The organism is Streptomyces luteoverticillatus (assembly GCF_003970715.1).
Classification (GTDB): Bacteria; Actinomycetota; Actinomycetes; order Streptomycetales; family Streptomycetaceae; genus Streptomyces; species Streptomyces abikoensis.
Window position 1 is genome coordinate 4,926,573 of sequence record NZ_CP034587.1, and the last position, 55,521, is coordinate 4,982,093.

58 protein-coding genes and 1 tRNA gene (2 of these 59 running past the window's edge) are annotated in these 55,521 nt (G+C 70.8%); 50 read left to right on the plus strand and 9 right to left on the minus strand.

What is annotated here, in order from left to right:
- From EKH77_RS22070 to EKH77_RS22085, 4 genes are all read left to right on the plus strand, one after another.
- A protein-coding gene (locus EKH77_RS22070) for a DUF2637 domain-containing protein (protein ID WP_126916056.1) crosses the window boundary here: on the plus strand, positions 1-1,002 show its 3' portion. 21 nt of this gene lie to the left of the window's left edge; the window shows 1,002 of its 1,023 coding nt (coding positions 22-1,023); its start codon lies beyond the left edge, outside the window; its stop codon occupies positions 1,000-1,002.
- Between the two features lie 46 nt (positions 1,003-1,048).
- Positions 1,049-1,459, plus strand: a complete 411-nt coding sequence (locus tag EKH77_RS33920) for an RRQRL motif-containing zinc-binding protein (RefSeq protein ID WP_126916057.1) — start codon at positions 1,049-1,051, stop codon at positions 1,457-1,459.
- Between the two features lie 76 nt (positions 1,460-1,535).
- Positions 1,536-1,859 (plus strand): hypothetical protein, encoded by a 324-nt coding sequence (locus EKH77_RS22080; RefSeq protein ID WP_126916058.1) that lies wholly within the window; start codon positions 1,536-1,538, stop codon positions 1,857-1,859.
- A gap of 79 nt (positions 1,860-1,938) precedes the next feature.
- Positions 1,939-2,136 (plus strand): hypothetical protein, encoded by a 198-nt coding sequence (locus EKH77_RS22085; protein WP_126916059.1) that lies wholly within the window; start codon positions 1,939-1,941, stop codon positions 2,134-2,136.
- Between the two features lie 235 nt (positions 2,137-2,371).
- Here EKH77_RS22085 and EKH77_RS22090 read toward each other — a convergent pair whose 3' ends face one another.
- On the minus strand, positions 2,372-2,695 hold the full coding sequence (locus EKH77_RS22090) for a hypothetical protein (protein WP_126916060.1): 324 nt from the start codon (positions 2,693-2,695) through the stop codon (positions 2,372-2,374).
- A gap of 669 nt (positions 2,696-3,364) precedes the next feature.
- Here EKH77_RS22090 and EKH77_RS22095 point away from each other — a divergent pair.
- From EKH77_RS22095 to EKH77_RS33070, 12 genes are all read left to right on the plus strand, one after another.
- The gene (locus EKH77_RS22095; RefSeq protein WP_126916061.1) at positions 3,365-4,360 is read left to right on the plus strand and encodes a hypothetical protein; all 996 of its coding nucleotides are present in this window, start codon (positions 3,365-3,367) and stop codon (positions 4,358-4,360) included.
- Between the two features lie 41 nt (positions 4,361-4,401).
- Complete coding sequence (locus EKH77_RS22100) at positions 4,402-6,579, plus strand: hypothetical protein (RefSeq protein ID WP_126916062.1); 2,178 nt, start codon at positions 4,402-4,404, stop codon at positions 6,577-6,579.
- A gap of 257 nt (positions 6,580-6,836) precedes the next feature.
- Entirely contained in the window at positions 6,837-7,031 is a 195-nt protein-coding gene (locus EKH77_RS22105; protein ID WP_126916063.1) for a DUF2304 domain-containing protein, read from the plus strand.
- A gap of 20 nt (positions 7,032-7,051) precedes the next feature.
- Positions 7,052-7,579, plus strand: a complete 528-nt coding sequence (locus tag EKH77_RS22110) for a hypothetical protein (RefSeq protein ID WP_126916064.1) — start codon at positions 7,052-7,054, stop codon at positions 7,577-7,579.
- A gap of 14 nt (positions 7,580-7,593) precedes the next feature.
- The gene (locus EKH77_RS33065) at positions 7,594-7,755 is read left to right on the plus strand and encodes a hypothetical protein (protein WP_164737840.1); all 162 of its coding nucleotides are present in this window, start codon (positions 7,594-7,596) and stop codon (positions 7,753-7,755) included.
- Between the two features lie 13 nt (positions 7,756-7,768).
- The gene (ssb, locus tag EKH77_RS22115; RefSeq protein WP_126916065.1) at positions 7,769-8,233 is read left to right on the plus strand and encodes a single-stranded DNA-binding protein; all 465 of its coding nucleotides are present in this window, start codon (positions 7,769-7,771) and stop codon (positions 8,231-8,233) included.
- Positions 8,234-8,326: 93 nt separating this feature from the next.
- On the plus strand, positions 8,327-9,262 hold the full coding sequence (locus EKH77_RS22120) for a bifunctional DNA primase/polymerase (RefSeq protein WP_126916066.1): 936 nt from the start codon (positions 8,327-8,329) through the stop codon (positions 9,260-9,262).
- Positions 9,263-9,425: 163 nt separating this feature from the next.
- The gene (locus EKH77_RS22125; protein WP_126916067.1) at positions 9,426-10,970 is read left to right on the plus strand and encodes a YfjI family protein; all 1,545 of its coding nucleotides are present in this window, start codon (positions 9,426-9,428) and stop codon (positions 10,968-10,970) included.
- A 298-nt stretch (positions 10,971-11,268) separates the two neighbouring features.
- Positions 11,269-11,460: a helix-turn-helix transcriptional regulator gene (locus EKH77_RS22130; RefSeq protein ID WP_126916068.1), complete on the plus strand. Its 192-nt coding sequence runs from the start codon at positions 11,269-11,271 to the stop codon at positions 11,458-11,460.
- Complete coding sequence (locus tag EKH77_RS22135; protein WP_126916069.1) at positions 11,457-12,935, plus strand: tyrosine-type recombinase/integrase; 1,479 nt, start codon at positions 11,457-11,459, stop codon at positions 12,933-12,935. The genes EKH77_RS22130 and EKH77_RS22135 overlap by 4 nt, the downstream gene beginning before the upstream one ends.
- A gap of 272 nt (positions 12,936-13,207) precedes the next feature.
- Complete coding sequence (locus EKH77_RS22140; RefSeq protein WP_126916070.1) at positions 13,208-13,606, plus strand: hypothetical protein; 399 nt, start codon at positions 13,208-13,210, stop codon at positions 13,604-13,606.
- Positions 13,607-13,780: 174 nt separating this feature from the next.
- Positions 13,781-13,933: a hypothetical protein gene (locus tag EKH77_RS33070; RefSeq protein WP_164737841.1), complete on the plus strand. Its 153-nt coding sequence runs from the start codon at positions 13,781-13,783 to the stop codon at positions 13,931-13,933.
- Positions 13,934-14,075: 142 nt separating this feature from the next.
- Here the strand turns inward: EKH77_RS33070 and EKH77_RS22145 are convergent.
- A tRNA-Arg gene (locus EKH77_RS22145) sits at positions 14,076-14,147 on the minus strand.
- A gap of 129 nt (positions 14,148-14,276) precedes the next feature.
- Between EKH77_RS22145 and EKH77_RS22150 the strand changes: the two genes are divergently transcribed.
- The 25 genes from EKH77_RS22150 to EKH77_RS22270 all read left to right on the plus strand — a co-directional run bounded on the left by EKH77_RS22150 (position 14,277) and on the right by EKH77_RS22270 (position 40,145).
- Positions 14,277-14,759: a response regulator gene (locus EKH77_RS22150; RefSeq protein WP_126916071.1), complete on the plus strand. Its 483-nt coding sequence runs from the start codon at positions 14,277-14,279 to the stop codon at positions 14,757-14,759.
- Between the two features lie 44 nt (positions 14,760-14,803).
- The gene (gene nrtL / locus EKH77_RS22155) at positions 14,804-15,622 is read left to right on the plus strand and encodes an ArgS-related anticodon-binding protein NrtL (RefSeq protein ID WP_126916072.1); all 819 of its coding nucleotides are present in this window, start codon (positions 14,804-14,806) and stop codon (positions 15,620-15,622) included.
- 17 nt (positions 15,623-15,639) lie between these two features.
- The gene (gene lysA, locus EKH77_RS22160) at positions 15,640-17,031 is read left to right on the plus strand and encodes a diaminopimelate decarboxylase (protein WP_126916073.1); all 1,392 of its coding nucleotides are present in this window, start codon (positions 15,640-15,642) and stop codon (positions 17,029-17,031) included.
- Between the two features lie 128 nt (positions 17,032-17,159).
- Entirely contained in the window at positions 17,160-18,452 is a 1,293-nt protein-coding gene (locus EKH77_RS22165; protein WP_126916074.1) for a homoserine dehydrogenase, read from the plus strand.
- A gap of 48 nt (positions 18,453-18,500) precedes the next feature.
- On the plus strand, positions 18,501-19,592 hold the full coding sequence (gene thrC, locus EKH77_RS22170; RefSeq protein WP_126916075.1) for a threonine synthase: 1,092 nt from the start codon (positions 18,501-18,503) through the stop codon (positions 19,590-19,592).
- Between the two features lie 318 nt (positions 19,593-19,910).
- The gene (gene thrB, locus EKH77_RS22175; RefSeq protein ID WP_126916076.1) at positions 19,911-20,825 is read left to right on the plus strand and encodes a homoserine kinase; all 915 of its coding nucleotides are present in this window, start codon (positions 19,911-19,913) and stop codon (positions 20,823-20,825) included.
- 441 nt (positions 20,826-21,266) lie between these two features.
- The gene (rho, locus tag EKH77_RS22180; RefSeq protein WP_126916077.1) at positions 21,267-23,294 is read left to right on the plus strand and encodes a transcription termination factor Rho; all 2,028 of its coding nucleotides are present in this window, start codon (positions 21,267-21,269) and stop codon (positions 23,292-23,294) included.
- 317 nt (positions 23,295-23,611) lie between these two features.
- Complete coding sequence (locus EKH77_RS22185) at positions 23,612-24,727, plus strand: LCP family protein (protein ID WP_126916078.1); 1,116 nt, start codon at positions 23,612-23,614, stop codon at positions 24,725-24,727.
- Positions 24,728-24,894: 167 nt separating this feature from the next.
- The gene (rpmE, locus tag EKH77_RS22190; protein ID WP_126916079.1) at positions 24,895-25,113 is read left to right on the plus strand and encodes a 50S ribosomal protein L31; all 219 of its coding nucleotides are present in this window, start codon (positions 24,895-24,897) and stop codon (positions 25,111-25,113) included.
- Between the two features lie 104 nt (positions 25,114-25,217).
- A complete protein-coding gene (gene prfA / locus EKH77_RS22195) occupies positions 25,218-26,297 on the plus strand; it encodes a peptide chain release factor 1 (protein ID WP_126916080.1) in 1,080 nt (359 codons plus the stop codon).
- 60 nt (positions 26,298-26,357) lie between these two features.
- The gene (prmC, locus tag EKH77_RS22200) at positions 26,358-27,203 is read left to right on the plus strand and encodes a peptide chain release factor N(5)-glutamine methyltransferase (protein WP_126916081.1); all 846 of its coding nucleotides are present in this window, start codon (positions 26,358-26,360) and stop codon (positions 27,201-27,203) included.
- A 65-nt stretch (positions 27,204-27,268) separates the two neighbouring features.
- Complete coding sequence (locus EKH77_RS22205) at positions 27,269-27,916, plus strand: L-threonylcarbamoyladenylate synthase (RefSeq protein ID WP_126916082.1); 648 nt, start codon at positions 27,269-27,271, stop codon at positions 27,914-27,916.
- Positions 27,913-28,566, plus strand: a complete 654-nt coding sequence (locus tag EKH77_RS22210) for a protein-tyrosine-phosphatase (RefSeq protein WP_126916083.1) — start codon at positions 27,913-27,915, stop codon at positions 28,564-28,566. The genes EKH77_RS22205 and EKH77_RS22210 overlap by 4 nt, the downstream gene beginning before the upstream one ends.
- 113 nt (positions 28,567-28,679) lie before the next feature.
- A complete protein-coding gene (gene glyA / locus EKH77_RS22215) occupies positions 28,680-29,996 on the plus strand; it encodes a serine hydroxymethyltransferase (RefSeq protein WP_126916084.1) in 1,317 nt (438 codons plus the stop codon).
- A 155-nt stretch (positions 29,997-30,151) separates the two neighbouring features.
- Positions 30,152-31,459, plus strand: a complete 1,308-nt coding sequence (locus EKH77_RS22220; RefSeq protein WP_240667479.1) for an MraY family glycosyltransferase — start codon at positions 30,152-30,154, stop codon at positions 31,457-31,459.
- A gap of 263 nt (positions 31,460-31,722) precedes the next feature.
- Positions 31,723-32,160, plus strand: a complete 438-nt coding sequence (locus tag EKH77_RS22225; protein ID WP_126916086.1) for a hypothetical protein — start codon at positions 31,723-31,725, stop codon at positions 32,158-32,160.
- Between the two features lie 264 nt (positions 32,161-32,424).
- The gene (gene atpB, locus EKH77_RS22230) at positions 32,425-33,237 is read left to right on the plus strand and encodes a F0F1 ATP synthase subunit A (RefSeq protein ID WP_240667480.1); all 813 of its coding nucleotides are present in this window, start codon (positions 32,425-32,427) and stop codon (positions 33,235-33,237) included.
- Between the two features lie 83 nt (positions 33,238-33,320).
- The gene (atpE, locus tag EKH77_RS22235) at positions 33,321-33,563 is read left to right on the plus strand and encodes an ATP synthase F0 subunit C (RefSeq protein WP_030280712.1); all 243 of its coding nucleotides are present in this window, start codon (positions 33,321-33,323) and stop codon (positions 33,561-33,563) included.
- A gap of 43 nt (positions 33,564-33,606) precedes the next feature.
- A complete protein-coding gene (locus EKH77_RS22240; RefSeq protein WP_206279899.1) occupies positions 33,607-34,170 on the plus strand; it encodes a F0F1 ATP synthase subunit B in 564 nt (187 codons plus the stop codon).
- Entirely contained in the window at positions 34,167-34,982 is an 816-nt protein-coding gene (locus EKH77_RS22245) for a F0F1 ATP synthase subunit delta (protein ID WP_126916087.1), read from the plus strand. The genes EKH77_RS22240 and EKH77_RS22245 overlap by 4 nt, the downstream gene beginning before the upstream one ends.
- Before the next feature lie 145 nt (positions 34,983-35,127).
- Entirely contained in the window at positions 35,128-36,702 is a 1,575-nt protein-coding gene (gene atpA / locus EKH77_RS22250) for a F0F1 ATP synthase subunit alpha (protein ID WP_126916088.1), read from the plus strand.
- A gap of 2 nt (positions 36,703-36,704) precedes the next feature.
- The gene (locus tag EKH77_RS22255; protein ID WP_126916089.1) at positions 36,705-37,625 is read left to right on the plus strand and encodes a F0F1 ATP synthase subunit gamma; all 921 of its coding nucleotides are present in this window, start codon (positions 36,705-36,707) and stop codon (positions 37,623-37,625) included.
- Complete coding sequence (atpD, locus tag EKH77_RS22260; protein WP_126916090.1) at positions 37,626-39,068, plus strand: F0F1 ATP synthase subunit beta; 1,443 nt, start codon at positions 37,626-37,628, stop codon at positions 39,066-39,068.
- A gap of 129 nt (positions 39,069-39,197) precedes the next feature.
- Positions 39,198-39,572, plus strand: coding sequence for a F0F1 ATP synthase subunit epsilon (locus tag EKH77_RS22265; protein ID WP_126916091.1), 375 nt, complete (start codon positions 39,198-39,200; stop codon positions 39,570-39,572).
- A gap of 123 nt (positions 39,573-39,695) precedes the next feature.
- Positions 39,696-40,145 carry a DUF2550 domain-containing protein gene (locus tag EKH77_RS22270; RefSeq protein WP_126916092.1) on the plus strand — a complete coding sequence of 150 codons (450 nt, stop codon included), beginning with the start codon at positions 39,696-39,698 and terminating at the stop codon, positions 40,143-40,145.
- On the opposite strand, the gene EKH77_RS22275 is transcribed toward EKH77_RS22270, so the two are convergent.
- Positions 40,146-40,691 carry a hypothetical protein gene (locus EKH77_RS22275; RefSeq protein ID WP_126916093.1) on the minus strand — a complete coding sequence of 182 codons (546 nt, stop codon included), beginning with the start codon at positions 40,689-40,691 and terminating at the stop codon, positions 40,146-40,148. It abuts the gene before it with no gap.
- Positions 40,692-40,850: 159 nt separating this feature from the next.
- Here EKH77_RS22275 and EKH77_RS22280 point away from each other — a divergent pair, with 159 nt between their 5' ends.
- The 3 genes from EKH77_RS22280 to EKH77_RS22290 all read left to right on the plus strand — a co-directional run bounded on the left by EKH77_RS22280 (position 40,851) and on the right by EKH77_RS22290 (position 44,886).
- Complete coding sequence (locus EKH77_RS22280; RefSeq protein ID WP_126916094.1) at positions 40,851-42,050, plus strand: sensor histidine kinase; 1,200 nt, start codon at positions 40,851-40,853, stop codon at positions 42,048-42,050.
- Positions 42,047-42,742, plus strand: a complete 696-nt coding sequence (locus EKH77_RS22285; protein WP_240667481.1) for a response regulator — start codon at positions 42,047-42,049, stop codon at positions 42,740-42,742. The genes EKH77_RS22280 and EKH77_RS22285 overlap by 4 nt, the downstream gene beginning before the upstream one ends.
- An 80-nt stretch (positions 42,743-42,822) precedes the next feature.
- Complete coding sequence (locus EKH77_RS22290; RefSeq protein ID WP_430981002.1) at positions 42,823-44,886, plus strand: glycosyl hydrolase family 18 protein; 2,064 nt, start codon at positions 42,823-42,825, stop codon at positions 44,884-44,886.
- 50 nt (positions 44,887-44,936) lie between these two features.
- Here the strand turns inward: EKH77_RS22290 and EKH77_RS22295 are convergent, their stop codons facing one another.
- Genes EKH77_RS22295 through EKH77_RS22305 form a run of 3 tightly spaced genes read right to left on the minus strand, consistent with a single transcriptional unit; the run spans position 44,937 to position 47,123 of the window.
- On the minus strand, positions 44,937-45,509 hold the full coding sequence (locus tag EKH77_RS22295; RefSeq protein ID WP_126916095.1) for a cob(I)yrinic acid a,c-diamide adenosyltransferase: 573 nt from the start codon (positions 45,507-45,509) through the stop codon (positions 44,937-44,939).
- A gap of 13 nt (positions 45,510-45,522) precedes the next feature.
- Positions 45,523-46,278, minus strand: coding sequence for an ABC transporter permease (locus tag EKH77_RS22300; protein WP_126916096.1), 756 nt, complete (start codon positions 46,276-46,278; stop codon positions 45,523-45,525).
- 35 nt (positions 46,279-46,313) lie between these two features.
- Positions 46,314-47,123, minus strand: a complete 810-nt coding sequence (locus tag EKH77_RS22305; protein ID WP_126916097.1) for an ABC transporter ATP-binding protein — start codon at positions 47,121-47,123, stop codon at positions 46,314-46,316.
- Positions 47,124-47,219: 96 nt separating this feature from the next.
- On the opposite strand from EKH77_RS22305, the gene EKH77_RS22310 reads away from it, so the two are divergent.
- From EKH77_RS22310 to EKH77_RS22325, 4 genes are all read left to right on the plus strand, one after another.
- Positions 47,220-47,882 carry a TetR/AcrR family transcriptional regulator gene (locus EKH77_RS22310; protein ID WP_126916098.1) on the plus strand — a complete coding sequence of 221 codons (663 nt, stop codon included), beginning with the start codon at positions 47,220-47,222 and terminating at the stop codon, positions 47,880-47,882.
- 206 nt (positions 47,883-48,088) lie between these two features.
- Entirely contained in the window at positions 48,089-48,937 is an 849-nt protein-coding gene (locus EKH77_RS22315) for a 3-hydroxyacyl-CoA dehydrogenase family protein (protein ID WP_126916099.1), read from the plus strand.
- Between the two features lie 140 nt (positions 48,938-49,077).
- Positions 49,078-49,446: an STAS domain-containing protein gene (locus tag EKH77_RS22320; protein ID WP_229820114.1), complete on the plus strand. Its 369-nt coding sequence runs from the start codon at positions 49,078-49,080 to the stop codon at positions 49,444-49,446.
- 225 nt (positions 49,447-49,671) lie between these two features.
- Complete coding sequence (locus EKH77_RS22325) at positions 49,672-52,287, plus strand: ATP-binding protein (protein WP_126916100.1); 2,616 nt, start codon at positions 49,672-49,674, stop codon at positions 52,285-52,287.
- Between the two features lie 82 nt (positions 52,288-52,369).
- Here the strand turns inward: EKH77_RS22325 and nucS are convergent, their stop codons facing one another.
- The gene (nucS, locus tag EKH77_RS22330; RefSeq protein ID WP_126916101.1) at positions 52,370-53,032 is read right to left on the minus strand and encodes an endonuclease NucS; all 663 of its coding nucleotides are present in this window, start codon (positions 53,030-53,032) and stop codon (positions 52,370-52,372) included.
- A gap of 208 nt (positions 53,033-53,240) precedes the next feature.
- Between nucS and EKH77_RS22335 the strand changes: the two genes are divergently transcribed.
- Entirely contained in the window at positions 53,241-53,633 is a 393-nt protein-coding gene (locus tag EKH77_RS22335; RefSeq protein ID WP_126916102.1) for an SCO5389 family protein, read from the plus strand.
- Between the two features lie 83 nt (positions 53,634-53,716).
- Here EKH77_RS22335 and EKH77_RS22340 read toward each other — a convergent pair whose 3' ends face one another.
- Positions 53,717-54,754 carry an LLM class flavin-dependent oxidoreductase gene (locus tag EKH77_RS22340; protein ID WP_126916103.1) on the minus strand — a complete coding sequence of 346 codons (1,038 nt, stop codon included), beginning with the start codon at positions 54,752-54,754 and terminating at the stop codon, positions 53,717-53,719.
- 203 nt (positions 54,755-54,957) lie between these two features.
- Here EKH77_RS22340 and EKH77_RS22345 point away from each other — a divergent pair, with 203 nt between their 5' ends.
- Entirely contained in the window at positions 54,958-55,290 is a 333-nt protein-coding gene (locus tag EKH77_RS22345) for an ATP/GTP-binding protein (RefSeq protein ID WP_126916104.1), read from the plus strand.
- 3 nt (positions 55,291-55,293) lie between these two features.
- On the opposite strand, the gene EKH77_RS22350 is transcribed toward EKH77_RS22345, so the two are convergent.
- Positions 55,294-55,521, minus strand: partial view of an ABC transporter permease gene (locus tag EKH77_RS22350; protein WP_126916105.1) — the 3' end only. Its footprint extends 708 nt past the window's final position; only the last 228 of its 936 coding nucleotides appear in the window; the start codon falls outside the window, past its right edge; it ends in the stop codon at positions 55,294-55,296.

The window sequence follows — 55,521 nt, forward strand, 5'->3', positions numbered from 1 at the left end:
TCAGCCGAGCGCGCGCTGTCGATCGGCACGTGGCTGATCGTCTTCGGGGCCGTGCTGTTCTCGGTCCTGACCGTCACTCCGCTGATGGCCGCGCACACGCCCGCCGACTGGTCCTGGACGTCCCCGATCCTGCCGCTGGTGGTCGATGCCGCCGTGGTGATCGTGGTCCGTCTGGACTCGGTCCTGGCCCGCCTCGGCGGCCACGGCGGGAAGTGGCCGGTGGCCTTGCGATGGATGACCGGCACCATGACCCTCGCCCTCAACACCGGCGACTCCGCCCTCAAGAACGACCTGGTGGGCGTGGCTGTGCATTCGGTATCGCCGCTCCTGCTGATCGTCACGGCGGAGACCGGTCTGGCCTACCGGCGGGCCATCACCGCGGCCGTGGCCGCTCTGAACGCCCGTGAGCGGGCTGAGGAGGAGGCCAGGGCGAAGGCGGTCGCTGAGCGGGAGGAGGCTGCTGCCAGGAGGCTGCGGGAGGAGCGGGAGCACCAGGCCGGGCTGGCGCGTGAACAGCGCGAGCACGAAGCCCGCCTTGCCCGTGAACAAGCCGAGCGGGAGGAGAAGACCCGGCGCGAGGAATGGGCCCGGGCCGATGCTCGCGAGCGACGCGAGCAGGAAGAGCATGAACGCCGTGAGCGGGAGCGTGAACAGCAGGAGCGCGAGCGCGAACAGCGTGAACGCGAGGCAGCCCAGCGCCGTGTGCGCGAGCAGCAAGAGCGCGCGGAACGCGAGCGCCGTGAACAGCGGGAGCGTGCTGAGCGGGCCGCGCGTGAACGGGCCGCGCTGCTCGCCGCCGGACCGCCGGCCGAGAAGCTCCCCGAGGACCAAGCGCGCTCAGCGGTGCGGGCCGCGCTCGAGGCCCGCTTGCCCGTACGGGCGGCTGCGGACCTGACCGGCTGGTCCGTCGGCTGGGTCTCCCAGCGCTACCAGGAACTACGCGACACCCCCGGCACCCCGAACGATGCCGCCGCCCGCCAATTGGAAGGTGCCGCATCGTGACGGACCGCCTCCACACCACGCCGGGTGAACCGGCCGATCTGCACTGATGGCCGCGCAGCATCGCTTCTACGATCCGGTCGGCGCCCGCTACGGGATCCCGACCTACCCGTGGAGGCTGGCGCCGGAGGGCCTGGCCACTCGCCGTCAGCTCCGCAACCGTGGGCTGCGGCCGGGTGGCCAGCCCATCGCGGCCCAGACCCTGTGGCGATCCCGCCGCTCCAGCCGCGGGCCCCGCAAGGCATACCTGTACCGGCTCGACATGGCCCGGCCGGTTCGCCCGATGACGCCCGCGAAGCACGCGGCGCTGGAGCGCGCCATGGCCGCCCGCCGCACCTGCCCGGTCTGCCGGACGGACGCTGGCTACTGCATCCCGGCCTCACTCGGCATGTGTGTTCCGTGTGCCTACCCCGAGGAACAGTGCACCCCTGCACGCCGTGAACAACTACCGCCCGTTTAGGGCTCGGTGCCCGGCCCGAACGCCGGCCGGGCACCGGGAGGCGCGTGGCCCGGTCCGGGCTGGAAGGAAATCGTTCATGTACAAGCTGACGCCGCGGCACTTTGCCTTTCCCATCGCCGCGTTCGTAGGAGGCGTCCTCGGCGTGGACTACGCCGACGAACTCGCCGCCCACCACGTGCCCTTACTCACGATGGTCGCGTGCTGCCTGTCGATATTCGCCACCGTCTACACGGCGGTCCGCTGGTTCATCGAGGTCCTGTCGGCGACGACGCACAAGTGCCGGGCGGCGGGATGCGGCTTCCGCGTCCGGGTGCCCAGCAACGACCCGGGGGAGAGCCGCCGGTGGCAGGAGATCGCCGCCGCGCATCCCGTCCACGACCAGCCGTATCACCGCGTCTGACCCCACCCCAAGCATCCACGGCCTGTGGCCTGCCGCGCCCCGAGTGCGGCGGGCCACGCCGCGTCTGGAGGTCCCGCACATGCCGTTCTTCGAGATCTTCTCGCCGCTCAAGAGCATCAAGGCCGACCCGGACCAACTGGTCGTCCAGGCCAGCAAGCACCTAGCCCGGGCCGCCCGCCACGAGGAGTGGGACGAGTACCCGCAGATGACCGCCCACGCCAGCGTCGCTACCGCCAAGGTCCAGCTTGCCACCTACCTGCGCACCCACCGGAACTGAGCCGCACAGTGCCAGCGCCCCGGCCCGCTTCCTAGGGCCTGGCCGGGGCGCCTTTCACCAACTCCCCAGAAGAGGAGCCATCCCAGTGTCTGACACGACGCCGACCACGTCACCACCCCCACCGATATCCCCGCCCTCTGACGCGGACGTCCAGGCCGTTCCGATCGAGGTCACGCTCACGCCCGCCGAATCCCCCGCCTCGGGTAAGGGCCCTGCTCGGCGCGCGGTCCGGCCGTTACCTGCCCTGCCCGCCGCCGTGTTCGGCGCGGAGGCGCTCGCGGTCGGCGGCTCCGGCCTCTACGCCGCCACCGGCCCCGTCGGTACCGCCGTGACCGCTGGTGTGGTCGCCACCGCCGGGGCCGCGGCCGCCGTACGCGCGGCGCGCTCCCGTGCCGGTGCCCGAAGGGCCGGCCGCCGGACGGCGGGCGGCTACGGAGCGACGGGCACGGGGCGATGGGGCCGCCGAGGACTCGCCGCCGGGGGCGGCGGGTGGGGTGGCCTGACCGGAGGTCTGGGCCGTCGCCAGGGTGGCCTCCTCGGCTCGGGCCGGTCCGCTCATGGGGCCCGACCTGGGGCCGGGGTGCTGGGCGGTCGCCGTTCGCGTGGGGGGACGGCTGGGCCGTCCAGCGCGGGAGCATCGTCCAGGCAAACGGGCGGTTCGGTGCGAGGCCGAGGTGCTAGGCCGTCTGCGGCCGTCACGGCGCATCGTTCATCGGCGGGTGGCGGCCTCACCAGCGGCATTCGTGGAAGCCGCGGCCCTGTACCGGGTTCGGGAGCGCTCTCGGCCCGGCGGGGTGGCTTTGGCCGTCGTCACGGGGCCGGAAGCGGTGGAGGCGGAGCCATGGGCAGCGGCCGGAACGGAAGGTGGCGCCCCACAGGCGCCATGAGCGGCCGTGGATGGCTCAGCCAGGGCAAGGAGGGCCCCGGGGCCACCGGAACTCGCAGCGCTGCCGTCGGCGGGGTGGCAGGCAAGGGTTCGCGGCCTCGGGGGAAGGCCACGGCAATGACCGCCGCCGCCCTCGGTCGCGCTCGCCGCGCCGGGGCCGGAGCCGCGCGAGCAGGACTCCGGGAGGCCGCGCGTGCCCGCCGGGTCGCCGGTCCGCTGGTCCGTAAGGCGCTCGCCGCGACCCGTGCCGGTCTTCGCCGGACCGCCGCCACGCCCGGTGGGCGTCTCGCCCGGGCCCTATGGCACAAGGCGCGTGCCCGGGCCCGTGACCGGGCCGTTCGTATGGCTCGCGGAGCGGGTGCGGCGCTCGCGGCCGGGCTCGGGGGCGTTCTGGCCCTGGTGCCGGGCTTGCTGCTCGGCACCGCCGCCATGGCCACCGGGGGCGTCCTGCGGTGGGCACGGCAGGTACCGCGCGGGGCGCTGTGGGGAATCCGGTACCTGCGCTGGGGTCCGATCGCCGCCGCTCGTACCTGGGCCTGGCTCATGACCCGTACCCCGCAGGTCGCCACCGACTTTCCCGGCCCGGGCCATTCCGTTGCTGCCCCCGCCGCTCTGGGGAGCGGCTCCCATTTCGGAGGTCACCACGTGAGCCAGTTCGTTCTGCACACCGAGGGCGCACGCGACGCCTACGCCAAGTACGACCCGCCCTCGATGCTCTCGGTCCAGGCCGAGTACAAGGGCCTGCCCGACGGCATCGGCTCGGTCGCTCAGGCCATCTGCCAGCTCGCCATCAACTGCGCTGACAAGTACCCCGTGGACAAGGCCATCGCCGAGGTCGTCACCCGGGTCCAGATCCTGGTCCTGCACGCCGAGGCCAAGGCCAGCGAGGTCTACGACACGTTCGTCAAGGAACACGAGCACGACCTGATGCGCTTCGAGGCGCCGCGCAACAACGAGCACATGTGGAACATCGCCTCCAGGCGCCCGGACGGGAGCCTCCACATGCGGCATTCGGTGTTCTCGCAGGCGTGCGAGGAAGTGCAGCACATCTACACCCGATACGAGCCGGAATCGATGACCCATGTGGCCGCCGAATTCGAGGGCCTGCCGACCGGGCTGGAGAACATCGCCGCTGCCGTGAACTTCCTGGCCGTGAAATCCGCCGACGAATACCCGGTGGAAAAGACCGTCGCCGAGACGGTCGCCGAGGTCCATCAGACGCTCCTGCGCGCCGCCAGCGCCGCGCAGGAACTCTTCCCGCTCTTCCGGCGGCTGCACGCCCTCGACATCCGCCGTCACGAGGACCCCCGCAACGGAGAAGAGAAATGGGACGTGTAACCCCGGCCCTGCGCCTTTCCTGACCGTCAAGGAGTGCTCGAATGAGTAAGTCGCAGTCCCTGGCCCTGGATTGGGGATGGACCGTCACCGCGCCAACCGCCGCCGCGATGGCGGCTGGCGGCGCCTACGGCCTCGCCTCCGTCGGCGCTCTTACCGGCATGCCCCCCGAGTACGCCCTGCTCGCCGCCGGGACCGGTGCGCTGGCTCAGGGCGGCGCGGACTTCTACCAGCGCCGACCCCTGGTCCACGGCATCGCCCGGTGCGCTGCCTGGCTCGCCGCCGGCGGATGGTGCGCTCAGGCCCTGGCGGGCCAGGACGCCCTGACGTGGTCTGCCGCCGGATGGTGGGGCGCCGGCACGGCCGGCGCCATGGTCCTGGCCCGTGGCCTGGTGACGGCGGAGAAGACCGCCGAAGGCGGGCGGGCCGCCCGGAAGCTGCAAAAGTGGGCGAACGGCAAGGCCGGAGAGTGGCAGCGCCGCCTGGCAGACCTCTTCCGCCTGGAAGGCCACCGGGTCGATGGGGTCCGGCGCTGGAAGAGCGATGTCGGCTACACCGTCCGCGTCCAGATGCCCGACAGCACCCCGGACCTCCCCGTCGACGCGCCCCGCAAACTCGCCGCAGCCCTGCGGCTTCCCCGGGGCGGCGGAGTACAGATCACCGACGGCATGGCCTACGGCGAGATACAGATCAACGTCACCGAGAAGGACGTCATGGTCGAAGAACTGCCGCTCCCGGACGACACCACCATCACCACTATCAACGACCCCATCCCGCTGGGCCTCTACACCAACGGCGAAGAGGCCGTAATGAGGCTGCTGGACGACTGCGGACTGCTGGTCGGCCAGATCGGCTCCGGAAAGTCCAACCAGGTCAACGTCGCCAACGCCGGACTCTTGCGCACCAACGACTGCGTGGTGTGGCACATCGACACCACCGGCGCCGGCATCAGCATGCCGTGGCTGCGCTCCTGGGCCATCGACGGCACCAGCGACGTACCGCTGATCGACTGGGTGGCCGACACCGAGGAGGAAGCCCACATCATGCTGGACGTGGCGCGGGAAGGCATCTCCGCCCGCAAGTCCGGCTACCAGGACCTCATGGCCTCGGCGAACGACGACAAGATACCCGTGAGCCCGCAGGTCCCGGCGATCCTGATCGTCGTAGACGAGATCGCCGAACTGCCCATGGCCCTGATGAACAAGCTCGACTCCGTGGTCAACACCGGCCGGGCCGTACGCGTGCGTTCGCTGCTGTGCGGGCTGCGCGCCACGCAGGACACGATCACCGCCGCGATGAAGAAGCAGTCCCGCAATCGCTGCGGGATGCGCGTCTCCGACCCCGAAGAGCTCCATCACCTCTTCGCCTCCGGCGGGACCCGTCTCGACCCCAAGGCCGCCCCGCACCGCGGGTCGGGCTTCCTGTCCGCCCCGGACGAGAACGACGTGATCACCGACCCTGCGCCGTTCAAGGGCTACCGCATCACCCCGAAGCGAACCGACCACCTCGCCCCGCACTTCGCGGGGCGGCGCCCCACGCCGGACGCGGTCCTCCTCGACACCGCGCCGGGCCGCTACTACGCCTCTCGCTGGGCCCGCGTCCTGCCCCGCCTCTACGGGGACCGGCAGCTCGCCGCCACCACCCGCCCCTACACCGACACGGAGGTCCTGCGCCCGCCCCTCGACCCGGTCAATGGACTGCCCCTGACCGGGGCCGACCCCGTCACCAGCACACCCAGCCCCAGCCCGGCCTCCACCGGCACGAGCCCCGGCCCCACCCCGCAGCCGGACGCGGGCGCCCGCATCGGCGGCGCCGCGCTAGCCGCTCTGCTCAACTCCGCGCCCAGGAGCCCCCGCACCGCCACCGCAGGCCACGAGCAGGGGGCCGAGACGGACCGTGATGGGATCACGGCGGACTTCGGGCGGGTCATCGAGCAGACCGGCGGCCCCGCCGACCGGCCCGACCCCGTGCCGGAACTCCTGCGCACCGCCCACGAGACCGTGGTCGCCGCCGGCGGCCGGATGCACACCGCCGACCTCGCCGCCAAACTCGGCCTCGACGCCACCGCCCTGGGCACCGAACTCGGCCGCCTCCTGCGCGCCGCAGGCGTCGAGCGCCCCGGCAAGGGCACCGTCCGTACCGGCGCCGCCAACGAGTCCAAGTCCGGCTACCTCGCCGAGACGCTCGCCGAAGCGATCAGTCACTACCGCAACACACAGTAGTCAAGGGATGTGTGGGGGAGTCGCCTACGCCCACCACACGCAGCCCCCTACAAGCCGTGGGGGTCCCACAGTGCTGTGGGTGGCACTGACCTGCGCGTGGTGGGCGTAGGACCCCCACAAGAGAAGGCCCCCAGAGGCGGCCATGGCGGCGTCAGCGTGCCTCCGCGCGTCCTCGCCGCCCCACCTCCCACACGACCGATTCTCGCTCTCCGTAATCGATCACGCCCGGCACGACGGGCCCGTCCGGAAGGGACCCCATGGCTTTGTCCGTCTCCGTCGTCGTCCTCCTCGCGATCGTCACGCTCCTGTTGCTGCGCTCCGGGCAACTGCGCGTCGGGCACGCGGTGGTGACCGCGCTCCTCGGCTTCTACCTCGCCCAGACCGGCATCGCCCCCGCCATCCACCGGATGGTCGCCAGTTGCGCCACCGCCCTCAGCAACCTCGCCACCTAACCCCACTGCCGGGAGCCCCCATGGACACCACCCGGATCCCCCACGACCCCGTCCTCATCAAGCACCAGCCGCATACCGTCCTGCCCTTGCCGGGTGTGACCGACGACGCCATCTACGCGGCCCGCGTCTGGGACCTGATCCGCGCCGACGAAGCCAACCGCGCCCCCGTCGTCACCGCCTACGCCGCCCCTCCGACCCAACCCGTCCCCGCCCCGCAAGCGCCACCGGTGCACGCCCCCGCCGTGTCGGCCGCGCCGAGTGCGCAGTCGATCCCCTCGTGGGCGAAGACCACCGCCTTGCTGGCGCCCACGATCGGCGGCGGCATCGCCGCCGCCGGATACGGGCTGTCCGCCGCCGCCCCCGGGCTGGCCGCCATGAGCCAACTCCTGTGGCCCATCGCCGCCCTCGCCGCCGCCTGCCCCCTCGCCGGAGCCGCCCTCATCCGCGCCGTCCGAAGCCGTACCACCGAGGCCCACCCCCAGCAGATCACCCAGAACATCCACGCCGGCCTCTTCGGCCGGGCCACCGGCACCATCAATCACCGGTGAAGGAAGGACTTCACATGTCCAACGACCTCTACTGCGACGAGTGCGCCGACTACGACTGCCCGGGCCACGAGCAGTGTGACGACTGCTCCAGCGACATCTGCAACGTGTGCGACGGCTGTTACTGCCCCGACTCGCCCTGCCCGGGCTACGTCGCCCACTACACCGGCGCCGAGTAACGAGGAGATCAGCATGTCGTTCGGAGAGACCCCGATCACCGTGATCGGCAATCTGACCGGCGAACCGGAGCTGAAGTACACGGCCTCCGGGCAAGCGCTCGCGCGGTTCACGATCGCCTCCACGCCCCGGACCTTCGACCGTGAGAGCAATCAGTGGAAGGACGGCACGTCCACGTTCTTCCGCTGCGCGGCCTGGCGCACCCTGGCCGAACACATCGCCGGATCACTACCGAAAGGCTCGCGCGTCGTCGCCTCGGGCCGCATCCGCCAGCACGACTGGCAGACCCCCGAGGGCGAGAAGCGCTCCATGCTCGTCGTGGAGGTCGACGACATCGGCGCCAGCCTGCGCTTCACCAACGTCTCGATCGAGGGCAAGGGCACCCGTACCGCGCCTGCAACGAGCAGCGACCCGTGGAACGCCGTCACCAGTGAACCCGAGACGGGCAGCGGCGCGAAGGCCGACGAGCCCCCGTTCTAGATACGCCCGAGGCGGCGGCACTCCCCTGCAAGGACACACCGCCGCCTCGGCCTCCCCATCCCGCCCGAAGGACAGAACAGGAGAACCCCCAGCATGCCCGAAGTCGGCCCCATCCCGCGATCCCGCCCCCGGCTGTTAGCCGACGGAATCCATGCGACCGGTGGCGACCACCTGCGAACCGCGTTGGCCCTGGCGGAGTCCGGTATCCCGGTGCTGCCACTCCGAGAGGGCAAACTGCCGTTCGGGAACTGCCGGTCCTGCGCCCGCTGCGCTTGTGGCGGGCGGCCCAACATGAAGACCCCGGGCCCTTGCCAGTGCCCCGCCGTCTGCCATGGCTGGGCAGCCGCCACCACCGACTCCACGGTGATCACCTCGCCTGCGTGGACGCCGACGTGGCGCCAGGCTGTAGCGGTGGCCTACCACCCCGGCGGGGCCGGACTGACCGTCGTGGACCTCGACAGCCCGGAAGCCGTGGTGTGGGCGCGCGAGTCCCTGCCGCCGACCCGCGTCGTGCCCACAGCTCGCGGGGAGCACTGGGTCTACCTCGGGGTGATGCCGTCGGCCAATGGCGTGCAGCCCGGCGTGGATATCAAGTCCCTCATGGCCTACGCCCGCTGGCTCGGGCCCGGCACCGGCACCATGGCCGACCTGCCGCCGGCCGTTCGCGCCCTCGCGGAAAGGGAAGAAACCACCCCCGCCCCGGGAAGCGCGAACCGCTCGTCGCCGGAGCGCGCCGCCTGGGACCTGACCGTCGCCACCGGCTGCCGGCACACCGAGACCTACGTCCGAGCCGGTCTGGAGAAGGGACTGGCCCTGGTGCGAGCTCGCACCGAATCCGGAGCTGCCTCACAGGCGTTCGGGGTCGCGTCCTTCCTCGCTGCCCAGCATCGCCGGTGCCCTGGCCCCTGTGGACTGGCCGCCTTGGGCCAGCGGATCGTGGACGCGGCCGTGTCCGTCGGCGTCCCCGAGCCCTACGCCCAGCGGGCCGTGGCCCGCGGATTCGGCGCCGAACGGCGGGGTGCGGCATGACGCCCCAGGAGCGCGGGGGTGGTCTCTTCCACCTCCCCATGAGCCGGTCTCAAGCCGCCGTACAAGCTGAACGCCAGGCGGCCGTGGGCGCCTTTAAGGTCGTCGCCCGTCAGGGCGTCCTTTCAGCTCTTCGTTCTGACGTGCAGGAAAGGAAGACAGCCGCATGACCGCCCAGCCCGACACCGACCTGTGGGCGGGATTCGACGCCATCACCGCCGAGGAGGTGACCGGCCCCGTCTGGGACGAACCGGTCCCGCTCGGCATCCGCCCGGATCTGCCCGGCTTCCCCGTTGACGCCCTGCCCGACTGGCTGGCCGCCATGGTGGCTGCGGTCGCTGAGGAGACCCAGACCCCGGCCGACCTCGCCGGATGCCTGGCTTTGGCCGTCATCGCCACCGCCGCCGGCGGCCGGGCGGTCGTCTGCGTGCGAGGCCGCTGGCGCGAACCGGTCAACATCTACACGGCCGTCGCTCTCGACCCCGGCAATCGCAAGTCCGCCGTGTTCTCCCTGATGACCGAACCGCTCCTGGCAGCGGAGAAGACCCTCATGGAGCTCGCTGGCCCCGTGCGGGCCGAGGCCGAGACCACCGCGCGCCTCGCAAAGGCCGCCGCCGACAAGGCCGCCGCCAAAGCCGCCAACGGCGATCCGAGCATGCGCGACCAGCTCACCGCCGACGCCATCGCCCTAGCCCAAGCCGCCGAAGAGATCACCATTCCCTCCAAGCCCCAGCTTGTGGCCGACGACGTCACCCCCGAGAACCTCGCCACCCTCCTCGCCGAGCAGGAAGGACGCATCTCCGTCCTCTCCCCGGAGGGCGGCATCTTCGACATCATCGCCGGACGCTACAGCGGCGCCCCCAACATGGAGGTCTTCCTCAAGGGCCATGCGGGCGACATGGTCCGGGTCAACCGCCAGGGCCGCGACGCCCAGCACATCGACCACCCCGCCGTCACCATGGGCCTGGCCGTCCAGCCCGAAGTCCTGGAGTCCATCGGGCAGATCAAGGGCGCCGACGGCCGTGGGCTCCTCGCTCGCTTCCTCTACGCCCAGCCCGAATCCCTGGTCGGCAGACGCAACCTCACTCCCGACCTCATCCCCGACGACGTCGCCGAGACCTACACCCGCCGCCTCGGCGGCCTGGCCATGGCCATGAACGGCTGGACCGATCCCGCCCTGTTGACCCTGACCCCCGAGGCCGACGCGGTGATGCTCGCCTACCAGAAGGTCACCGAGTCCCGGATCGGCAAGGGCGGCCCACTCGCCGCGATCGTCAAGTGGGCCAGCAAGCGCGACGGAGCCGTCGCCCGCATCGCCGGGCTACTCCACCTGGCCACCCACCCGGAGAACGGCTGGACCCGCCCGATCGAGGCCACCACCCTCTCCGCCGCGACCCGCCTCGGCGACTACTTCACCGCCCACGCCCAGCACGTCTTCGACGCCATGAGCGCCGACCCGGCCCAGGAAGCCGCCCACCAGGTCCTCACCCACCTCCGGGACTCCCGGTCGGCCACGTTCACCAAACGCGAGCTGTTCCGGCAGCTCTCCCGCGGCGACTTCCCCGCCATGGCCGACCTCGACCCAGCCCTCGCCCTGCTGGAGGAACACGGCTGGCTCCGCCAGCAGCCCCCGCCCCCGCGCACCGGACGTGGCGGCCGGCCACCATCCCCCCGGTATGAGACCCACCCCCGCCTCGCCCAGGGCGTCTGACAGAACCCCCATTGGGCTGACAGAACTGACAGAACCCCCGCCGCAAGCCTCCGACCTGCGGAAACAGCCGTACCAAGGGCTGTGACAAAACCTCCGGAAACTCTGACAGAACCCCGGCGCCCACTGACGGCCCCGGCGTGACAGAACTCCCCTCCAGGAGGTTCTGTCAGAGTTTTCGCGAGTTCTGTCACGACCCAATCAAACGTCAAAACAGCAGGTCACGGGCTTGTGAGCCAGGTTCTGTCAGTTCTGTCAGCGATTCGCCCCGCCTTCACCGCTCGGAACACGAGGAGAACCGGTGCCCAAGCCGTTGGACGAGAACCTGACCATTGACGAAGTGATCGCGGAGATACGGGTTCCGCGCTCCACCTTCTACCGCTGGCGACAGCTCAAGAAGGGCCCCAAGTCCTGCAAGCTCCCGAACGGACAGATCCGCATCAAGCGTTCGGAGCTGAACCGCTGGTGGGCCGAGATGGAAGAGAACGCGTGACCTACCGCAAGAACAGCGAAACCCAGGGCGCCCGCACCGGCGGGCGCCCGCCCGGGCCGGAAGTACCAGAGCCCATCCTTTCCACTGATGTGCGCTTGTGGAAGATCAGCAAGGTCCGGAGCAAGAGGGCCCCGTATCAGCTCCGCTGGACGGTGGCCGGCAAGGTGAAGACGGCCAGCTTCTCCACCTCCACGCTCGCCGACAGCCGTCGTTCGGAGCTGTGGCAGGCCATGCGGCGAGGCGAGGCTTTCGACACGGAGAGCGGGCTCCCCGAGTCCGAGTTGCGGGCTGCGGCCGAGAAGGCGGAAGCCGACGCCAGGCTGGATCCGAACTGGTGGGACTTCTCCCGTGAGTACGTGGCGGTTCGCTGGCGGACCGCGGCGGCGAAGACTCGGGAGGGGCTGGCGGACAGTCTCTCCACGGTCGCCCTGGCGATGGCGGGGGAGGGGCCCAAGGCCCCGACGCCCGAGGAGGTGCGGCGGGCGATGCGCTGGGCCGTCGTCCCCGCACACAAGGACGAGGAGCCCCCGCAGGGACTGCGCGCCGCTTGCGCGTGGCTCGAAGCGCGGTCTCTTCGGCTTTCAGCCCTGTTGGAGTCCAGCGTCGTGAGAGACGTGCACTATCGGCTCTCTTTCAAGCTGGACAACAGCCCGGCCGCCAAGGAGACCTACCGGCGTCGACGTCGCGGATTCAACACGGCCATGGAGTATGCGATACAGGAGGGCTACCTCGACGCGAATCCGCTGGAAGGGATTAAGCGTTCGGAATCTTCCGCGAGCGGTGTGGTTGATCCTCGGGTCCTGGTGAATGAGGTGCAGGGGAGGCAACTGCTCGTAGCTGTTTCATACGTCGGCTCCGTCTACCGAAACCGCGGCCGACGTCTCGTGCCGTTCTTCGGCTGCATGCTCTACGCGGCCACACGGCCGGCGGAGGCGGTCAGCCTGAAGGAATCCCAGTGCTTCTTACCCGAGACCGGATGGGGCACGATCACCCTGAAGGAGACGCGCCCGGTCGCAGGGAAGAAGTGGACGGACTCCGGCGAGCGCCACGACAAGCGCGGGCTCAAGTCGCGGGACGTGGCTGCCGACCGCCCCGTGCCGATACCTCCGGTGCTGGTCGCGCTTCTCCGCCAGCACATCGCGGAATTCGGCGTCGCCAAGGACGGCCGGATCTTTGCCAACGAGCGCGGCGGGCTGCTCGGGAGCTCCAGCTATTGGCGCGTCTGGCAGGAAGCCAGGGAGCTGGCGCTCCCGCCGGACAAAGTGGCGTCATCTCTCGGGCGCCGCCCGTACGACCTTCGGTCTACCTGCATTACCAATTGGCTACGAGCCGGGCTCCCGGTTGCCGAGGTGGCCCGGCGCGCTGGCAACTCACCGGAGGTCATTCACCGGAACTACGTGGGCTGCTTGGACGACAGCGAGGAGGACAACAACAAGAAGATCGAAAAGGTGATGGGTTGGGCGACGGGTGACTGATCGGCTGTTATATCTGTGCCGGGCAAGATGATTAGACGCAGGAGGTCTGTGCGAGTGACAAGGCTGAGGCCTATTGGTATGTCGTTCACAGACAGGATGCGCCCTGCTGATGTCACGATAAAATCGAAGTAGTCGCCTTCGTGCCGCAAAGCACTTCAAGCAAGTGAAGGGGAATCGCGAGAGGAGGGCTTCTCGTGGTCGGGAACTCGCATGGTGTCGGAGGAAACGGACAGGTAGAGCTCAAGCCGTCCTCGGATGGAGTTCGCCTCCGCATGGAGCAGTGGGGCGTTGGGGTGGTGGCTGTCTCCCTTGGGGCGGTGGGTGCACCTCTCGTCTGGGCGGCATTCAATGGCGACCCTGTCCGCTATGCGCATGTCTTCGGTGGCCCTGAGTTCCTTCTCGCGGGGACTGTCGTCATGCTCGGGGGAGCCGTCGAGCTATACGGCAAGCAGCTGCGTCAGGAGCGGCAGCGGGCTCAGCAGCGTGTCTTTTGCATGACCGTTTTCGCTGCGGCCCTGGGCATGCTGGGGTATGCGGCGCGCTACGTCTCCTACACACAAAGTAAATCCGTTGTCGACCCTGACGGCTTTATCCTCTTCTTGTGTAGCGTCGTATTTACTTGGTCGGTCTGCTGTGGCACGGCGGCCGTTCTTCTAGCGACGGGTTGGTGAATCATGTTGCTCGTCTTCATCGCTGTGGGTACGACGCTTGCCGGAGTCGTCTGCCTGTGGACTATCGCGTCAGCTTGGTGGAACGGGCGTCGTGTGTTCGAGGTATCGGGGGCGGCGGCGCCTCCGGAGCCGCCTTCTTCGCCGGGCGCTGCAACTTCCCCGGGGCCCTCCTTCGTGGACGCAGAGCTGACAGACGCTGCTCACGGCGAAGGTATTTCGGTGGAAGTGGAAGAGGAAGGCCTGGAAGACCTCCGTCATGCGGTGGAGGCTGGCGAGGAGCGGGAGATCAAGCTCTCCGTGCGGCCAGAGCCTCCTGTGGCTGCCTGATGGCAGGTGCGGGTCCACGCGCCACTCACGCGTGGCCAGTGACCGACAACGATAAAGCCCCGGACTCAGAGAGACTGAGTCCGGGGCTTCATTTACGGCACTCCTGCAGGTCAGCCGCCCTACGACGCTGGTTGCTGCAAAGTGCCCCCGGCAGGATTCGAACCTGCGCACACGGCTCCGGAGGCCGTTGCTCTATCCCCTGAGCTACGGGGGCGTGTCGGCCGGTTCGCGGTTTCGCTCGCGGCGACGGGTAGAACACTACCAGCTTCTGGAGGGTGTCCTGCAACCTTGATCGAAAAGGGGTGGGAGGAGGGGAGGGGGCGGTCGCTCGGGAGGGGTGGAAGTGGGGAAAACCCGGACGCGGGGGCGGGAGCGCGCCTACTCTCGGGTTGTGCCTGGCTTGTCCGGCCGGGTCCTTGTTGTGGACGACAACAAGGTCATCCGGCAGTTGATCAGGGTCAACCTCGAGCTGGAGGGCTTTGAGGTCGTGACCGCGGCCGATGGTGCCGAGTGTCTGGAGATCGTGCACCGGGTGCGGCCCGATGCGGTGACCCTGGATGTCGTGATGCCCCGGCTCGACGGGCTGAACACGGCCGCCCGGCTACGGGCCGACGCGCGGACGCGGGACATTCCGATCGCGATCATCAGCGCCTGCACCCCCTATGAGATCGAGAGCGGCTGGTCCGCCGGGGCGGACGCGTTCCTGGCCAAGCCGTTCGAGCCGGCCGAGATGGTGCGGCTCGTGCGGAGGCTGGTGGGGTGGCCGGAGGTGGAGGCGGAGGGGGCGCCGGGGGACGCCGAGTCCGTCGTCCGTCCCGCAGGGTGAAACCGGTTCGCGGACCGAGGCACCTTCTCCCCTAGGCTTGCCCTGTGACCCCCGCCGATCTGTCCCGCACCGTGTTGCACACCGTGCGCCGCGCCGTCGAGGACGACGAGCTGCGCGTGCCCGTGCCGGAGCGGGTCAGTGTGCGGGTGCCCCCCCATCCCGGCTGTGGCGACTACGCCACCAACGTCGCCCTCCAGCTCGCCAAGGCCGGCGGTGACGCCCGGGAGATCGCCGGAGTGCTCCGGCGCCGGCTCCTCGCCCAGTCCGGCATCGCCCGCGTCGACATCGCCGGCCCCGGCTTCCTCAACATCACCCTCGACGGCGCCGGTGCCTCGGGCGAGGAGATCGTTCGGGAGGTGTTCGCGGCGGAGTATGAGCAGGATTCGTTGCCGCTGTCGCCGCGCGTAGCAGAGGTCGCCCGGCTCGGTGGTGACGCCGCTCGGTGGAGCGCGGTCTCTCCCCCCGGTCTCGACCGGTCCCTGTTGCTTGTGCAGAAGGACAGCAATCCGCTCTTTCGCGTCCGGTACGCCCATGCCCGGGCCCGGGCGCTCTCGCGCAATGCGCACGACCTCGGGTTCGACGCGCTTCCCGGGGCCGTCGACAGCAGTTCCGGCCCCCTCCTCGGCGCCCTCGCCGACCACGCGCGCGTCAGTGCCGCCCGCGCCCCCGAACGGCTCGCCCGGCATCTCGAGCGGACCGCCGAGGCCTTCCTGAAATGGCAGGCCGCCTGCCCCGTCCTGCCCCGTGGGGACGAGAAACCCTTGGCCGTTCACCGCGCCCGCCTGGCCCTCGCCGAGGCCACGGGCAAGGTGCTGGCCAACGGCCTGACCCAGCTCGGCATCACCGCACCCGCACACCTGTAACAAGGGGATCGCCAGTCATGAGCCGTTCCGCCCACCCCGCCGGGCCCCGCTACGCCGACGTCCTTCCCGAGGGTCACTACGTGGCGCCGCCCACCGACCTCAACGAGCTCGACCCCCGCGTCTGGTCCCGGACCGTCGCCCGTGGCGACGACGGCGTCGTCACCGTCGGTGGGATGGACGTCAAGCGGCTCGCCGAGGAGTTCGGCACGCCCGCCTACATCCTCGACGAGGACGACTTCCGGGCGCGGTGCCGCGCCTGGCGGGACGCCTTCGGGCCCGACGCCGATGTCTTCTACGCCGGGAAGGCGTTCCTCTCCCGCGCCGTCGTCCGCTGGCTGCACGAGGAGAACCTCAACCTCGACGTCTGCTCCGGCGGCGAGCTCGCCACCGCGCTCGACGCCGGGATGCCCGCCGAGCGCATCGCCCTCCACGGCAACAACAAGTCCACCGACGAGATCACCCGCGCCGTCGACGCCGGCGTGGGCCGGATCGTCGTCGACTCCTTCCAGGAGATCGTGCGCGTCGCGCACATCGCCGAGCGGCTCGGCAAGCGCCAGGGCGTGCTGATCCGGGTGACGGTCGGCGTCGAGGCGCACACCCACGAGTTCATCGCCACCGCCCACGAGGACCAGAAGTTCGGGATCCCGCTGGCCGGCGGGCAGGCCGCCGAGGCCGTGCGCAGGGCGCTCAAGCTCGACGGGCTGGAGCTCCTCGGCATCCACTCCCACATCGGCTCGCAGATCTTCGACACCTCCGGCTTCGAGGTCGCCGCCCACCGCGTCGTCGGGCTCCTGCGGCAGGTCCGCGACGAGCACGGCGTCGAGCTGCCCGAGATCGACCTCGGCGGCGGCCTCGGCATCGCCTACACCGCCGACGACGACCCGCGCGAGCCGCACGAGATCGCCGTCGCCCTGCGCGAGATCGTCACCCGCGAGTGCGGCGCCGCCGGGCTCGCCGTGCCCCGGATCTCCGTCGAGCCCGGCCGCGCCATCGTCGGCCCCACCGCCTTCACGCTCTACGAGGTCGGCACCACCAAGGAACTGCCCGGACTGCGGACGTACGTCAGCGTCGACGGCGGCATGTCCGACAACATCCGCACCGCGCTCTACGACGCCGACTACTCCGTCGCCCTCGTCTCCCGCGTCTCCACTGCCGAACCGATGCTCTCCCGCGTCGTCGGCAAGCACTGCGAGAGCGGCGACATCGTCGTACGGGACGCCTTCCTCCCCGCCGACGTGGCCCCCGGTGACCTCCTCGCCGTCCCCGCCACCGGCGCCTACTGCCGCTCCATGGCGAGCAACTACAACCACGCGCTGCGCCCCCCGGTCGTCGCCGTCCGGGACGGCGGGGCGCGAGTGATCGTCCGGCGGGAGACGGAGGAGGACCTCCTCCGTCTCGACGTCGGCTGACGAAAAAAACCGGAAACAGAAGAAAAAATCCTGGGTGACATCGGTCTCGGATACTGGACGGGGAGGCATTCCCCGTCCAGTGGGTGAGACTGTGGGTCAACCAAAGGTGTATTGAGAAACGAGGTCGGATGATGCGTACGCGTCCGCTGAAGGTGGCGCTGCTGGGCTGTGGAGTCGTCGGCTCTGAGGTGACGCGCATCATGACGACGCACGCGGACGACCTCGCGCAGCGCATCGGGGCGCCCGTCGAGCTCGTCGGCATCGCCGTGCGCCGTCCCGACCGGGTTCGCGAAGGGGTGCCGCAGGAGCTGATCACCACCGACGCCACCGCCCTCGTCAAACGCGGCGACATCGACGTCGTCATCGAGGTCATCGGCGGCATCGAGCCCGCGCGCTCCCTCATCACCACCGCCTTCGAGCACGGCGCCGGCGTCGTCTCCGCCAACAAGGCGCTCCTCGCGCAGGACGGCGCCGCCCTGCACGCCGCCGCCGAGCGGCATGGCGTGGACCTCTACTACGAGGCGGCCGTCGCCGGCGCCATCCCGCTGGTCCGGCCGCTGCGCGAGTCCCTCGCCGGCGACCGGGTCAACCGGGTGCTCGGCATCGTCAACGGCACCACCAACTTCATCCTCGACAAGATGGACTCGAGCGGCGCGGGCTACTCCGAGGCGCTCGACGAGGCCACCGCGCTCGGCTACGCCGAGGCCGACCCGACCGCCGACGTCGAGGGCTTCGACGCCGCCGCGAAGGCCGCGATCCTCGCCGGCATCGCCTTCCACACCCGGGTGCGGCTGGACGACGTCCATCGCGAGGGCATGACGGAGGTCACCGCCGCGGACTTCGCCTCCGCGAAGCAGATGGGCTGCACCATCAAGCTCCTCGCCATCTGCGAGCGGGCCGCCGACGGGAAGTCCGTCTCCGCCCGCGTCCACCCCGCGATGATCCCGCTGACCCACCCGCTGGCGTCGGTGCGCGAGGCCTACAACGCCGTCTTCATCGAGGCGGACGCGGCCGGCCAGCTGATGTTCTACGGCCCGGGCGCGGGCGGCGCGCCGACCGCCTCCGCCGTCCTCGGCGACCTCGTCGCCGTCTGCCGCAACAAGGTCGCCGAGGCCACCGGCCCCGGCGAGTCCGCCTACACGCGCCTGCCGGTCTCCGCCATGGGCGAGGTGGTCACCCGCTACCACATCAGCCTCGACGTGGCCGACAAGCCGGGTGTGCTGGCCCAGGTCGCCACGGTCTTCGCCGAGCACGGCGTCTCCATCGACACGGTCCGCCAGCAGGGCAAGGACGGCGAGGCATCCCTCGTCGTCGTCACCCACCGGGCCACCGACGCGGCCCTGTCGGCCACGGTCGAGGCCCTCCGCAAGCTGGACACGGTGCGCGACGTGGCCAGCATCATGCGGGTCGAGGGTGAGTAAGGCGAGCAAGGCGTCAGGCGAAGCAGGGAACAAGGGATAACGAGAGCAATGTCTGCCAACAACAGCCGTCCCGCCGCCTCCGGCACCCACCAGTGGCGCGGCATCATCGAGGAATACCGCGACCGTCTTCCGGTCACCGCCGACACCCCCGTCGTCACCCTGCGGGAGGGCGGCACCCCGCTCGTCCCCGCCCAGGTGCTCTCCGAGCTCACGGGCTGCGAGGTCCACCTCAAGGTCGAGGGCGCCAACCCCACCGGGTCCTTCAAGGACCGCGGCATGACCATGGCCATCACCCGGGCGAAGGAAGAGGGAGCGCGCGCGGTCATCTGCGCCTCCACGGGCAACACCTCCGCCTCCGCCGCCGCCTACGCCGTACGGGCCGGCATGGTCTGCGCCGTCCTGGTGCCCCAGGGCAAGATCGCCCTGGGGAAGATGGGGCAGGCGCTCGTCCACGGCGCCCGCATCCTCCAGGTCGACGGCAACTTCGACGACTGCCTGACGCTGGCGCGCGGGCTCTCCGAGAACTACCCCGTGGCGCTGGTGAATTCGGTCAACCCGGTGCGCATCGAGGGGCAGAAGACGGCCGCGTTCGAGATCGTGGACGCGCTGGGCGACGCCCCGGACATTCATGTGCTTCCCGTGGGCAACGCGGGCAACATCACGGCCTACTGGCGTGGATACCGCGAGTACGCGGCCGACAAGGTCTCGACGCACAACCCGCGGATGTGGGGATTCCAGGCTTCCGGTTCCGCGCCCATCGTGCGGGGCGAGCCGGTGAAGGAGCCGCACACCATCGCCACGGCCATCCGGATCGGCAACCCGGCGTCCTGGCAGTACGCGGAGGCCGCGCGGGACGAGTCCGGTGGGCTGATCGACGAAGTGACCGACCGACAGATTCTCGCGGCCTACCGGATGTTGGCGTCGCGGGAGGGCGTTTTCGTCGAGCCGGCGTCCGCGGCGTCGGTCGCCGGGCTGCTCAAGGCCGCCGAGCTGGGGCTCGTCGATCCTGGGCAGAAGATCGTGTGTACGGTCACCGGGAACGGGCTCAAGGATCCTGACTGGGCGGTGGCGGGGGCGCCGCAGCCGCTTACCGTTCCGGTGGATGCCGGGGTCGCTGCGCGGGAGCTCGGGCTCGTCTGACGCCCGGTGGGGGCGGGCGGGTGTGGTGCGGGCCGGTGTTCCGGTGTGCCCACCCCCCCAGCTACCGCTGGGAGGTGCCCCCAGCCCTGCGGAACGATTGCCCACACCTTGTGCATAACCGACAGATGCACAGGTAGCAGTGCGACACGCATCGTGCGCCTCCTGTGCGCCCTATGTCGCCACTGAACCTTCCTTCGATAGGCTGTGTTCACTCCGCCCCGTCGCTGACCGTGCCGTCCCCACGCGGTATCGCTGTCGCGGCCCTTGCGGATGTCGCATGCCATCAACCACGGCCACACCAAGGAGAGTCATCGAGCGATGGCCGGTCCCGCCTTCCGCGCCGCCGCCGTCCGAGTGCGCACCCCCGCCACCAGCGCCAATCTCGGTCCCGGCTTCGACGCCCTCGGCCTGTCCCTGGGTCTCTACGACGATGTCGTGGTCCGGGTGGCGGAATCGGGGCTCCACATCGACATCGCCGGTGAGGGCGCCGAAACCCTCCCGCGCGACGAGAGTCACCTGCTCGTACGGTCCCTGCGCACCACCTTCGACCTGCTCGGCGGCCAGCCGCGCGGCCTGGAGGTCGTCTGCGCCAACCGCATTCCGCACGGCCGGGGTCTCGGCTCCTCCTCCGCCGCCATCTGCGCGGGCATCGTCGCCGCCCGCGCGGTGACCATAGGCGGGGCCGAGAAGCTCGACGACGCGGCCATGCTGGAGCTGGCCACCGAGATCGAGGGCCACCCGGACAACGTCGCGGCCTGTCTGCTGGGCGGGTTCACCCTCGCCTGGATGGAATCGGGGGTGGCGCGGGCCATTCGGATGGACCCGGCGGATTCCATCGTTCCGGTGGTCTTCGTACCGTCGGCCGCCGTGCTCACGGAGACCGCGCGGGGCCTGTTGCCGCGCAGCGTCCCCCATGTGGACGCGGCCGCCAACGCCGGGCGTGCCGCACTCCTCGTCGAGGCCCTGACCAGGCGTCCCGAGCTGCTGCTGCCGGCCACCGAGGACCGGCTCCACCAGGAGTACCGCGCTCCGGCGATGCCGGAGAGCGTGGCCCTGGTCAACCGACTGCGGGCGGACGGCGTCCCCGCGGTCATCTCCGGCGCGGGCCCCACGGTGCTCGCGCTGGTCGAGGACGGTGCGGCCGACAAGGTCGCACGGCTGGCGGGCGAGGGATGGGCGGCGAACCGCCTGGCCCTCGACTCCGGGGGGACGAGCGTGCTGCCGCTCGCCTGACCAGCGGCGAAAAAGCGGCGCCCGGGGCGTCCAGGGGGTGTCCCGGGCCAGGAAAAAAACACGATTGCCGGTCTTGGAGAGGGGGAATGTTCGTGGGATCCGGTAGTGTTAACCTCAAGTCTGCACCCGAAGCCACATCGGCTCGGTGCTCTGTGTCCCGATCAGGGACCGCTTTTCTTCCGGGAGCCTCCCCAACTGCCTGAGCAGCCTGCCTGAGCAGTTTCGAGCACGCTCCGGAATCGGCGTGGGCGACATGAGTGAAGCGTTATGTCGTGCCCTTCCCTCATTCTTCACGCCGGTAGCAACGCACTGATTTCTTCCGCCGTGACAACCGGCGGACCACCGCCCCGGCCCGGTCCGCGACGAAGGACCGCAGCCGGACAGCACAACCGGTCGCCGAGCCAAGACAGGCCGACGCCCGCTCCAGGGAAGGACCCCTTCGTGAGCGACACCACCGATCTGATGGGCGTGAACGCCGACAGCTCCGTCGGCAATGCCTCCGCGCCCGCCACGGACGCTCCCGCCGCGCCCGCCACCGGTGCTGCCACCGCCCCCAAGCGGCGCCGCTCGGGCACCGGCCTCGACGCCATGGTCCTGGCCGAGCTCCAGCAGCTCGCTTCCGGCCTCGGCATCAAGGGCACCGCGCGGATGCGCAAAGGCCAGCTGATCGAGGTCATCAAGGAGAGGCAGGCCGGCGCCGCCGCGCCCGCCAAGACCGAGGCCGCCGCGGCGGCGGCCGAGGCCAAGCCGAAGCGCCGTGCGACCTCCCGTGCCCGTACGGGCGAGGCCGCGGCCGAGAAGCCCGCCGAGAAGGCTGCCCAGCAGCAGATCGAGATCCCGGGCCAGCCGGGTGGGGACGAGGCCCCGGCCGGTGAGCGCCGTCGTCGGCGTGCCACCGCCCCCGCGGGCAGCCCCGAGCAGGCCGCCGCCGAGGCCCGTACCGAGGTCAAGGCCGAGGTCCGCGTCGAGGAGCGCGCCGAGGCCAAGGCCGAGGCCGCCGTCGACACCGCCGAGGGCAAGGCCAAGGGCGAGCGCCAGGACCGTGCCGAGCGCGGCCAGAAGGGCGAGCGCCGTGAGCGTGGCGAGCGCGGTGAGCGCGGGGAGCGCCGTGAGCGCGACCGCCGTGGCAACCGCGAGGGCGACGCCGGCCAGCAGGGCGCGGGCCGTCAGCAGCAGCAGCGCGGCGACCGCGGCCCCCAGGGCGGCCCGCAGGACGAGGACGACTTCGACGGTGGCCGTCGTGGCCGTCGCGGCCGCTACCGCGACCGTCGTGGCCGTCGTGGCCGTGAGGAGTTCGGCGCCGGTGAGCCGCAGGTCGCCGACGACGACGTGCTGATCCCCGTCGCGGGCATCCTCGACATCCTCGACAACTACGCCTTCATCCGGACCTCCGGCTACCTGCCGGGCCCGAACGACGTCTACGTCTCCCTGGCCCAGGTCCGCAAGAACGGCCTGCGCAAGGGCGACCACGTCACCGGCGCGGTCCGGCAGCCGAAGGACGGCGAGCGCCGCGAGAAGTTCAACGCGCTCGTCCGCCTGGACTCGGTCAACGGCATGGCGCCCGAGACCGGCCGCGGCCGCCCCGAGTTCGGCAAGCTCACCCCGCTCTACCCGCAGGACCGTATGCGGCTGGAGACGGACCCGGGCGTGCTGACGACCCGCATCATCGACCTGGTCGCCCCCATCGGCAAGGGCCAGCGCGGTCTGATCGTGGCCCCGCCGAAGACCGGCAAGACCATGATCATGCAGGCGATCGCCAACGCGATCACCACCAACAACCCCGAGTGCCACCTGATGGTCGTCCTGGTCGACGAGCGTCCGGAAGAGGTCACCGACATGCAGCGGTCGGTCAAGGGCGAGGTCATCTCCTCGACCTTCGACCGCCCCGCCGAGGACCACACCACGGTCGCCGAGCTGGCCATCGAGCGCGCCAAGCGCCTCGTGGAGCTGGGTCACGACGTGGTCGTCCTGCTGGACTCGATCACCCGCCTGGGTCGCGCGTACAACCTGGCCGCCCCGGCCTCGGGCCGCATCCTGTCCGGTGGCGTCGACTCCACGGCCCTCTACCCGCCGAAGAAGTTCTTCGGTGCCGCGCGCAACATCGAGGACGGCGGCTCGCTGACCATCCTGGCCACCGCGCTGGTCGAGACCGGCTCGCGGATGGACGAGGTGATCTTCGAGGAGTTCAAGGGCACCGGCAACATGGAGCTCAAGCTCGACCGGAAGCTCTCGGACAAGCGCATCTTCCCGGCCGTGGACGTGGACGCCTCCAGCACCCGCAAGGAGGAGATCCTGCTGGGCGGCGAGGAGCTGTCCATCGTCTGGAAGCTCCGCCGGGTGCTCCACGCGCTGGACTCGCAGCAGGCCATCGAGCTGCTCCTCGACAAGATGAAGCAGACGAAGTCCAACGCCGAGTTCCTGATGCAGATCGCCAAGACCACGCCGTCGCCGGCCAACGGCAACGACTGATCCTCGGCGACCGCCGTCAGGGCCTCACGGGCCCGCGGAACCTCCCCCGTCACCTTCGTGACGAGGGAGGTTCCGTTTTTTGTGATCTTCCCGTGACCTTTTGAGACATGCGCCACAGCCGGACGCCGCCGAAATGGCCGGAACAGGCGCCCCCGGAATGACCGAAATCCCAGGTGGCAGTGGGCGGAACGCGATCACACGGCGCACTTTCGCCACAGGTTTTCTAAGACGGTCCTCAGATTCCGCTGTGCAACCCTGGCGCAGACTTCCCCGTCAACCAGCAGGGGGCGAACGTACAGCGAAGGACTGAGGAGCGCATGGCCGACGACAGCAGGGGTTCGCGGGCTTCGCACCGCCGCCGTGCAGGGGGCAAGCGTGGCCGCCGCCGCAAGCCTCCCGTGCGCCGCAAGGGCCGCCGAATAGCCGCCTGGAGCGCCGGCGCCCTGGTGCTGCTCGGCGGCACCGGCGCGGGGTTCCTCTACTTCAAGCTCAACGGCAACCTCAGCAGCGTCGACATCAACGGCGCGCTGGGCAAGAACCGGCCCCAGAACATCGACAACGGCTCGATGGACATCCTGGTCCTCGGCTCCGACTCCCGGGCCGGCGCCAACAACAAGTACGGCCGGGACGAGGGCAGCTCCCGCTCCGACACGGCGATGATCGTCCACGTCTACGCGGGTCACCAGAAGGCCAGCGTCGTCTCCATCCCGCGCGACACCATCGTCTCGCGCCCCGAGTGCGCGACCCCGGGCGGCAAGACGGCCCCGGCGGTCAAGCGCGAGCAGTTCAACGAGGCGTACTCGATCGGCGGCGCCGTCTGCGCGGTCAAGACCGTCGAGGCGATGACCGACATCCGCATGGACCACTACATGGAGGTCGACTTCGCCGGCTTCCAGAAGCTGATCGACAACCTGGGCGGCGTGGAGGTCACCACCACCAAGCCCATCAACGACAAGTGGAGCCACCTCAAGCTGGACGCGGGCACCCACAAGCTCAACGGCGAGCAGTCCCTCGGCCTCGTCCGCACCCGCCACGGCGTGGGCGACGGCAGCGACCTCGGCCGGATCAAGCTCCAGCAGGCCTTCATCAAGGCGCTGATCAACCAGGTGAAGTCCATCGGCCTGTTCACCAGCCCCACCAAGCTCTACGGCATCGCCGACGCCGCCACCAAGTCGCTGACCACCGACAAGGACCTGGCCTCCGTCGACAAGCTCTACGGCTTCGCGGGCAGCCTCAAGGGCATCAGCTCGGACAACATGCACATGGTGACCCTCCCCGTGGGTCCCGACCCCCGCGACCAGGACCGCGTGGTCCCGCTCACGGAGCAGTCCACGCTCCTCTGGCAGGCGCTGAAGAACGACCAGGAGATCCCCGAGGCGGCCGTCAAGGACGGCGACGGAGCGAAGACACAGGCCGACGGCGTGGTCAAGTAGCCCCGGCACGCCCCGCCGGCCCCCCGTCCGAGCTGCGGGAATATCCGGCGGCCACCCCCCGTTTTGGGGGATACGGCCAGTACTGGCAGACTGGTACGTCGGCCCCGGTTCACGTACGGCAATCCCGCCTGTGCGACCCGGAGCCCTCCCGAACCTAGGAGAACCCCTTGAAGCGCGACATCCACCCGGAGTACGTGGAGACCCAGGTCAGCTGCACCTGTGGCGCCTCCTTCACCACCCGTAGCACCATCGGCGCCGGCAACATCCGCGCCGAGGTCTGCTCCGAGTGCCACCCGTTCTACACGGGCAAGCAGAAGATCCTCGACACCGGTGGCCGTGTGGCGCGGTTCGAGGCCCGCTTCGGCAAGCAGGCCGCGGCCAAGTAGCGACCCGCAGGCGCCGGTCCTCGGGCGTCCAGTTCACCCTGGGCGCCCGGACCGGCGCTTTGTCGTCCAGCAGGCCCGTCACTTCCAGCAGCTAGGGAAACTTGATGTTCGAGGCAGTCGAGGAACTGATCGGCGAGCACGCCGACCTCGAGAAGCGGCTCGCCGACCCCGCCGTGTTCGCGGACCAGGCCAACGCCCGCAAGCTCAACAAGCGCTACGCCGAGCTGACCCCGATCGTCGGCACCTACCGCGCCTGGAAGCAGGCCGGCGAGGACATCGGGACGGCGCGCGAGCTCGCCGCCGAGGACCCCGACTTCGCCGCCGAGGTGAAGGAGCTGGAGCGCGGCCGCGAGGAGCTCACCGAGAAGCTCCGCCTGCTGCTGGTCCCGCGCGACCCCAGCGACGACAAGGACGTCATCCTCGAGGTCAAGGCCGGCGCCGGCGGCGACGAGTCCGCGCTCTTCGCGGGCGACCTCCTGCGGATGTACCTGCGCTACGCCGAGCGCGTCGGCTGGAAGACCGAGATCATCGACTCCACCGAGTCCGAGCTCGGCGGCTACAAGGACGTCCAGGTCGCCATCAAGACCAAGGGCGGCAACGGCGCCACCGAGCCCGGCCAGGGCGTCTGGGCCCGGCTGAAGTACGAGGGCGGCGTCCACCGCGTCCAGCGCGTGCCCGCCACCGAGTCCCAGGGCCGGATCCACACCTCCGCGGCCGGCGTGCTCGTCACGCCCGAGGCCGAGGAGGTCGACGTCGAGATCAATATGAACGATCTCCGCATCGACGTCTACCGCTCCTCCGGCCCCGGCGGCCAGTCCGTGAACACCACCGACTCCGCCGTGCGCATCACCCACCTGCCCACCGGTGTGGTCGCCTCCTGCCAGAACGAGAAGAGCCAGCTCCAGAACAAGGAGCAGGCCCTGCGCATCCTGCGCTCCCGGCTGCTGGCCGCCGCCCAGGAGAAGGCCGAGGCCGAGGCCGCCGACGCGCGCCGCAGCCAGGTGCGCACCGTCGACCGTTCCGAGAAGATCCGCACCTACAACTTCCCGGAAAACCGCATTTCGGACCACCGTGTCGGTTTCAAGGCGTACAACTTGGACCAGGTGCTCGACGGCGAGCTGGACGCGGTCATCCAGGCGTGCGTCGACGCCGACTCGGCGGCGAAGCTCGCCGCCAACCAGTAATCTCCGCCCCGACCGCACGCCCCGCCGACCCGGCGCCCGACAAGAAGTGAGGAAGGCCCAGTGAACCTGCTGCTCGCCGAGGTGGCCCAGGCCACCCAGCGGCTGGCCGACGCCGGCGTACCTTCCCCCCGCTTCGACGCGGAGGAACTCGCCGCGTTCGTCCACGGCGTCAAGCGGGGGGAGCTCCACAACGTCAAGGACGCCGACTTCGACGCCCGGTACTGGGAGGCCGTCGCGCGCCGTGAGGCCCGTGAGCCGCTCCAGCACATCACCGGGCGGGCCTTCTTCCGCTATCTGGAGCTCCAGGTCGGCCCCGGCGTCTTCGTGCCCCGCCCCGAGACCGAGTCGGTCGTCGGCTGGGCCATAGACGCCGTACGGGCCATGGACGTCGTCGAGCCCCTGATCGTCGACCTGTGCACGGGCTCCGGCGCCATCGCGCTCGCTCTCGCGCAGGAGGTGCCGCGCTCGCGCGTGCACGCCGTGGAGCTGGACGAGTCCGCCCACTCCTGGGCCCGCAAGAACACCGAGGGCAGCCGCGTCCAGCTTCACCAGGGCAACGCCCTGACGGCCCTGCCCGAGCTGGACGGCCAGGTCGACCTGGTCATCTCCAACCCGCCGTACATCCCGCTCACCGAGTGGGAGTACGTCGCCCCCGAAGCCCGCGACTACGACCCCGAACTCGCCCTGTTCTCCGGCGAGGACGGCCTGGACACCATCCGCGGCCTGGAGCGCACCGCGCACCGGCTGCTGCGTCCCGGCGGCGTCGTCGTCATCGAGCACGCCGACACCCAGGGCGGCCAGGTGCCGTGGATCTTCACCGAGGAGCGGGGCTGGGCCGACGCGGCCGACCACCCCGACCTCAACAACCGGCCCCGCTTCGCGACCGCCCGCAAGGCGACGCCCTGATGGTCCCGGCGGCCGTCACCGGCGAACGACACCAGACAGAGAATCCGTACGAGGAGGTCCGTTAGATGGCACGGCGATACGACTGCAGCGACGCGACCGACCGCAAGACCGGTCTGCGCGAAGCGGCCGCCGCGGTCCGCCGCGGCGAGCTGGTCGTGCTGCCCACCGACACCGTCTACGGCATCGGTGCGGACGCCTTCAGCCGCGAGGCCGTCGGCGACCTCCTGCACGCCAAGGGCCGGGGCCGGGGCATGCCCTCGCCCGTCCTCGTCGGCTCCCCGAACACCCTCCACGGCCTGGTCACCGACTTCTCCGAGCAGGCGTGGGAGCTCGTCGACGCCTTCTGGCCCGGCGCCCTCACCCTCGTCGCCAAGCACCAGCCGTCGCTGACCTGGGACCTCGGCGAGACCCGCGGCACCGTCGCGGTCCGGATGCCGCTGCACCCGGTGGCCATCGAGCTGCTGAGCGAGTTCGGGCCCATGGCCGTCTCCAGCGCCAACCTCACCGGTCACCCCGCGCCGCAGACCTGCGACGCCGCCCAGGACATGCTGGGCGACTCGGTCTCCGTCTACCTCGACGGCGGCCCGACCCCCGCCGACGTGCCGTCCTCCATCGTGGACGTCACCGGCAAGGTGCCCGTCCTGCTGCGCGCCGGCGCCATCAGCGCCGAGCAGCTCCGCGAGGTGGTACCCGACCTCGAGGTGTCCAATTGATCGCCCCGCAGGGGCGTGGCATAGCGGGACCGGACACTTCCACCGACACCTTCCGCATCCTCCACGTCAGCACCGGCAACGTCTGCCGCTCGCCCATCACCGAGCGGCTGACCCGCCATGCCCTCACCCGCCGGCTCGGCGACCCCTACGGGGGCGGCCTGGTGGTGGAGAGCGCGGGTACCTGGGGTCACGAGGGCGCTCCCATGGAGGCCCACGCGGCCACCGTCCTGGCCGACCTCGGCGCGGATCCGCACGGCTTCATCGGCCGTGAGCTCCTCGACGAGCACGTCATCCGCGCCGACCTGGTCCTGACCGCCACCCGCGACCACCGTGCCCAGGTCATCTCCATGGGGCACTCGGCGGGCCTGCGCACCTTCACGCTGAAGGAGTTCACCCGGCTGGTGCGGGCCATAGACCCCACGACCCTCCCGGACCCCGAGCGGGCCGGCGGGGTGGTCGAGCGCGCCCGCGCCCTGGTGCAGGCCGCCGCCGCCCTGCGCGGCTGGCTGCTGGCGCCCAACGCGGAGGCCGACGAGGTGTACGACCCCTACGGCGCCCCGATCACCTTCTTCCGCTCCATCGGCGACGAGATCAACCAGGCGCTCGACCCGGTCGTCACCGCGCTCACGGGAGTCTCCACCCGGGCCTGAGCGGGGGTGGCACGCCCGCCGCGCGAGAGACAAGCTCACAATCGGACAAATCGCCCGATCGCGGGCCTACAGTGGGTCCTGAGACCGTCGCGCCGCACAGCCCGGAGCCAGCGATGACCATCAGCCCCACGCCCACCAGGGACGCCGGCACGTCCCGTGCCACCGCGACCGGGGCACGGTCCCCGGCGCTCCCCGCCTGGGGACGCGGTTTCGCCGCGCTCACCCGCACCGACCCCGAACTCGCCGGGCTCCTCCTCGCCGAGGCCGAGCGCCAGGCGACCGGGCTTCAGCTCATCGCCGCCGAGAACTTCACCTCCCCGGCCGTCCTCGCCGCCCTCGGCTCCCCGCTCACCAACAAGTACGCCGAGGGCTACCCCGGCGCCCGCCACCACGGCGGCTGCGAGCTCGTCGACCTCGCCGAGCGCACCGCCGTCGAACGCGCCAGGGCCCTCTTCGGCGCCGAGCACGCCAACGTCCAGCCGCACTCCGGCACCGCCGCCGTCCTCGCCGCCTACGCGGCCCTGCTGCGCCCCGGCGACACGGTCCTGGCCATGGCCCTGCGGGAGGGCGGCCACCTCACCCACGGCTCGCCCGCCAACTTCTCCGGCCGCTGGTTCGACTTCGCCGGCTACGGCACCGACCCGGACACCGGCCTCATCGACTACGCGGAGCTGCGCGCCCTGGCGCGCGAGCGGCGGCCCCGCGCCATCGTCTGCGGCTCGACGTCCTACCCCCGTCACCCGGACTACGCGGCGTTCCGCGAGATCGCCGACGAGGTGGGCGCGTATCTGATCGTCGACGCCGCGCACCCCATGGGGCTGATCGCCGGGGGAGCGGCCCCCAGCCCCGTCCCGTACGCCGACATCGTCTGCGGCACCACCCACAAGGTGCTGCGCGGGCCGCGCGGCGGGCTGCTGCTGTGCGGCGCCCGGCTCGCGGACCGGGTGGACCGGGCGGTCTTCCCGTTCAGCCAGGGCGGCGCGCAGATGAACACCGTCGCGGCGAAGGCCGTCGCCTTCGGCGAGGCCATGGCGCCGTCCTTCACCGACTACGTCCACCGGGTCACGGGCAACGCCCGGGTGCTGGCCGGGGCGCTGGCCGCCGAGGGGCCGCGCGTGGTCACCGGGGGCACCGACACCCACCTGGTCGTCGCGGACGTCTCCCCGCTGGCCCTGGAGGCCGCCACGGCTCGCAGGAGGCTCGCGGCGGCGGGGATGGTCCTGGATGTCTGCGGGCTCTCTCCCGGGCCCGCACGCGGCCTGCGGATGGGCACGGCGGCCGTCACCACCCAGGGGATGGGCGCGGCCGAGATGGAGCGCGTCGCGGCCCTCCTGGGGGCCGCCCTGCGCGGCGACCGCCCCGAGGGCCGGCTGCGGATGGAGGTGGCCGAGCTGGTCGCCGACTTTCCGCCGTACCGCGCGGGAGGATGAGGCCGGCGGCCCGCGAGGTGATCCACAACGTGCCCAGTTGTGATCATTTGCAACCGGGGCCGGGCACCCTACGTCTTCCCCTCCGTTCACGGTTCGGGGGCGGACCCGAATATGGTGTGAGGCTGTGATGTCCAGCGCTATCCCTGGGGCAGCCCGTGCGTGAATACCTGCTGACGTTGTGCGTCACCGCGGCGGTCACCTACCTGCTGACGGGCCCGGTGCGGAAGTTCGCGATCGTGGCCGGCGCCATGCCGGAGATCCGCGCGCGCGACGTCCACCGGGAACCGACGCCGCGGCTCGGCGGTATCGCGATGTTCGGCGGGCTGTGCGCGGGCCTGCTCATGGCCGCCCACCTGTCCAACCTCAAGTCCGTCTTCGAGCTCTCCAACGAGCCGCGGGCCCTGCTCTCCGGCGCCGGGCTCATCTGGATCCTCGGCGTGCTGGACGACAAGTGGGGCGTGGACGCCCTGGTGAAGCTGGGCGGTCAGATGATCGCCGCGGGCGTGATGGTGCTCCAGGGCCTGACGATCCTGTGGATCCCCGTGCCCGGCGTGGGCTCCGTCTCGCTGACACCGATGCAGGGCACGCTGCTGACGGTCGCGCTGGTGGTGATCACCATCAACGCCGTGAACTTCGTCGACGGCCTCGACGGCCTGGCCTCGGGCATGGTGTGCATCGCCGCGGCCGCGTTCTTCATGTACGCCTACCGGCTCTGGTTCGGGCACGGCCTGGAGGCCGCCGCCCCCGCGACGCTCTTCGCCGCCGTGCTGATGGGCATGTGCCTGGGCTTCCTGCCGCACAACATGCACCCCGCGCGGATCTTCATGGGCGACTCCGGCTCGATGCTCATCGGCCTGGTCATGGCCGCCGGCGCCATCTCCATCACGGGGCAGGTCGACCCCGACGCCCTCAAGCTGTGGGCGGGCTCGGAGCGGGCCGCCATCCAGGCGATGGTGCCGGTCTACATCCCCCTGCTGCTGCCGCTGACGGTGATCGCGGTGCCGGTGGCCGACCTGCTGCTGGCGATCGTGCGGCGCACCTGGAAGGGGCAGTCGCCCTTCGCCGCCGACCGGGGGCACCTCCACCACCGGCTGCTGGAGCTCGGCCACTCGCACAGCCGGGCCGTGTTCATCATGTACTTCTGGTCGGCGCTGATCGGCTTCGGCACGGTGGCCTACTCGGTGAACTCGGCGAGCGTCTGGGTCCTGCTGCTGATCGTCGCCCTGAGCGCGATGGGCCTGGTGCTGCTGCTGATGCCGCGCTTCACGCCGCGGGCGCCCAGGTGGGCGGAGCGGTTCGTTCCGCCGCGCTACCGGCGGCGCAAGACCGTCGCTGCGGTGCCCGTGGCGACGGTGGAGGACCGCGGCGAGGAGGAGCCGGTGCCCGCCGGGCTGCACGGGGCGACGGCCATCGGCGACCGGTCGCGTTTCGCCCACGCCCGGAAGATCGGCAGCAACCACTGAGGTCGCCTGGGGGCGCCGCATTAGCAGAGATCCACTGGCTCCGTCAGCCCCATGACCAGGTGCTTGACCCCTGCGTGTGACATGCGGCACACGATGTAGGTAAAGACCTCATCAAATAGTTTGTGATACCGTTCACGAAACCCTTGGTAGAGCCGAAGGACCGTAGTGCGACGGCCCTTCAGTCGCGCTGCGCGTCTCATTCCCGGGGATACGCTCGTTCACGACGAATCGTTGCTTCCAACCCTTCGCCGGAGAAACCCTTCATGCAGTCCAACGACGCCCGAACGCTTCTTCAGTGCGCCGTCCCGACCGCCGTTGTCGGCCTGGTCGCCGTCGCCGTCAGCGCCGCGGTCGCCGGCGGCAAGGGTGGGCTCGGCGCTGCCATCGGCGTGCTCCTCACCGGTGCCGTCATGGCGACGGGGCTGGTCATCCTGAATCGCACCGCGCGGCATCTGCCCCACCTGTTCCAGGCCATGGGCATGCTGCTCTACACGACACAGATCCTGCTCGTCGCCATTTTCCTTCTGGCGTTCAAGGACACGACGCTCTTCAACACCAAGAGTTTTGCCTTCTCGCTGCTCGCCGCGACCCTCGTGTGGATCGGGGCCCAGGCGCGTGCCTACATGAAGGCGAAGATCCTTTACGTCGATCCCGAGTCCGGAGACGCCAAGAAGTCCGCTCCGGCCGGGTCGACGTCATGACCGGTAGGGCCGGGATAAACGCTCGTGTGCTCACCTGCTATCGTCCGGTGCCATCTGAGGTGCAGCGGACGCAGGCAGCCGAATCCCCGGGTCCCACGGGTTCGAATCGGCTTCCCGTGCAGCTGGCGCCTGCGATGACCGCCGGCTCGTGGCCGGCCTGCCGCACCCCTATCCGTAAGTCCAGTCCAGTGCCGTTCCGTGGCTGCACGCCGCGCCGACACAACGAGGTTGCCGTACCTATGCGCCACGCTGAAGGAGCTCGCGGTGAGTGCTGACCAGACGCTGCTCGCCTTCGAGACCGATTGCCACATCTTCGAAGGGTGCGGCTTCCCGGCCCCGGGCCTCCACTCGTTCGTCTTCGAGCCGCTTTTCAAGATCGGCGGTTTCGAGTTCAACAAGCCGATGCTGCTGGCCATCCTCGGCTCGCTCGTCGTCGTGGGGTTCTTCTGGGCGGCGTTCGGCAAGGCCAAGGTGGTCCCGGGCAAGCTGCAGATGATCGGTGAGACGGGCTACGACTTCGTCCGCCGGGGAATCGTCTACGAGGCGCTCGGAAAGAAGCAGGGCGACAAGTACGTCCCCTTCATGGTCTCGCTGTTCTTCTTCGTCTGGATCATGAACATCTGGTCGATCATTCCGGTGGCTTCGTTCCCGGTGACATCGATCATTGCCTACCCGGCCGGCCTGGCCCTGGTCGTCTACGTGATGTGGGTCTTCCTGACCTTCAAGAAGCACGGTTTCACGGGCGGCTGGAAGAACATCACCGGCTACAACAAGGAGCTGGGCTGGGTCCTCCCGCTGATCGTGGTGATCGAGGCCCTGTCGAACCTGATCATCCGGCCCTTCACCCACGCGGTCCGGCTCTTCGCCAACATGTTCGCCGGTCACCTGCTCATCGTGATGTTCACGATCGCCAGCTGGTACCTGCTGAACGGCATCGGCATCGCCTACGCGGGCGCGTCGCTCCTGATGACGATCGCGATGACCGCCTTCGAGCTCTTCATCCAGGCAGTCCAGGCGTACATCTTCGTCCTCCTGGCCACCAGCTACATCCAGGGCGCGCTCTCCGAGCACCACTGAGCCAGCCCGCTCCCCGCCCACAATCCACACAGACGTCCGGTGGCCAACCCCCACCGGTCCGTGAAAGAGAAGGAAGAACCGGCATGTCCGCTCTCCAGACCCTCGCCTCCGCCGACGCCTTCACCGGCAGCGCCAGCGCGATCGGCTACGGCCTGGCCGCCATCGGCCCGGGCGTCGGCGTCGGCATCATCTTCGGCAACGGCACGCAGGCCCTGGCCCGTCAGCCCGAGGCGGCCGGCCTGATCCGCACCAACCAGATCATGGGTTTCGCCTTCTGTGAGGCGCTCGCCCTGATCGGCATCGTCATGGGCTTCGTGTTCAAGTAAACCGACCCAGTAGCGACAACCCTTTTCGACGAAAGGCACTGATGTGTACGCCCTGACGCACCTGGCGTCCGAGGAGATGGAGAACCCTCTCCTCCCGCCGATGCCAGAGCTCATCATCGGCCTGATCGCCTTCCTCATCGTCTTCGGGTTCCTCGGCAAGAAGCTCCTCCCGAACATCAACAAGGTTCTGGAGGAGCGCCGGGCGGCCATCGAGGGCGGCATGGAGAAGGCCGAGGCCGCCCAGGCCGAGGCTCAGCAGGTTCTCGAGGACTACCGGGCCCAGCTCGCCGACGCCCGCCACGAGGCCGCGCGTCTGCGCCAGGAGGCGCAGGAGCAGGGCGTCGCGCTGATCGCCGAGATGCGGTCCGAGGGTCAGCGGCAGCGTGAGGAAATCATCGCCGCCGGTCACGCCCAGGTCGAGGCCGACCGCAAGTCCGCCGCCGCCGCGCTGCGCCAGGACGTCGGCCAGCTGGCCATCGACCTGGCCGGCAAGGTCGTCGGCGAGTCCCTCACCGACGCCGGACGCCAGAGCCGCACCATCGACCGCTTCCTCGACTCGCTCGAGGTCAAGGCGGCCGACGAGACGAAGGCCGAGGCCCGCCGATGAGCCTTGCGAGCCGGGAGGCCCTGGCCTCCGCACGGGAGCGCCTCGACGCGCTGGCGGACAACACCGCCGTCGACGCGGCCAAGCTCGCCGACGAGCTGGCGGCCGTCACCGCGCTGCTCGACCGCGAGGTCTCGCTGCGTCGTGTCCTCACCGACCCGGCGCAGACCGGCGAGGCCAAGGCCGACCTGGCCCGGCGCCTGCTGGGCGGCCAGGTCGGCGGCGAGTGCGCCGACCTGGTGGCCGGCATGGTCCGCTCCCGCTGGTCGCGCTCGCGCGACCTGGTGGACGCGATCGAGGAGCTGGCCAGCGGTGCCGAGCTCATCGCCGCCGAGCGCGCCGGTGACCTGGACGACGTCGAGGACGAGCTGTTCCGCTTCGGCCGGATCGTCGCGTCGAACCCGGATCTGCGCGCCGCGCTGACCGACAAGGTCGCGGACAAGGCCGCCAAGGCGACCCTGCTGCGCGAGCTGCTGGGCGGCCGGGCCAACCCGGTCACCGAGCGCCTGGTCGTCCGACTGGTGACCGTGCCGCGTGGCCGTAGCCTGGAAGGCGGGCTCAACGCCCTCTCCAAGCTGGCCGCCGACCGCCGTGACCGGATGGTCGCGGAGGTCGTCTCCGCGGTGCCGCTGACCGATCAGCAGAAGCAGCGCCTCGGTGACGCGCTCGCCAAGCTGTACGGGCGACGCGTCCACCTGAACCTGGACATCGACCCCGAGGTCCTCGGTGGTGTCCAGGTGCGGATCGGCGACGAGGTCATCAACGGCACCATCGCGGACCGGCTCGCCGACGCGAGCCGCCGCATGGCCGGCTGACCAGCCACCAACTCAAGAGCAAACTGACGGCCCGAGTTGGGTCGACGGTGTCCTCTGGGGGCCCAGAGCAGCGCGGCTGCTGTGGGAGAACGTCCCCAGACCCCCAGAATTACTTCGGGCCCAACAAGGAGAGCAGGGAACCCAAATGGCGGAGCTCACGATCCGGCCGGAGGAGATCCGGGACGCACTGGAGAACTTTGTCCAGGCGTACAAGCCGGACGCGGCCTCGCGCGAGGAGGTCGGTACGGTCAGCCTTGCCGGCGACGGCATCGCGAAGGTCGAGGGTCTTCCCTCGGCCATGGCGAACGAGCTGCTGCGGTTCGAGGACGGCACCCTCGGTCTCGCCCTCAACCTCGAGGAGCGCGAGATCGGTGCGGTCGTCCTCGGCGAGTTCAGCGGCATCGAGGAGGGCCAGCCGGTGCAGCGCACCGGTGAGGTGCTCTCCGTCGCGGTCGGCGAGGGTTACCTCGGCCGCGTCGTCGACCCGCTGGGCAACCCGATCGACGGCCTCGGCGAGATCACCGGCATCGAGGGCCGCCGCGCCCTCGAGCTGCAGGCCCCCGGCGTCATGGTCCGCAAGTCGGTCCACGAGCCGATGGAGACCGGCTACAAGGCCGTCGACGCGATGACCCCGGTCGGCCGCGGTCAGCGTCAGCTGATCATCGGTGACCGTCAGACCGGCAAGACCGCGCTGGCCATCGACACGATCATCAACCAGCGCGACAACTGGCGTTCGGGCGACCCGAACAAGCAGGTCCGCTGCATCTACGTCGCCATCGGCCAGAAGGGCTCCACCATCGCGTCCGTGCGCGGTGCCCTGGAGGAGGCCGGCGCCCTGGAGTACACGACGATCGTCGCGGCTCCGGCGTCCGACCCGGCCGGCTTCAAGTACCTCGCGCCGTACACCGGCTCGGCCATCGGCCAGCACTGGATGTACCAGGGCAAGCACGTCCTGATCGTCTTCGACGACCTGTCGAAGCAGGCCGACGCCTACCGTGCCGTCTCCCTGCTGCTGCGCCGCCCGCCGGGCCGTGAGGCCTACCCGGGTGACGTCTTCTACCTGCACTCGCGTCTGCTGGAGCGCTGCGCCAAGCTCTCCGACGACATGGGCGCCGGTTCGATGACCGGTCTGCCGATCGTCGAGACCAAGGCGAACGACGTGTCGGCGTTCATCCCGACCAACGTCATCTCCATCACCGACGGCCAGTGCTTCCTGGAGTCGGACCTCTTCAACGCCGGTCAGCGCCCCGCGCTGAACGTCGGTATCTCGGTCTCCCGTGTCGGTGGCTCCGCCCAGCACAAGGCCATGAAGCAGGTCTCCGGCCGCCTCCGTGTGGACCTCGCCCAGTTCCGTGAGCTGGAGGCGTTCGCCGCCTTCGGTTCCGACCTGGACGCGGCCTCCAAGGCCGCCCTGGAGCGCGGTAAGCGCATGGTCGAGCTGCTGAAGCAGGGCCAGTACGCCCCGTACGCCACCGAGGACCAGGTCGTCTCGATCTGGGCCGGCACCACCGGCAAGATGGACGATGTCCCGGTCGAGGACATCCGTCGCTTCGAGCGCGAGCTGCTGGACCACCTCCACCGCGAGAACAAGGGTCTGATGACCTCGATCCGCGAGGGCGGCAAGATGTCCGACGACACCCTGCAGGCCGTCGGCGACGCCATCGCGTCCTTCAAGCAGCAGTTCGAGACCTCGGACGGCAAGCTGCTGGGCGAGGGCTGAGCATGGGTGCCCAGCTCCGGGTCTACAAGCGACGGATCAAGTCCGTCACTGCGACCAAGAAGATCACCAAGGCGATGGAGATGATCGCCGCCTCGCGCATCGTCAAGGCACAGCGCCAGGTGGCCGCGTCCACTCCGTACGCCAGTGAGCTCACCCGGGCAGTGACCGCGGTTGCCACCGGTTCCAACACCAAGCACGCCCTGACCACCGAGGTCGAGAACCCGGTCCGGGTCGCGGTCCTGCTCGTCACGAGCGACCGCGGTCTGGCCGGCGGCTACTCGTCCAACGCGATCAAGGCCGCCGGCCAGCTGACCGAGCGCCTCGAGGCCGAGGGCAAGGACGTCGTCACGTACATCGTCGGCCGCAAGGGCGTCGCGTACTACGGCTTCCGTGAGCTCCCGGTCGTCGAGTCGTGGACGGGCTTCACCGACAGCCCGACCTACGCCGACGCCAAGCGCGTCGCCGGTCCGCTGATCGAGGCGGTCCAGCGCGAGACGGCCGAGGGCGGCGTGGACGAGCTGCACATCGTCTTCACGGAATTCGTGTCGATGATGACGCAGACGCCGGTCGACAAGCGGCTGCTGCCGCTGAGCCTCGAGGTCACCGAGGACGAGTCGGAGACGGCCAAGGACAAGATCCTGCCGCTGTTCGACTTCGAGCCCTCGGACGAGGCCGTGCTCGACGCACTGCTGCCGCGGTACGTCGAGTCCCGGATCTTCAACGCCCTGCTGCAGGCCGCCGCCTCCGAGCACGCGGCCCGCCGCCGGGCGATGAAGTCGGCGACCGACAACGCCGAAGAGCTCATCAAGTCGCTCTCGCGGCTTGCCAACGCGGCCCGACAGGCCGAAATCACCCAGGAAATCAGCGAGATCGTCGGTGGCGCCAGTGCTCTGGCCGACGCGACCGCGGGGAGTGACCGATAAATGACCACCACTGTTGAGACGGCCGCCGCGACGGGCCGCGTCGCCCGGGTCATCGGCCCGGTCGTCGACGTGGAGTTCCCCGTCGACGCGATGCCGGAGATCTACAACGCCCTGACCGTCGAGGTCTCCGACCCGGCCGAGGCCGGCAAGAAGAAGATCCTGACGCTCGAGGTCGCGCAGCACCTGGGCGAGGGCGTCGTGCGCGCCATCGCCATGGAGCCCACCGACGGCCTGGTCCGCCAGGCCCCGGTGACCGACACCGGCGACGGCATCACCGTGCCCGTCGGCGACGTCACCAAGGGCCGGGTGTTCAACACCCTCGGCAAGATCCTGAACGACCCCGAGGCCGAGTCCGAGGTCACCGAGCGCTGGTCCATCCACCGCAAGGCCCCGGCGTTCGACCAGCTCGAGTCGAAGACCGAGATGTTCGAGACCGGCCTGAAGGTCGTCGACCTGCTGACCCCGTACGTCAAGGGCGGCAAGATCGGTCTGTTCGGTGGCGCCGGTGTCGGCAAGACCGTTCTGATCCAGGAAATGATCATGCGTGTGGCGAAGCTGCACGAGGGTGTTTCCGTGTTCGCCGGCGTGGGTGAGCGCACCCGTGAGGGCAACGACCTCATCCACGAGATGGCGGACTCCGGCGTTCTGGACAAGACCGCGCTGGTCTTCGGCCAGATGGACGAGCCCCCGGGCACCCGTCTGCGCGTCGCCCTGGCCGGTCTGACCATGGCGGAGTACTTCCGCGATGTGCAGAAGCAGGACGTGCTGTTCTTCATCGACAACATCTTCCGCTTCACCCAGGCCGGTTCCGAGGTCTCCACGCTGCTCGGCCGCATGCCGTCCGCCGTGGGTTACCAGCCGAACCTCGCCGACGAGATGGGCCTCCTCCAGGAGCGCATCACCTCGACCCGTGGTCACTCGATCACCTCGATGCAGGCGATCTACGTCCCCGCGGACGACCTGACCGACCCGGCCCCGGCGACGACCTTCGCCCACCTGGACGCCACGACCGTTCTGTCGCGTCCGATCTCGGAGAAGGGCATCTACCCGGCGGTCGACCCGCTGGACTCGACGTCCCGCATCCTGGACCCGCGCTACATCTCGGCGGACCACTACGCCGCGGCCTCCCGCGTCAAGGGGATCCTCCAGAAGTACAAGGACCTCCAGGACATCATCGCGATCCTCGGTATCGACGAGCTGGGCGAAGAGGACAAGCTGGTCGTCCACCGCGCCCGTCGCGTCGAGCGCTTCCTGTCGCAGAACACCCACGCGGCGAAGCAGTTCACCGGTGTCGACGGTTCTGACGTTCCGCTGGACGAGTCCATCGCCGCGTTCAACGCGATCTGCGACGGTGAGTTCGACCACTTCCCGGAGCAGGCCTTCTTCATGTGCGGTGGTCTCGAGGACCTCAAGAAGAACGCCAAGGAGCTGGGCGTCTCCTGATCCGAGGGCTCTTCGGAGCCCCGCGATCGACGGTCCGGGGGCGGGGCACTCCCGCCGCCGGACCGTACGTCCCCTATTCTTTGACCCAACACCCGCCGTACCCGGCGGGTGGAGACCCGAGGAGCCACGTTGGCTGCTGAGTTGCACGTCGAGCTGGTCGCGGCGGACCGAAGCGTCTGGTCCGGCGAGGCCACTCTGGTCATCGCGCGTACACCGTCGGGTGACATCGGCGTCATGCCCGGCCACCAGCCGCTGCTCGGTGTGCTGCAGTCCGGTCCGGTGACCATCAAGACCAAGGACGGCGTCGTCGTCGCCGCGGTCCACGGTGGGTTCATCTCCTTCGCCGACGACAAGCTCTCGCTGCTCGCCGAGATCGCGGAGCTCGCCGACGAGATCGACGTCGAGCGCGCCGAGCGGGCGCTGGAGCGAGCGAAGGCGGAGGCCGACGCGGCCGCCGAGCGGCGTGCCGATGTCCGGCTGAAGGCGGTCACGGGCGTTCACTAGCCCCGATCCGCTTCGAGTACGACCCTCAGCCGCGGGCCGGCCTGGAATAACTCCAGGGCGGTCCGCGGCTGAGGCCATAACGCAGGTGCGGTTGCTCTAGATGATGCGAGGAGGTCGGTGGAGATGGTCCTCGCTCTGCTCGTGAGCGGCGTCGTCGTCCTGCTGGTGCTGGTTGGGCTCTTCGTCTTCGGGCTGCGGAGACGGCTGATCCAGCGCTCCGGCGGCACCTTCGACTGCAGCCTGCGCTGGAACGTTCCGGAGGACGACCCCGAGCCCGCCGGCAAGGGCTGGGTCTACGGGGTGGCCCGCTACAACGGCGACCGCGTCGAATGGTTCCGCGTCTTCTCCTACGCCCCCCGGCCGCGCCGGATGCTGGAGCGGGACTCCATCGAGGTCGTCGAGCGCCGCACCCCCCAGGGCGAGGAGGAGCTGGCGCTCCTGTCGGACGCCGTGGTGCTCCTCTGTCTCCACCGGGGGACGCGGCTGGAACTGGCCATGAGCGAGGACGCGCTGACCGGCTTCCTGGCCTGGCTGGAGGCGGCGCCTCCGGGGCAGCGGGTCAACGTCGCTTAGCTAGCTCGGCGATTTCTCCGGCTGCTTGGGCCAGATCGTGTAGCTCGCGGCGATCACCAGGTTGATGCCGATGACCCACAGCATCTTGGACTGCCAGTTCCGCAGTGAACTGATGTCGCCCGAGCCCCCCACGTACCAGACGGCGCACTGCAGCAGGCCGAGCGCCACGACCGCCGCGAGGATCCAGCGGCCGGCGGTCTTCCACTCGTGCAGCGTGCGCTCCTTGCCGTACTTCGGCGGTTTCACCGGCGGCGGGCCGCCCGCGAAGCGGTGGGCGAAGCGCTGGTCCACCCACTTGATCGTGGAGTGGCCGAGCCCCACCGAGAACCCCAGGTAGACGGCGGCCAGTCCGTGCTTCCAGTCGGCGGTCGCGCCGTTCTTCAGATCGATCGCGGTGGCGATCAGCAGCACCAGCTCCAGCACCGGCTCCAGCAGCAGCACCGCGACCCCCGCACGCGGCATGCGGGCCAGGTAGCGCAGGCTGAGCCCGGCCACGAGCAGGATCCAGAAGCCGATCTCACAGGCGACGATCAGCGTGACGATCACAGTCCTCTCCCTTCCCTCACCTCCAGCCTGACGGCGGCGACCTGCGGTTTCTTCGGCCGGTGTGAGGAGAAGGCACTGCATCCTTCGATGTACTCCGCGCCCGCCGGCCCGGCTCGGCAGGCGACGACCGCGCGCCCGGTGACGTGCTGAGATGGATCCATGCCCCGCAGCCTTCCGCTCCGTCCGCCCGAGCGTGCCGACGTCGCCGTCGCCGTCACCGGGCTGCTCGGCGGGCTCCTGCTGTACGCGCTGGGGCTGATCAGCAGCCCCGCCCTGCCGGCGGTGCCGCGGCGGTTCGCGCTGCTCGCCCTCGTCGCGATGGCCGGCGCGGAACTGCTGCGGCGCAGGGCACCGCTGGTGGGGCTGGGCGTCGGGACGGCCGCCCTGGCGCTGGACGTCTGCGCGGGCAGCCTCGTCGCCAACGTCGGGATGTTCACCGACCTCGTCTACGCGGCCGTGCTCTACGGCCCGCCCGCCGCCTACCGGTTCATCCCCCGGGCCACCGAAGTGCTCACCGTGCTCGGCACGCTGCTGGCCCTGGCGGTCATGCGCCAGCCCGCCGCGCTGCTGGTCGGCATCGCGCTGGGCGTCCTCACCATCGCTCCGGCCTGGACCGGGGTGGGCGTCCGGGTGCACCGCGACGCCGCCGAGGCCGCCCGGCTGACGGCGGAGCGGACCGCGCTCCTGGCGGAGCTGGACCGGCGCGAGGCCGTGGTCGCCGAACGGGCCCGGATGGCGCGGGAGCTCCACGACATGGTCGCGGGCCATCTGTCCGCCATCGCCATCCACTCCTCGGCCGCGCTCTCGATCGACGAGCCGGCGGCCTCCCGGGAGGCGCTCGGGGTGATCCGGGAGAACAGCGTCCAGGGCCTGGCGGAGATGCGCCGGCTGATCGGCCTGCTGAGGGAGACGGCCGGCGCGGACCGCCCCGCCCCCACCCCTCGGCTCGACGGCCTCGACGCCCTGCTGGAACGGGCCCGCACCAGCGTCCGGGACGACCGCTTCTCCTTCGTGCTGCGCGACGGGCGGGGAGCGGGCGCGCTGCCCGTCCCGGTGGAGCTCGCGGCGTACCGGATCGTCCAGGAGTCGCTGACGAACGCCGTGAAGCACGCCGCCTCCGGCGAGGTGCGGGTGGAGCTGGACCGGGTGGACGGCGGCGGCCCGCTGACCGTCCGGGTGACGAGCCCCCTGGGCGCGACCCGCCCCGGGCCGAGGGCGCCGGGCGCGGGCGCGGGGCTCGTCGGCATGCGGGAGCGCGTCGCGCTGCTGAACGGGGAGTTCGAGGCGGGGCCGGTGGACGGGACGTGGACGATCCGGGCGGTGCTGCCCGTGGACGAGGAGAGGTCGGAGAAGTCATGACGGGCGTGACAGGCATGACGGGCGTGACGGGGTCGGTACGGGTCGTCGTCGCCGAGGACCAGGCCGCGGTGCGGTCCGGGCTGGTGCTCATCCTGCGCTCGGCGCCCGGCGTCGAGGTCGTCGGGGAGGCGGCCGACGGGGAGGAGGCCGTGCGGCTCGCCCGGGAGCTGCGCCCCGACGTGGTGCTGATGGACATCCAGATGCCCCGGCTCGACGGGGTGTCCGCCACCCGGCTGCTCACCGCCGAGGGGGTCGCCGATGTGCTGGTGCTGACCACCTTCGACCTCGACGAGTACGTCTTCGGCGCGCTGCGGGCGGGCGCGGCCGGCTTTCTGCTGAAGGACAGCGAGGCGGCGGACCTGGTGGCGGCCGTGCGGACGGTGGCCCGGGGCGAGGGGCTGATCTCACCGGCCGTCACCCGCCGGCTCATCGCGGAGTTCGCGCGCCCCGCGCCCGTCCGCCCGGAGCCCGGGGACGGCGCGGCCGCGCTGGAGACGCTCACCCGGCGGGAGCGGGAGGTGCTGGTGTGCCTGGGGGAGGGGCTGTCGAACGCGGAGGTCGCGGGGCGGCTGGGGATGGCCGAGGCGACGGTGAAGACGCATGTGAGCAGGCTGCTGGCGAAGCTGGAGCTGCGGAGCCGGGTGCAGGCGGCCGTACTGGCCCGGGAGTGGGGTCTGGTCCAGACCTCTTGACCATTGGTACGGACCTTCTTACGCTCCCCTCACAACGCGCACCCCCCACCCTGTTCTGGCCCTCACCCGAGGAGCACGCCGTGACCACAGGAATCCCGGGACACGCACACCTTCCCTCTCCGCACAGACGCACCCGCTTACGGGCCGTCGTGGCGGCCTTCGCCGCCCTCCTGCTCCCCATCGGCATCGTCGTCGGCCTGGCCGCCCCGGCCCATGCCGCCGCCTCCGCGACGGCGACATTCGTCAAGACCTCCGACTGGGGGACGGGCTTCCAGGGCGCCTGGACCATCAAGAACACCGGCGCGACCAGCATCGACTCCTGGACCGTCGAGTGGGACTTCCCCGCCACGACGACGGTCGGCTCCTACTGGGACGCCCTGGTCAGCAACTCCGGAACGCACTTCACCGGCAAGAACCGCGAGTACAACGGCACGATCGCGCCCGGCGCGAGCGTCACCTTCGGCTTCGTCGCCGCCGGCGACGGCAGTCCCAGCGGCTGCAAGGTCAACGGCGGCGGCTGCGACGGCTCCTCACCCGGCGACGAACCGCCGGGAGCGCCGGGCACCCCGACGGCCTCGTCCGTCACCGCGAACAGCGTCGCGCTGAAGTGGACGGCCGCGACGAGCGGCAAGGGCATCAAGAACTACGACGTCTACCGCTCGGGCGCGAAGGTGGCGACGGTCGCCAAGCTCGCGTACACCGACTCCGGGCTGAGCGCGGGCACCGAGTACACCTACACGGTCGTCGCCCGGGACACCGCCGACCGCACCGGCCCGGCCAGCGCCCCGCTGACCGTACGGACCACGGGCGGGGGCGGTGGCGATCCCCAGCCGGGCGGCGACTACGCCAGGGTCGGCTACTTCGTGCAGTGGGGGATCTACGGGCGCGGCTACACCGTGAAGTCCCTGGACGCCACGGGCGCCGCCGCGAAGCTCACCCACCTCAACTACGCCTTCTCCAACATCGACCCCGTCAATCTGACCTGTCTCAACGGCGTCACCAAGGCCACCACCCCGGGCCCCCAGGACCCCAACCAGGGCGACGGCGCGGGTGACTCCTGGGCCGACTACGAGAAGGGCTTCGGCGCGGGCGAGTCCGTCGACGGCGTGGGCGACACCTGGGACCAGAAGCTGGCCGGCAACTACAACCAGCTGAGGAAGCTCAAGGCCAAGTACCCCAAGCTGAAGATCAATCTCTCCATCGGCGGCTGGACCTACAGCAAGTACTTCTCGGACGTCGCGAAGACGGACGCGTCGCGGCAGAAGTTCGTCAAGTCCTGCGTCGACATGTACATCAAGGGCGATCTGCCCGTGTCGAACGGCCGTGGCGGCCCCGGCACGGCGGCAGGCATCTTCGACGGCTTCGACATCGACTGGGAGTGGCCGGGCTCGGACGGCCACGCCGGCAACCACGTCTCCAAGGACGACAAGGTCAACAACCTGCTGCTCTTCGCGGAGTTCCGCAAGCAGCTGGACGCGCTGAGCCGGACGACGGGGAAGAAGTACCTGCTGACCGCCTTCACCCCGGCCGACCCCGCGAAGATCGACGCGGGCTGGGACATCACCACCAAGGACGGCACGCCCAGCGTCTTCGACTACATGGACTTCGCCAACGTCCAGGGCTACGACTTCCACGGCTCCGGCAGCGACAACAGCTGGGAGCCCAACCGGACGGGCCACCAGGGGAACCTGTACGCGGACGCGAAGGACCCGTACAGCACGAAGTTCAGCGTGGACAAGACCGTCCAGACCTACCTCGACGCGGGCGTCGACCCCCGCAAGGTCGTCGTGGGGCTGGCCTTCTACGGCCGGGGCTGGCAGCAGGTCGCGGACGGCGGCGCGCATGGGGTGTGGCAGTCGGCCGGGGGCGCGGCGCCGGGCCAGTTCCCGGAGGAGTCCGGGACGCGTGGCTACGACAACCTGCTGGCGTCCGTGCCGAATCTGACCGTCTACCACGACGAGGCGTCGGTGGCGACGTACGGGTACACCGGGGACGGTGGGCAGTGGTGGACGTTCGACGACGCGTGGTCGATCGGGAAGAAGACGGCTTGGTTGAAGGGGAAGAAGCTGGGTGGGGTGATGATCTGGGAGATGTCGGGGGACAGCGGGACGCTGATGAATGCCGTGGATAGCGGGCTGAGGTAGCGCCTGCGGCGGGCTCTTCCCAGGGGGCTTCGCCCCCTGGGAACCCCCGGCTACCGGTTCTCGCCCGGTACCCACAGGACGTCGCCGACCTCCTGGTTCGCGCTGCGCGCCAGGATGAACAGCAGGTCCGACAGGCGGTTCAGATACGTCGCCGTCAAGTGATTCATCGTGTCGCCGTGCATCTCCAGCGCCGCCCACGTCGACCGCTCCGCCCGTCGTGCCACCGTGCACGCCTGGTGGAGCAGCGCCGCGCCCGGCGTGCCTCCGGGGAGGATGAAGCTGCGCAGCTTCTCGAGCGGCTCCAGGAAGTGGTCGCAGTCCGCCTCCAGCCGGTCGATGTAGGTCTGCTCGACCCGCAACGGCGGGTACTTGGGGTCCTCCACCACCGGGGTCGCCAGATCCGCGCCCACGTCGAAGAGGTCGTTCTGCACCCGGACGAGGACCTTCACGATCTCCTCGGGGAGCTGCCCGAGCGCGATGGCCACCCCGATCGCGGCGTTCGCCTCGTTGGCGTCGGCGTAGGCCGCGATGCGGGTGTCGGTCTTGACGGTGCGGCTCATGTCGCCGAGGGCGGTCGTGCCGTCGTCGCCGGTGCGGGTGTAGATGCGCGTCAGATGGACCATGGGACGAGCGTAGCTACGCCCCCGCCCTGCGGAAGTACCGTGTGCCGGCCGTCACCGAGACGGCCATCAGTATGAGGGCCGCCAGGGCGCCGCGCGCCAGGGCCGGGTCGGCGTAGTGGCCGACGAACGCGGCGCGGACCGCGTCCACCAGATAGCGCAACGGCATCACATGGGAGAGGGTGTCGAGCCAGCCGGGCGCGAGGGACATGGGCAGCAGCAGGCCGGAGAGCAGCATGGTCGGCATGGTGACCGTGTTGACGAGCGGGGCGAAGGACATGGGCGCGGCGGCCTTCATGGCCAGCGCGTAGGACAGGGCCGCCAGCGAGAGGGCCAGCGCCGCCGTGAAGGCGAAGCCCAGCAGGACGCCGGGCAGCGGCGCCCGCAGCCCCATGGCCACGGCGACGAGGACGATCACACCGGCCTGCGCGGTGAGCAGTGCGGCGTCCCGCAGGACGTGCCCCAGCAGCAGGGCGAGCCGGCTGACCGGGGTCACCCGCATCCGGTCGACGATGCCGTGCTGCTTCTCGATGATCAGGCTCATGCCCGCGAAGGCCGCGCCGAACAGGGCGAGTTGCAGCAGCAGGCCCGGGACGAGGACCTGCCAGGAGGAGCCCGCGCCGCCGAGCGGCATATCGGTGAGCAGCGGGCCGTAGAGGACGAGGTAGAGCGCGGGCATCAGCGCGCCGAAGGTCATGGCGGCCTTCGAGCGCAGGGTCTGGCGGGCGTACCGGCCGAAGACCAGGGCGGTGTCGGAGAGGAGAGTGCGCACGGGGCCTGGCTCCTGGTGGGCTGGATGGCTATGGGCTAGACGGCTACGGGGGTGGTGTCCCGGGCGGCCGGGACGCGCCCGGTGATGGCGTGGAAGGCGTCCTCCAAGGTGGCGTCGGGGGAGCCGGCGTGTCGGGTCTTCAGCTCGACCGGGGTGCCCTCGGCGACGACCGTGCCCTTGTCGATGACGACCAGCCGGTCGGCGAGCGCGTCGGCCTCGTCGAGGTAGTGCGTGGTGAGGACGACCGTCGTGCCCCACTCGGCGCGGAGGCGGCGCACGAGCTCCCAGAGGTCCGCGCGGCTGCCGGGGTCGAGGCCGGTGGTGGGCTCGTCGAGGAAGAGCACCTCGGGTTGGTGGGTGAGAGCCATGGCGATGTCGAGCCGGCGCCGCTGCCCGCCGGAGAGCGCGGCGCACGGCCGCTCCAGAAGGTCCGTGAGGCCGAGCTCCCGCGCCAGCTCATCGGCGCGCTCCTCGGCCCGAGCCCTGCGCAGCCCGTAGAGCCGCCCCTGGGTGACGAGTTCCTCGCGGACGGAGACGGCCGGGTCGACGCCGCCGGACTGGGCGACGTATCCGATGCGGCGGCGCACGCCCTCGGGGTCGCGGGCGAGGTCGTGACCGGCGACCGTCGCGGTGCCGCCGCTGGGGGCGAGGAGCGTGGTGAGCATGCGCAGGGTCGTGGTCTTGCCCGCGCCGTTGGGGCCGAGGAGGCCGAGTATCTCGCCGCGCCGGACGGTCAGGTCGATGCCGCGCACGGCCTCCACGGGGCCGCGCGGGCTCGGGAAGGTCCGGGCGAGCCCGGACGCGCGGATGCTGTCGGAGCTGTCGGAGCTGTCGGAGCTGTCCATGACCCAAGAAAAGCAGAGTCGCTGAAAGTTTGCAATGGCTCCAAGTTTTAGGTGGACGCAAGTTTTGAGTGGACGCAGCGAAGCTACGATGTGGGCATGGCGGGAGAAGGGCTCAGGGAGCGGAAGAAGCGGCAGACCAGGCAGCACATCTCGGACATCGCGACCGGCCTGTTCCTGGAGCACGGCTTCGTCACGGTGACGATCGCGGACATCGCCTCGGCCGCCGACGTGTCCGTCAATACCGTCTACAACTACTTCGGCTCGAAAGAGGAGCTCTTCCTCGACCGCGAGGACGACGCCGTCGAGTGGCTCGCCTCCGCCGTCCGGGGCCGCCGCGCGGGCGAGTCCCCGGCCGTGGCCGTGCTGCGCGCCCTGCGCGCGGAGGTCGTGGCCGTCTCGCCGCGCGTGGGCCTCATCGACGGGTACGAGCGGTTCATGCGCGTCATCGAGGAGTCGCAGGCCCTCCGCTCCAGGGTCTTCGACATGCGGCGACGCGCCATCGACCTGCTGACCGACGTGCTCACCGAGGAGGCCGGGGAGGCTGAGGAGGCCGGGGAGGAATCCGCCCTGCTCCCCGCCCTGGTGGCCGGTCAGCTGGGCTGGATCCAGGCGCACGTCGTCGAGCACATCCAGCGCGAGCTGGTGGCGGGACGTACCGCCGCCGAGACCTCCCGATCGGCGCTCGTCGTTCTCGACGCGATCGAGGGGATGCTGAGCGACCGTCTCCTGGAGTACGGCACCCGCCCCGCCGCCGTGTGACCCAAGCCGTGTGACCCAAGAGACTCCCGGGGCCCGAGTGGCCCAACTGCGGGGTGTGGTCCGGCCGGTGGCCGTCTCAGTGTGATGTCCGTCATCCGGGACGTGACGCGCATCTCTTACCGCCCAACGGCGCGCCCATGAACGCTAAGGTCCGGGCGGAGAGCCGTAAATGAACAGATTCATGCACAGGGAGTAAGGGGACAGCCGTGGCCAAGAAGCTCGCCGTCATCGGTGCCGGACTGATGGGCTCGGGAATCGCCCAGGTCTCCGCCCAGGCGGGGTGGGACGTCGTGCTGCGGGACGTCACCGACGAGGCCCTGAAGCGCGGGACGGACGGCATCAAGGCCTCGTACGACAAGTTCGTCTCCAAGGGCAAGCTGGAGGCCTCGGCCGCCGAGCAGGCGCTGGCCCGGATCACTCCCACCACCGACATGGACGCGGCCGCCGACGCCGACATCGTCGTGGAGGCGGTCTTCGAGGACATCGAGACCAAGCAGGGCATCTTCCGCACCCTGGACGGCCTGGTGCGGGACGACGCGGTGCTCGCCTCCAACACCTCCGCCATCCCGATCACCAAGATCGCGGCCGCCACGAAGCGCCCCGAGCGCGTCGTCGGCGCCCACTTCTTCTCCCCGGTCCCGATGATGCAGCTGTGCGAGCTGGTGCGCGGCCACAAGACCAGCGACGAGACGCTGGCGAAGACCCGTGAGTTCGCCGAGGGCATCGGCAAGACCTGCATCGTCGTCAACCGCGACGTCGCCGGCTTCGTCACCACCCGTCTGATCGCCGCCCTCGTCGTCGAGGCGACCAAGCTCTACGAGTCGGGCGTGGCCAGCGCCGAGGACATCGACATCGCCTGCAAGCTGGGCTTCGGCCACGCGATGGGCCCGCTGGCCACGGCGGACCTGACGGGCGTGGACATCCTGATGCACGCGACCGAGAACATCTACACCGAGTGCCGGGACGAGAAGTTCGCCTCGCCCGAGCTGATGCGCCGCATGGTCGACGCCGGCGACCTCGGCCGTAAGAGCGGCCAGGGCTTCTACCAGTACTGAGCCCGTACGGCCAGCCCTCTTCACCCTGTGGGGTGAAATAAGTATCGGTTCGCTTACAGACGGCAACTTTGTTGTGTGAGAGGCAGTCAGTTCTTTAGAACCAGGACCCACCCACACCACGCACCACTCGGGGAGCGCATATGCACATCAGGGGCGACCACGCCGAACTGGTCGTCGGGGGACGCCTCGACGTCCGCAGCGCGGCGGACGCCCGTACGGTCCTGCACTCCGCCCTCGACGCCGGGCGCGGCGACCTGGTCCTGGACCTCACCGAGCTCGACTCCTGGGACGCGACCGGACTCGGCGTCATCATGGGCGCCCACCGCCGGGCCGGGCGCACCGGCCGGCGGCTGGTCCTGCGCGGCGTGCCCGACCGGATGCAGCGCGTCCTGGTCGCCACCCGGCTCCACCGCATCCTCGCCATCGAGGAGGACGCGGCCGCCCCGGCCGGCGCCGCCCACGCGGCGGCCCGGCCGGTGACCCGTCAGCATCCGCAGCGCGGCGGGTGACAGGGGCGCCGGGCGAGCCGGACGAGCCCCCCGGGGCGTGAGTACCCCGATCCTCACGAGACTGTGACGTCCCACGACGACGCGGCACCATCCGCGTCATAGATACTGTGGCGAGGTCTGTTCGGTTTCCCGCCGGCTTCGGCGGGCACCGGGCCGAAGGTCGAAGGAGTGCGGACAGGCCGGAGAGCACGACGGCACGCCACGCATCTTGGGGGCTTCAGAACCATGGACCCGACGAACCGGGGATCCGAGGCATTCCACGACGACGAGCAGTCCTCCACGGGCGGCCCGCGGAAGCGCCGCACGCCCCGAGAACCCGAGCGGGTGGACATCACGCCCGGCGGCCAGGGCCCGGTACGCGTCGTCCAGCTCGTCTCCGGTGACTATCTCCTGACCGTCAATCCGGTCGACGGCAGCGAGATAGAGCCCTGCCCGCCCGGCTCCCTGCCCGCCCGGCCCGAGCGGCACGGCCCCGAGCAGCGCGCCGAACTGCGCCGCGCCGCCGTGCCCCCGCCGCCCGCCCGCCGTGCCGGACCCCAGCTGCCCCTGCTCCACCGCGAGGAGGAGCGGGAGAGGCTGGGACGGCTCCTGTCGCGCGGCCGGTCCGTGCGGCTCACCGGCCCCGCCGGCTCCGGGCGCAGCGTTCTGCTCGACGCCGTCGCCGAGGACTGCGCGGACCTCGCGCCCGACGGCGTCGTCCGGCTCAGCGGCTACCGCCGCACCGCCGGCGACCTGCTCCACGAGCTGTTCGCCGCCGTCCACCACGCCCCGCTGCACCGGCCCGACCGGGCCGGGCTGATGGCCGCCGTGCAGGGCATCGGCGCCGTCGTCATCCTGGACGACCTGGAGTTCGGCGGCGTCGCGCTCGACGAGCTCCTCGACGCCACGCCCGAGTGCGCCTTCCTGTTCTCGGCGACGCCCGACGTCCCCGCCCCCTCGGCCGACTCGCACGTCGAGGAGGTCTTCCTCGGCGGGCTCGGCCGCACCGGCTGCCTGGAGCTGCTGGAGCGCGCCGTGGACCGGGCGCTGACGGACGAGGAGGCCGACTGGGCCGCCGACCTGTGGTTCGAGTCCGAGGGGCTGCCCCTGCGGTTCGTCCAGGCCGGTGCGCTGCTGCGGCTGGGCGCGACGGCCGGTACGGCCGACTCCGAGGCGTTCGACGCCTTCGGCGAGCGGCCCGCCGCCGAGGACGGGGCGGCCGGGGAGGACGACGGGAAGAGCACCGTCCCGCTGCCCACCCTCGCCCAGGCCGCTGCCCCCGCCACCCTGCTGGCCGCCGCGCTCGGCGAGGCCGCGCGGGAGACCCTGCGCTTCGCGGTCGCCCTCGGCGGCGAGGTGCCCCACCAGGCGCACCTGCCCGCCCTCGTGGGGGACACCCACGCCGACGCGGCCGTCGGCGAGCTCCTGGCCTGCGGCCTCATCACGCCCGTCGCCGCGCACTACCGGCTGGCGACCGGCGTCGCCGACCAGCTGATCGCCGGATACGGCGAGGAGTGGGCCCGGCAGTCGGCCACCACGGCCCACACGGCCGCCCAGCACTACGCCTGGTGGGCCGGGCACCCGTCCGTCTCGCCCGAGCGGATCGCCGTCGAGGCCGACGCGATCCTCGCCGCCCTGGCCGCGCTGACCGGCGAGGAGGACTCCGGGCACCGGGCCGCCGCCGTGCTGCTGGCCCGTACGGCGGCGCCCGCGTTCGCGGCGGCGCTGCGCTGGGGCGCCTGGGAGCGCTGCCTGCGCTACGGCCAGGAGGTGGCGCGGATCGCCGGCGAGGTCGGTGAAGAAGCGTATTTCCACCACGAGTTGGGCGTACTGGCCCTGTGCACCGGCAATCTCGACCGGGCCCGGGCCGGACTGGAGGCGTCCATCGGGTTGCGCGGCGTCCTCGCGGACAAGCGCGGCACGGTCGCCGGCCGCCGGGCGCTCGCGCTCGTCGCCGACCGCTCCGGGCTGGCCCTGGGCGCCCGCGCGCTGCCCGGGAGCACCCCGCCGCGCGCCGTGGGCGCGGTCCCGCCGCTGCCGCCGCGCACCGGCGTGGACGGTCGTACGTCCGCCGGTGAGGAGATCCCGGACGCGCGCAGCGAGCAGTCGGCCGCGCCGCCCGCCAAGGCCAAGGTCACCGACGACACCACGGCGATCACCGGCAGGCTGCCGGGTGGTGCTCCCGCAGTGGGTGCGGCGCCGGCCGCCGCCCCGCGCCCGGCGGGCGCCGGCAATGGCTCGTGGGCGCAGAAGCTGATGTCCGGCGGCAACCGTCGCAACCTCCTCGCGGCCGGCGCGGGCGCCCTGCTCGCCGCCGTCCTCGGCACCGTCGTCACCCTAGGGGCCGCCTCCGGCGGCGACGCCCCGCGCTCCGGCCCGGTCAAGCCCGGCCAGTCGGCCTCCCAGCAGGACGGCGACGGCGGGCTGAGCGCCGACGAGCCGGCGGCCGGGGAGCCGGGAGCGCCGCAGGTGCCCGCCCGGCGCGGCGGGCGCGGGGACAAAAAGGGCAACTGGGGCGATGAGGCGGCCTCGCCCGGGCCGTCCGGCTCCGCCACACCGTCCTCGGGTTCGGAGACCGGCTCCTCACCCGGCACGCCGTCGAAGTCCCCGAGCGGTGACACCTCGCCCACCCCGTCGAAGACCCCGGGCGGTGGCGATCAGACGAAGACGCCGCCGGTCGATCCGTCGCCGTCGAAGTCGCAGGGCGGCGGTGACCAGACGAAGACGCCGTCGGCCGACCCGTCGCCGTCGAAGTCGCAGGGCGGTGGCGACCAGACCAAGACACCGCCGGCCGGCGGCACCAACTCGGCGAGCGGCCCGGCCTCGGGCGGCAAGCCGACGGGCGGGACGCCGGTGGCGTAGCGAAACGGCAATGGCGAAACGGCGGACGGGCCGGGGTGATCACCCCGGCCCGTCCGCCGTTTCGCCATGCGATCAGATGTGATCAGAACAGCCGCAGCTTGTCGTCCTCGATGCCGCGCAGCGCGTCGTAGTCCAGCACGACACAGCCGATGCCGCGGTCCGTGGCCAGCACCCGCGCCTGGGGCTTGATCTCCTGGGCGGCGAACACGCCGCGCACGGGGGCCAGGTGCGGGTCGCGGTTGAGCAGCTCCAGATAGCGGGTGAGCTGCTCCACACCGTCGATCTCGCCGCGCCGCTTGAGCTCGACGGCCACGGTCTTGCCCTCGGCGTCCCGGCAGAGGATGTCCACGGGGCCGATCGCCGTCGGGTACTCGCGGCGGATCAGCGTGTAGCCCTCGCCGAGCGTCTCGATGCGGTCCGCCAGCAGCTCCTGGAGGTGCGCCTCGACACCGTCCTTGATCAGGCCCGGGTCCACGCCCAGCTCGTGCGACGAGTCGTGGAGGATCTCCTCCATGGTGATGATGAGCTTCTCGCCCGCCTTGTTGATCACCGTCCACACGTTGTCGTCACCCTCTTTGAGAGTGCACGGCGGCGACATCCAGTTCAGGGGCTTGTAGGCCCGGTCGTCCGCGTGGATGCTGACGCTCCCGTCCGCCTTGACCAGGATCAGTCGGGGGGCGGAGGGCAGATGGGCGGTGAGCCGGCCCGCGTAGTCCACGGAGCAACGGGCGATGACGAGACGCATGGTGAGCCACGCTACTCGACTCCCGCCACTTCACGCGATTCGCCCTGGAAGGGGCCCTACGGCTTCGGCCAGTTGTCGGTGTTCTCCTGGTGGGGCCGCAGTGGCCGGATTACCGTTGAAGCGGGCGGTCGCCGTACGGGCACGGGCGTCGTCGTCCGCTCGCCCATCCCTGAGATCCCCCGCGCGGGGGATCGCGAGAGGAGAACCCATGTCGCTCGACGTCTCACCGGCCCTCCTGGAGCAGGCCGAGCGAGGCGAGGTCGACGAAGCAGCGTTCGTCGACTGCGTCCGGACCTCCCTGCCCTACGCATGGGACATGATCAGCTCCCTGGTGGACCGGCTCTCGGCCGAAGGCGGCGAGTTCGCCGACAACCGTACGCCCCCGCCGGACGAGCAGGCGCGCGGCCAGCTGCTGCGCGCGCTGGCGAGTGACGCGATCCGCGGTGCGCTGCAGCGCCACTTCGGGGTGCGCCTGGCGTTCCAGAACTGCCACCGGGTGGCGGTCTTCCCGGTGGCCCCCGCGGCGGACGAGCGCCTGGCCCGCTTCACCTCGATCAGGGGCCAGCTGCTGAACCAGTCTCCGGAGCTCCGCGACTGCTGACGCGTTCCGTGCTGCCGCTCCGGGCGCGGGGAGGTGCGAACGAAGGGGAGCGGCAGCTCCGGCGGGGCGGCCCCGCGAGCGGCTCAGCCGAGCAGGGGCAGCACGTCCGAGCCCAGCCTGCGGAGGTTCTCCTCGGTGCCGGCGAGATCCCCGGAACCCTCGGCCAGGAGCGCGAAGCGGCGGATGCCCGTGCGCTCGGCCGTGGCCGACAGCCGGTCGGCGCACAGCCGGGGCGGGCCCACCGGATGCAGCGCGCAGAGCAGTTCCGTGTACGCCAGCGGATCCCGCATCCGGCGCTGCCGCCCGTCGACCGTCACATGCGCGGAGAGCCCGTGGTGGAACCAGCCCGGCATCGCCTTCAGCAGTGTCTCCGCCGCCTCCTCCCGCCGGTCCCCGACCTGGACGACGCCCGCCGCCACATGACCGGCCGCCGCGATCTCCTCCGGTGAACGCCCCGCCTCTCGCGCGTACTTGCGCCACAGGGTCACCATCTCCGCCTTCTCCTCGTCCGTGCTGTGCATCCCGAGCAGCATCGGCAGCCCGTGCCCGGCCGCCAGCCGGACGCTCGCGGGCGAGGTGCAGGCGACGATCACCCCCGGGCCGGTGGAGTCCCCGTCCGTGTCCAGGAGTTCGTCGGGGCGCGGTACGACCGGGACCTCCCGGAAGGAGAACCGTTCCCCGGCCGAGCCGACCCGGGGCTCCCGCAGCCATCGCATCAGCAATTCGAGCGATTCCGGGAACCCCTCTTCGTACGCCCCCAGGCCTGAGTTGAACACCTCCAGGTCGACCCACGGCCCGCCCCGGCCGACGCCCAGCACGAACCGGCCGCCCGAGGTGAGGTGGAGCAGCGCCGCCTGCTCGCCCAGCGCCACGGGGTGGGTGGTGGGCAGCACACTCACAGCCGTGCCGACCTTGATCGAGCGGGTGCGGCCGAGCAGCAGGGCGGCCAGGGTGACCGCCGACGGGCACACCCCGTACGGCACGAAGTGGTGTTCCGCCAGCCAGACCGCGTCCAGCCCCGCCTCCTCGGCGACCTCGGCCGAGCGGACCGCCCGGTACAGCGCCTCGCCGTGCCCCTGGCCAGGGAACTGGGCGGCGAGGACAAACGTTCCTACGCGCATCGCTCTTGTACCTCCTAGCGACCGACGCGGTATCCCCCTGGTGGCAATAACGGCTGACACGTGCCGAAGGTACGGCTGCGCGTGAAGTTTTCATGATGATCGGAGCACAAGCGCCATAGTGCCGGGGGTACTCCGGGCCGGGCCGGTGACCATGGCGCGTACGCTGGTCACGACCCGTAGCCCACGACCTGCCGAGGTGCCCTGTGTCCCCGCGCCGAAACCGCCCGCGAGGCGGCGCCGCCAGCCAGAGCCCGCTCCCGCGCGACGAGAGCGGCATGCGGTACGGGCTGGAGAGCACGGAGAACTGGCAGGGCGAGGAGTGGGCGGTCCGCGCCGTCGGCGGCGGCGCGGCCGCCAAGCACTACCGCTGCCCGGGCTGCGACCAGGAGATCCCGCCCGGGGTGCCGCACCTGGTCGCCTGGCCGCGCTTCGGGGCCGGCGTCGACGACCGGCGGCACTGGCACAAGGCGTGCTGGAACGCGAGAGACCGCCGGAGCGCGCGGCTCCAGCGGTCTCGTAACGCGCCGCGGTACTGAGGGCTACGCGTCCCGCTTGGCCAGGGAGAGGTAGGCGCCGCCGAGGGCGACGCCGGTCACCAGCGTCATGATCCACAGCGGGTCCCAGCCGCTCGGTCCGTCGCCGGCCGAGACGTCGTAGAAGACGCCCAGCTGGTTGGGGATCGAGTAGAGCAGCAGCCACGACCGCAGCTCGGTCAGATCCGAAACCCCCAGGAACATCGCCAGCACCAGCGGCATCATCACCACGGC

Bases quoted from the DNA above. Each gene is read 5' to 3' on its own strand.
- EKH77_RS22305 (WP_126916097.1), bottom strand. From the start codon at position 47,123: ATGGACAGCTCCGACAGCTCCGACAGCTCCGACAGCATCCGCGCGTCC.
- nucS (WP_126916101.1), bottom strand. From the start codon at position 53,032: ATGCGTCTCGTCATCGCCCGTTGCTCCGTGGACTACGCGGGCCGGCTC.
- EKH77_RS33920 (WP_126916057.1), top strand. From the start codon at position 1,049: ATGGCCGCGCAGCATCGCTTCTACGATCCGGTCGGCGCCCGCTACGGG.
- EKH77_RS22205 (WP_126916082.1), top strand. From the start codon at position 27,269: ATGGCACGGCGATACGACTGCAGCGACGCGACCGACCGCAAGACCGGT.
- EKH77_RS22140 (WP_126916070.1), top strand. From the start codon at position 13,208: ATGGAGCAGTGGGGCGTTGGGGTGGTGGCTGTCTCCCTTGGGGCGGTG.
- EKH77_RS22340 (WP_126916103.1), bottom strand. From the start codon at position 54,754: ATGCGCGTAGGAACGTTTGTCCTCGCCGCCCAGTTCCCTGGCCAGGGG.
- EKH77_RS22110 (WP_126916064.1), top strand. From the start codon at position 7,052: ATGGACACCACCCGGATCCCCCACGACCCCGTCCTCATCAAGCACCAG.
- EKH77_RS22080 (WP_126916058.1), top strand. From the start codon at position 1,536: ATGTACAAGCTGACGCCGCGGCACTTTGCCTTTCCCATCGCCGCGTTC.
- EKH77_RS22310 (WP_126916098.1), top strand. From the start codon at position 47,220: ATGGCGGGAGAAGGGCTCAGGGAGCGGAAGAAGCGGCAGACCAGGCAG.
- EKH77_RS22090 (WP_126916060.1), bottom strand. From the start codon at position 2,695: ATGAGCGGACCGGCCCGAGCCGAGGAGGCCACCCTGGCGACGGCCCAG.
- thrC (WP_126916075.1), top strand. From the start codon at position 18,501: ATGTCTGCCAACAACAGCCGTCCCGCCGCCTCCGGCACCCACCAGTGG.
- atpD (WP_126916090.1), top strand. From the start codon at position 37,626: ATGACCACCACTGTTGAGACGGCCGCCGCGACGGGCCGCGTCGCCCGG.
- EKH77_RS22225 (WP_126916086.1), top strand. From the start codon at position 31,723: ATGCAGTCCAACGACGCCCGAACGCTTCTTCAGTGCGCCGTCCCGACC.
- EKH77_RS22120 (WP_126916066.1), top strand. From the start codon at position 8,327: ATGCCCGAAGTCGGCCCCATCCCGCGATCCCGCCCCCGGCTGTTAGCC.
- EKH77_RS22095 (WP_126916061.1), top strand. From the start codon at position 3,365: ATGGCTCGCGGAGCGGGTGCGGCGCTCGCGGCCGGGCTCGGGGGCGTT.
- EKH77_RS22255 (WP_126916089.1), top strand. From the start codon at position 36,705: ATGGGTGCCCAGCTCCGGGTCTACAAGCGACGGATCAAGTCCGTCACT.
- EKH77_RS22325 (WP_126916100.1), top strand. From the start codon at position 49,672: ATGGACCCGACGAACCGGGGATCCGAGGCATTCCACGACGACGAGCAG.
- lysA (WP_126916073.1), top strand. From the start codon at position 15,640: ATGAGCCGTTCCGCCCACCCCGCCGGGCCCCGCTACGCCGACGTCCTT.
- atpE (WP_030280712.1), top strand. From the start codon at position 33,321: ATGTCCGCTCTCCAGACCCTCGCCTCCGCCGACGCCTTCACCGGCAGC.
- EKH77_RS22280 (WP_126916094.1), top strand. From the start codon at position 40,851: ATGCCCCGCAGCCTTCCGCTCCGTCCGCCCGAGCGTGCCGACGTCGCC.
- prfA (WP_126916080.1), top strand. From the start codon at position 25,218: ATGTTCGAGGCAGTCGAGGAACTGATCGGCGAGCACGCCGACCTCGAG.
- EKH77_RS22270 (WP_126916092.1), top strand. From the start codon at position 39,696: ATGGTCCTCGCTCTGCTCGTGAGCGGCGTCGTCGTCCTGCTGGTGCTG.
- EKH77_RS22100 (WP_126916062.1), top strand. From the start codon at position 4,402: ATGAGTAAGTCGCAGTCCCTGGCCCTGGATTGGGGATGGACCGTCACC.
- ssb (WP_126916065.1), top strand. From the start codon at position 7,769: ATGTCGTTCGGAGAGACCCCGATCACCGTGATCGGCAATCTGACCGGC.
- EKH77_RS22185 (WP_126916078.1), top strand. From the start codon at position 23,612: ATGGCCGACGACAGCAGGGGTTCGCGGGCTTCGCACCGCCGCCGTGCA.
- glyA (WP_126916084.1), top strand. From the start codon at position 28,680: ATGACCATCAGCCCCACGCCCACCAGGGACGCCGGCACGTCCCGTGCC.
- atpA (WP_126916088.1), top strand. From the start codon at position 35,128: ATGGCGGAGCTCACGATCCGGCCGGAGGAGATCCGGGACGCACTGGAG.
- thrB (WP_126916076.1), top strand. From the start codon at position 19,911: ATGGCCGGTCCCGCCTTCCGCGCCGCCGCCGTCCGAGTGCGCACCCCC.
- EKH77_RS22285 (WP_240667481.1), top strand. From the start codon at position 42,047: ATGACGGGCGTGACAGGCATGACGGGCGTGACGGGGTCGGTACGGGTC.
- EKH77_RS22125 (WP_126916067.1), top strand. From the start codon at position 9,426: ATGACCGCCCAGCCCGACACCGACCTGTGGGCGGGATTCGACGCCATC.
- EKH77_RS22165 (WP_126916074.1), top strand. From the start codon at position 17,160: ATGATGCGTACGCGTCCGCTGAAGGTGGCGCTGCTGGGCTGTGGAGTC.
- EKH77_RS22245 (WP_126916087.1), top strand. From the start codon at position 34,167: ATGAGCCTTGCGAGCCGGGAGGCCCTGGCCTCCGCACGGGAGCGCCTC.
- EKH77_RS22105 (WP_126916063.1), top strand. From the start codon at position 6,837: ATGGCTTTGTCCGTCTCCGTCGTCGTCCTCCTCGCGATCGTCACGCTC.
- EKH77_RS22295 (WP_126916095.1), bottom strand. From the start codon at position 45,509: ATGGTCCATCTGACGCGCATCTACACCCGCACCGGCGACGACGGCACG.
- EKH77_RS22335 (WP_126916102.1), top strand. From the start codon at position 53,241: ATGTCGCTCGACGTCTCACCGGCCCTCCTGGAGCAGGCCGAGCGAGGC.
- EKH77_RS22320 (WP_229820114.1), top strand. From the start codon at position 49,078: ATGCACATCAGGGGCGACCACGCCGAACTGGTCGTCGGGGGACGCCTC.
- EKH77_RS33065 (WP_164737840.1), top strand. From the start codon at position 7,594: ATGTCCAACGACCTCTACTGCGACGAGTGCGCCGACTACGACTGCCCG.
- EKH77_RS22085 (WP_126916059.1), top strand. From the start codon at position 1,939: ATGCCGTTCTTCGAGATCTTCTCGCCGCTCAAGAGCATCAAGGCCGAC.